The organism is Haemophilus parainfluenzae, assembly GCF_014931375.1.
GTDB lineage: Bacteria > Pseudomonadota > Gammaproteobacteria > Enterobacterales > Pasteurellaceae > Haemophilus_D.
The window spans coordinates 864,253-921,923 of sequence record NZ_CP063117.1; the positions used below are offsets into that span (position 1 = coordinate 864,253).

The window sequence follows — 57,671 nt, forward strand, 5'->3', positions numbered from 1 at the left end:
AAAGCGAAGTTCGTTTACCAAACGGTCCAATCCGTACTCTTGGTGACCACGACGTTCGTTTCCAACTTCACGGCGAAGTATTTGCAACATTAGATGTTATCGTTGTTGCAGAATAATTATCAAAGTTTTTGATAAAAGAAAACCCGACGTAATGTCGGGTTTTTTGTTTTTCTAGATTAAGAAAATATTTTGATTATTCGTCGAGAATAAAAAAGTGCGGTCATTTTTGACCGCACTTTTATTATCAATTTAGTGTTTTAAATTACAAACCTAATACAGCAAATAATACCCAGATTGTGTAAATCATGGCTAAGCCGTAAAAGATAAATCCGCCTGCTGGCACGTGGATTTTAAGATCGTGCATCGCGTGATGGATACGGTGTAAACCACACCACATTGGGAAAATGGTTAAAACTAAGATAACTAATTTTCCGATCCAAGAATAAGCGAATGTAATTAGGTTATGTGGATCAATTAATCCGAATGGTAACAATAAACCAAGGATTAAGATCACAACAGGGAAGAAAATCGCACTGACAGTCCCGCCAGCACCAAACATCAACCATACTGGTGGTTCACCAGAGCGTTTTGGATTTTGATCGACCATTTTTTCTCTCCCTACATATAAACTAAAATTAATGCGATAACACTAATCACAGCTGTCACTGCCCACAGTGCATTTCTTAACACGTGATGTGGTAAACGTTCATTTTTAACAATGATGTTCATCACTTTTGGTGTCATCACGAAATAAGTTGCAGTGTGATATAAGGTCGCAATTAATGTGATGATATTTAAGAACACCACAATTGGATTTCTTAAGAAGCCAATGAAATCAACAATACCTAAGCCTGGTACAGGATTGCTTGCAAGGCAAAGTACACCGTAAAGCAATACGATACAGAACCACACAGCAAAGATAGAAGTTGCTTCACGTACCATATACGCTTTGTAGAAATCCAATTTTTGCCACCAAGTAGCCGTCATTGGGCGAACATATTTTTTACGTTTACTTATTGTTACTGACATATTCTTCCCCTTAGCCTTTTGGTTTTAGCATTGAGATAACATAATCTTTGGCACTTTCCACTTTGCCTTGGTTGATTGCAGAAGCTGGATCCACGTGTTTTGGACACACTTCAGAACAATAACCCACGAAAGTACAGCTCCAAACACCGTTTTTACCATTTAATAATGGCATACGTTGTGCTTTACCATGGTCACGGTTATCAAGGTTGTAACGGTGTGCCATTGTAATCGCTGCAGGGCCTAAGAATTCAGGGTTTAAACCAAATTGTGGACAAGCCGCATAGCATAAACCGCAGTTGATACACATTGAGAATTGACGATATTTTTCAAGTTGTGCCGGTGTTTGTTTAGTACGGCTTACTTGCAATTCTTTTGATGGATGTGGTTTACCATCTAACGGTGGTGCTTCGTTACCAATAATATAAGGTTTAATCGCCTCTAAACTTTCAATAAAGTGGCTTAAATCAACCACTAAGTCGCGTTCAATAGGGAAGTTTGCTAATGGTTCAATACGCATATGGCCGCTGTAATCACGTAAGAACGTTTTACAAGCCAATTTAGGTTTGTTATTCACCATCATCCCACAAGAACCGCAGATCGCCATACGGCAGGACCAGCGATAAGAAAGAGACGGTTCAAGTTTATCTTTAATGTAACCTAACGCATCTAAAAGAGAGGTTTGGTTATCATAAGGTACTTGATAAGAGCTTAAATGTGGCTCTTGATCATTTTCTGGGTTGTAGCGTAATACTTCTACAGTCATTACTGGTGAATTAGCCATTTGCTTGCTCCTTAGCTTTCGCAGCCGCTTCTGCCGCTTCTGCTTCAGCACCATAAACACGTTTTGCTGGTTGAGATTTAGTGATTTTCACCGGGCTGTATTCAATACGCGGTGCATCATCGCCATTGTAGTAAGCAAGGGTGTGTTTTAAATAATTCACATCATCACGTTCAGTGTAGTCTAAGCGTTGGTGTGCACCACGAGACTCTTTACGTTCAATTGCAGAGTTGGCAATAGATTGCGCCACATCAAGGATGTAACCTAATTCTACGGTGTAAAGCACATCGGTATTGAATACGCTTGAACGGTCTGCAACACGAATACGTTTATAACGTTCTTTAAGCTCAGCAATTTTATCTACTGCTTTTTGCATGCTTTCTTGGTCACGGTAGATACCACAACCTTCTTCCATTACGGTACCCATTTCGTCACGGATTTCAGACCAAGATTCATTACCTTCTTGGTTATAAAGTGCTTCAAGGCGAGCCACCACATCTTGTGCTTGTGCATCAACTGCTGCACGGTTTGCTGGTTGTGCTTCTGCTGCACGTTGTGCGGCATATTCACCTGCAACACGGCCTAAAACCACTAATTCAGCAAGCGAGTTAGAACCTAAACGGTTTGCACCGTGTAAACCAGAAGACGCACATTCACCCACAGCAAATAATCCTTTAATGCGAGTTTCGCTGTTGAAATCGACTTCGATACCACCCATGGTGTAGTGAACAACCGGACGAACTGGAATTGGTTCATTAACTGGGTTTACACCTTCATAAGCACTTGCTAATTCACAAATGAATGGAAGACGTTCATGTAAATATTTTTCACCTAAGTGACGTAAGTCAAGGTGAACCACATCAACACCTTTTGCAGTTTTTAAGGTGTTGCCTTTTTTCCATTCTTGCCAGAATGCTTGTGAAACTTTATCACGTGGACCAAGTTCCATATATTTGTTTTCAGGTTTACCAATTGGGGTTTCAGGGCCTAGACCATAATCTTGTAAATAACGGTAGCCGTTTTTATTCACTAAGATACCGCCTTCACCACGACAACCTTCAGTCATTAAGATACCGGTGTTTGGTAAGCCGGTTGGGTGATATTGGACGAATTCCATATCACGAAGAGGAACACCGTGACGATATGCCATTGATAAACCATCACCAGTTACGATACCGCCGTTGGTGTTGAATTTAAATGCACGACAGCCACCACCAGTTGCAATTACAACCGCATTTGCGTTGATTTGAACAAGTGAGCCTTCCATCATATTCATCGCAACCATACCGCGAGCATGGCCATCATCAACTAAGATGTCTAAAACGAAGTGCTCGTCAAAACGCTGAATTTGTGGATATTGAATGGATGTTTGGAAAAGAGTATGTAATAAGTGGAAACCGGTTTTGTCTGCTGCGAACCAAGTACGTTCGATTTTCATCCCACCGAAACGACGCACGTTCACATCGCCATCTGCTTTACGGCTCCAAGGGCAACCCCAACGTTCAAGTTGAGTCATTTCCACTGGAGAATGTTCAACGAAGTATTCCACCACATCTTGTTCACATAACCAGTCACCACCGGCAACGGTATCGTGGAAGTGTTTATCGTAGGAATCTTCTTCTTTAATTACTGCGGCCGCACCACCTTCTGCTGCAACCGTATGGCTACGCATAGGATAAACCTTAGAAACTAATGCGATCTTTAAGTTAGGGTTTGCTTCTGCTGCTGCAATTGCTGCACGTAAACCGCCGCCACCGGCACCAACAATAGCAATATCGACATTAACCGTTTGCACGATATCCTCCAATCATATAGAAAGTAAAAAAATAAAACGCCCTAAATTAATAGGGGCATGTTGTCATTCTGCCACTTTTGTTTACAAATTAGTAACTTTTTTTCCCGAATAAACGGATAAAATACCAAAAGTGTGATCTAACTCAAAAAAGTTAGTTTTTTTATATTTCTTAGATGATAACCGTTTGCGTTTATGAATGATTTAGTCGGATTATTGAGTTAAAAATCACTCTTGTTTACAATAGCCTAATTCATTTTAGACGTGAAAAACGGAGAAAAAAATGACCGCACTTAGCGATAAAAAAACAGAATGGCAACCTTCCGCCTCAATTAAAAATTTATTGGCGCGTGCCAAAATCATAGCTGAAATTCGCCAGTTCTTTACTGAACGTGGATTATTAGAAGTTGAAACCCCTGTTTTAAGTGAGTTTGGCGTAACGGATCTTCACCTTTCCACCTTTAATACAGAATTTGTTGCCCCTTTTGATGAACTCTCGAAAACGCTGTGGCTTTCTACCAGCCCGGAATATCACATGAAGCGTTTATTGGCGGCAGGCAGTGGACCTATTTTTCAAATTGGTAAAGTGTTTCGTAATGAAGAAGCAGGCAATCGCCATAATCCCGAATTCACCATGCTTGAATGGTATCGACCGCACTTTGATATGTATCGTCTGATGAATGAAGTGGATGATTTGTTACAACAGATCCTCGATTGTAAACCGGCAGAAACTTTAAGTTATCAGTTTGTCTTCCAAGAATATGTAGGATTAGATCCATTGTCTGCGACTCGTCAAGAATTGGTGGAAGCAGCACGTAAACACAACTTTATGGCAGATGAAGATGAAGATCGTGATACCTTATTACAATTTCTATTCAGTGAAGTGGTGGAACCTAAAATTGGGCAAGAGGCGCCTGTTGCGGTTTATCATTTCCCTTCTTCCCAAGCCGCGCTTGCACAGCTTAGCCCAGAAGATAGCCGTGTGGCAGAACGTTTTGAGTTTTATTATAAAGGCTTAGAGTTAGCCAACGGTTTCCATGAGCTCACCGATGCACGCGAACAACAATACCGCTTTGAAAAAGACAATCGTCTACGGGAAAAAGCAGGCTTGCCACAACGTGAAATTGACTATCGTTTTTTAGGGGCTTTACAAGCAGGCATTCCAAATACTTCTGGTGTGGCTTTAGGGGTCGATCGTTTAATTATGATTGCATTAGGCGCAGAAAGTATTAAAGAAGTGATTTCATTTTCGATAGAATGTGCTTAGGTTTGCTCAAAAAGTATTCATTATTTCTTCTGGAATGAACAAAAAGGAAGAATAAATTGCTCAAAATCGAGCGATCATTGTATAGACAAAATTCTGAAAAGTTCGATGTGAAAGGATGTTTTTGATTAAAAAATATCCTTTTTTGCGCAAAAAATGTGATCTTGATCCGATTTTAGAAAATTGAAACGGATCCTCCATTGACACTATAGGTTTATTTTGTAATATTTGCGACGTCTATTTCGGAGATTGAACTTTTTATGAAAAATTGCTTCAATCAAAAATCATAGGTAACAACCAAAAGGAATAACAATTATGAAAAAGACACTAGCAGCATTAATCGTTACTGCATTTGCCGCTTCAGCAGCAAACGCAGCAGTAGTTTATGACAACGAAGGTACTAAAGTTGAATTAAACGGTTCTCTTCGTGTAATCATGGAAAAAGCGGATAAAAAAGAATATGACGCCGCTAACCACTCAACTAAAAAATCTAACTCTGCTTTACGTAATGCAGGCTCGCGTTTTGGCATCACTGTAAAACATAACTTAGATAACGATTTCTATGCGTTAGGTCGTGTAGAGTTCCGTTTTGATGATACAACTTCTCGTGATAAATTCGGTGGTGTTTATGCTAAACGTGCTTATGTAGGTTTAGGTAGCAAAGCAATCGGCGAGCTCAAATTTGGTCGTCAACTAACCATCGCGGATGATTTAACTCAAGCGAATGACTATGATTACGGTTTCATTCCAAAAGAAGAATATATCCCAACTGCGGGTACAGGCGTAGTTCGTTATGACTATAAAGGTATCGAAGGTTTACAATTAAGTGCAAACTATAACTTTGGTCAAACAAATGACGAAAAAGGCAATCCACTTAAACCAGGTATCAAAAATGCTTACGCTGTAGGTGCATTATATACAGTGGGTGATTTAGATGCGCGTTTAGCTTATGGTCACACAAACTTTGAAACTGGTGCATCATACGCTCACCGTTTAGATGGTGTTTTAGCATCATTAGGCTATAAATTTGGTGATTTCACATTAACTGGTGACTTCGCTTATGGTCATGAAAAATTTGATGATGAAAAAACAAACAAATTCTATGTGGCTCCAGGTTTCGCATATCAAGTTCTTCCTGCGTCTAAAGTATATGGTAACTACCTATATGAACGCGTAAAAGGTGAAAACACTAAAGATAAAACTCACGGTTTCTTACTTGGTGCAGATTACCAACTTCATAAACAAGTTGTGGTATTCTTAGAAGGTAAATACGTAACAACTAAATCTTACGTTAACGATGCTTACGATGGTAAAGTTAAAGACAGAGCTATCGGTGTAGGTATGCGTGTATTCTTCTAATCTTTGATTAGATAAGAATCTTAAAAGGCGAATCGAAAGATTCGCCTTTTTGTTTGAATCTCATAAACTATTTTTAAATCTCCCTAACTCTTTTTTAAATCTCCCCAAACCCCTCTTTACGAAAGAGGGGCTTTTTATTATTAGAGGAAAAGATGCCAAAGGTTTTGATAGATAAAATATTTAATTAGAAAATATCTATTAAGTGAGAATCGGAAAGCATTTATTTGTTATAAAGCTCCCCCTCTTTCGTAAAGAGGGGGGGAGGGGGAGATTCAACTATTCCAATTTATCGAAAATTAATCTTCCCAACTCCTCTTTACAAAAGAGGGCTTTTTTATGATGTGTTGCTTTTAGTGGTTTTATTGGAAATATATTTGAGATAGCTAAGAACGGAAGGCGCTTATTTGCCATTAAAATACCCCCTCTTTCGTAAAGAGGGGGCAGGGGGAGATTTACTATTTCAACTTATCCAAAACCAATTTCCCCATCATTTCAATATGGGCTTTTTCAGCATTCAATGCGGGGATGTAGTGATAAGACATACCACCATGATTTAAGAACGTCTCTTTGTTTTCAACCTCAATTTCTTCTAAGGTTTCTAAGCAATCTACCGAAAAACCTGGGCAAATCACCGCTATTTTTTGAATGCCTTGAGAAGCCGCTTCTTCTAAAAAGTGATCCGTATAAGGTTGTAACCATTCTTCACGGCCAAAACGGGATTGGAAAGTCATATTCCATTGATTTTCGGTTAAACCTAATTTATCTACAATGGCAATGGTAGTTTGTTTGCAATGCTGACGATAATAATCGCCCATATTCTCATAACGCAATGGAATGCCGTGATAAGAAAAAAGTAAAAACTCATCGGGTTTTAACCGCACTTTAATCGAATCTACTAAGGCATTAATGTAGTTTTCATCAAGATGATAAGAATGAATAAACTCAAAAGGCACAATATTACGTTCTTGTGCAATGGCACGATTGAACGCATCGATTAATGCACCTGTTGTGGTGCTGGAATATTGTGGATAAAGCGGCAATACAATCATGCGTTCCACATCATTTTTAAGTAAATTTTTGACCGCACTTTGCATCGAAGGATTGCCGTAAGTCATGGCAATTTCGACTTGTGCATTGATGCCTTGTTCAGTCAAATAAGCTTGTAAACCCGCTTGTTGTTGCTTTGTAATGGCAAGTAGGGGAGAGCCTTGTTCTGTCCAAATAGATTGATAATTTCGTGCAATGCGTTTAGAACGCATCGGTAAAATAATGGCTTTTAAAAGGGGATACCATTTCCAACGAGGCAAATCGACCACGCGAGGATCCATTAAAAAATCAGCTAGATAACGGGAGATCGCCGCGGGTTGAGGGGCATCAGGCGTACCAAGGTTCGCTAAAATGATGCCAATTTTTTGAGTTGTAGTCATAAATGTTTGATATAAAGCGTTAATCGAGAAACGCAGCAAAGTTTATCTTGTTCATCGCGAATGTCAATTTGCCAAACATGGGTATTTTGACTTAAAGCAATTGGCGTTGCCTTTGCGGTAACAAAACCTTTTTTGACAGGGCGAAGATGATTGGCATTAATATCTAATCCCAAGGCAACTTGGCCTTCTTCTATACAGAGAAATCCAGCTAATGAACCAATGGTTTCAGCCAACGCCACAGACACGCCACCATGTAATAAACCGAAAGGCTGTGTGGTGCGATGATCAACGGGCATTTTTGCCTCAATCCAGTTTTCACCATAAGCCGAAATTTCAATGCCTAAATGCCTAATAGCGCAATTTTTACCCATTTCATTAAGCTGCTCAAGCGTGAACGCTTTTTTCCAAATTGCCATATACTTTTCCTTATCTTATTTGATGGCGTTAGTTTGATCTAATTCGATACTTTCGTAAAGAAAAAAGAAAGGCGAAGTTGTGCTTTTAGTATCTAAATATGTTTATTTTTTAAACAAAAATTTACATATCTTTAAAGTTTTTGTAAAAAATATCAGAAATCTTTACATATATTTACATAACTTAAGTTTTATCTTAATTAATTGTAATTTTTGGTAAATCCTTTTTATTATGCTTCCTTTTTGTACAAAGTTCGCTTAGAATAAGCTGTTCTGACCAGAAAGGTAAGGGGAACTGTTGTCAAAATTTGTGGTCGTCGCCTTTCTGACGTTGAATTTTTCGGCGCTGTTGCATCAGTGACAGCTTCTTAATCATCCTAATAAAAGGAATAATTTTATATGAACAAAGTGTTTAAAGTTATTTGGAATCATGCTACACAAACGTGGACTGCAGTTTCTGAACTTGGGCATGCTAAGGGTAAAACCAAATCTAAAAAAATCGTTAAATTGACCGCACTTGCAGGTGCTGTAATGGGTTCATTGGCCGTATCTCAATCAGCAATGGCTTCAGCCGATCTTACAACTAATGATGCGGTAAATATCGCACCAAACAATGTGCCTAATCCAACTGCTGGTCGCCACGCGATTGCGGTAGGTGGAAATGCAAATGCTGCAAAGCAAGACTCGATTGCAATTGGTACAAATTCTACTGCAAGCTGGACTAACACAATTGCTATCGGTAGAGACACTAACGCAACAAAAGATCATGCGGTAGCTATAGGTTCAAATACAACTGCTTCAGGTGTTCAAGCGGTTACTGTTGGTTCATATTCTAACGCTACTGCAGACTCTGTTGTTGCCATTGGTCAAGAGTCAAAAGCAGGTGGTACGGGTACAGGGACAGCCGCAGTTGCTGTTGGTTATTTAGCAAATGCTTCTGCAGCTAATACTGTTGCAACAGGTAAAAGTGCTACTGCAACTGTTGATAATGCGGTAGCTGTAGGTGTTAGTACTGCTGCTACTGCACGTAATGCAGCTGCGTTAGGTGGATATGCAACGGCTACTGCTGAGCGTGCGACTGCAGTGGGTGCAGCATCAAAAGCATCAGGCACTGCTTCATTTGCGGGTGGTACATCTGCTAATGCTTCTGGTACAAACTCTGTCGCTATCGGTGGATCAATGACTCCAGCAGAAGCTGCTCAAGCATCAGGTGCACAAGCTATTGCTTTAGGTGCAAAATCTAATGCTAGCGCTGAAAATTCTATCGCTCAAGGTCATGGTGCAACTGCTTCAGCGACTAATGCTACCGCAATTGGTACTGAATCAACTGCAGCAGGACAGTATGCAACTGCATTCGGTACAGCCTCAAATGCAACCGCAATTCATACAGTAGCGATTGGTTCTGCATCAACTGCAAGTAAAGATGGTGCATTTGCTGGTGGTTACAATTCAACTGCAGCAGGGAAAAAATCTGTATCGTTAGGTTTTAATGCTCAAGCTAATAATGAAAATGATGTGGCTTTAGGTGCTGGCTCAATCACTAGTGCTCCAAAACCTTTCCCAAGCATGTATGTAGGAAGAGAGCAATATACATTTGCTGGTGGTGCTCCGAAGAGCGTAGTAAGTGTTGGTTCTGCAGGTAATGAACGTCAAATTCAACATGTGGCAGCTGGTCGCATTGAGAGCTCATCAACTGATGCAGTGAACGGTTCACAATTATATGCAGTTTCAGATGCTATTTCTAAACATCACTGGGTGTTGAGCGGTAACACATCGGCGAATGTATCTCATCAAGACTCAAATGTTACTAATGGCGGTATTGTGGATTTCCAAAACGGAAACGGTACTATTGCAACTGTAACAACAGAAAGAATAGATAAAAGCAGCCCAGCAACGAGAAATGTTGTTAAATACCACGCAAATATCGTAAATGGTGACAACACTGAAGTAGTCTATAACCCTGACGGTTCAGTTAAAATCAATGCGAAAGTGGCTGGCGGTACAGATACTACTGCAGCAGTGACAACAACTACTACTGATGCATTAGCTGTAACGAATTCAACTACAGGCAATGTAACAACTTACAATGTTGATGCAAAAACCGGTTCAATTTCTACCACTTCTGTTGGTGCTGCAACCTATGCGAAAGATGGCGATAAAGCAACGGGTGGTAACTACGGTTCTCGTTTAACTAACGTAAGTACTGTAACTGATATTGTGAACAATGTTTCATGGCATTTGAATTCATCTGCGGTAACAGGTACAAACGGTAAAATTACTGAAGGTAGTGATACTGAAGCAGCAGATGTTAAAGCATCGAATACTGTAAACATTAATGCAGGTAAAAACATCGAAATCAAACGTAACGGCACCACCATTGAAATCAGCTCAACTGCTGGTGAAAAAGGTGAGAAAGGTGACACCGGTGCAACAGGTGCGAAAGGTGATACTGGTGCAGCAGGTGCGAAAGGTGATACCGGTGCAGCAGGTGCGAAAGGTGATACTGGTGAAAAAGGTGCAGACGGTAGCAGCATTGAAGGTGAGGTTGTAGATAACGGCGACGGTACTCATACTATCACTATCACTAATTTAGGTGATGGTTCAGTGACCACTACTATCGTAAAAGACGGTAAAAACGGTAAAGACGGTGCAACTGGTGCAGCAGGTAAAAACGCTGAAGCTGATGTGAAAGACAACGGCAATGGTACTCATACTGTAACCATTAAAGATGGTAACGGTAATACTACAACGACTATCTTGAAAGATGGTGCAACAGGTGCTAAAGGTGACACTGGTGCAGCAGGTGCGAAAGGTGATACTGGTGAAAAAGGTGCAGACGGTAGCAGCATTGAAGGTGAGGTTGTAGATAACGGCGACGGTACTCATACTATCACTATCACTAATTTAGGTGATGGTTCAGTGACCACTACTATCGTAAAAGACGGTAAAAACGGTAAAGACGGTGCAACTGGTGCAGCAGGTAAAAACGCTGAAGCTGATGTGAAAGACAACGGCAACGGTACTCATACTGTAACCATTAAAGATGGTAACGGTAATACCACAACGACTATCTTGAAAGATGGTGCAACAGGTGCTAAAGGTGACACTGGTGCAGCAGGTGCGAAAGGTGATACTGGTGCAACCGGTGCGAAAGGTGATACTGGTGCAGCAGGTAAAAACGCTGAAGCTGATGTGAAAGACAACGGCGACGGTACTCACACAGTAACTATCAAAGATGGTAACGGTAATACCACAACAGCCATCATCAAAGATGGTGCAACCGGTGCGAAAGGTGATACTGGTGCAGACGGTAAAAACGCTGAAGCAGATGTTAAGGACAACGGCGACGGTACCCACACTGTAACTATCAAAGATGGTAACGGTAATACCACAACAGCGATCATCAAAGATGGTGCAACCGGTGCTAAAGGTGATACTGGTGCAACAGGTGCAGATGGTAAGAACGCTGAAGCTGATGTGAAAGACAACGGTGACGGTACTCACACAGTAACCATTAAAGATGGTAACGGTAATACCACAACGACTATCATTAAAGATGGTGCAACTGGTGCGAAAGGTGACACTGGTGCAACCGGTGCTAAAGGTGATACTGGTGCAACAGGTGCAGATGGTAAGAACGCTGAAGCTGATGTGAAAGACAACGGCGACGGTACTCACACTGTAACTATCAAAGATGGTAACGGTAATACTACAACGACCATCATTAAAGATGGTGCAACTGGTGCGAAAGGTGATACTGGTGCAGACGGTAAGAACGCTGAAGCCGACGTTAAAGACAACGGCGACGGTACTCATACTGTAACTATTAAAGATGGTAACGGTAATACCACAACAACCGTCATTAAAGATGGTGCAACTGGTGCTAAAGGTGAGAAAGGTGATACTGGTGCAACAGGTGCAGATGGTAAGAACGCTGAAGCTGATGTGAAAGACAACGGCGACGGTACTCACACTGTAACTATTAAAGACGGTAACGGTAACACTACAACGACTATCGTTAAAGATGGTGCGACAGGTGCGAAAGGTGACACTGGTGATAAAGGTGAAGACGGTAGCAGCATTACAGGTGAAGTTGTAGATAACGGTGACGGTACTCATACTATCACTATCACTAATTTAGGTGATGGTTCAGTGACCACTACTATCGTTAAAGATGGTAAAAATGGTAAAGATGGGGCAACTGGTGCGACAGGTGCTGATGGTAAGAACGCTGAAGCTGATGTGAAAGACAACGGCGACGGTACTCATACTGTAACCATTAAAGATGGTAACGGTAATACCACAACAACTATCGTTAAAGATGGTAAAAACGGTCAAGATGGTGTGATGACTTGGGATATTAAATCTACAGGTAACAAAACACCTGCTTCAGAAACCAATGCGAAAACCATTAAACATACCAACACTGTTAACATGGAAGCTGGCAAAAACTTAACTGTTGAGCAATCTAGCAACAATGACAGTGCTACAGTTAAATTTGCTTTAGATAGCAATGTAACCAACTTAGATAAAGTTGTTGTTAATGGTAAAGATGGTGTAGATGGTAAAGATGGTGTAACCATTACTGCTCCTGGTGGTAAAGATGGTAACGACGGTTTAGATGGCAAAGTTGGAATCAGCGGTAAAGACGGCAAAGATGCAGTTTCTATCTCTGGTAAAGACGGTGTTGGTCAAATCGGCCTAACCGGACCGAAAGGTGCAGATGGTAAAGATGGTGCATCAGTAACCATTTCAACAGATAAAGGTACAACCACAGTAGCTGAACGCGATGGTGGTGAAAAGATTAACCGTGTTATCTATACTGATAAAGATAAAGATGGCAATGATATCAAACGTGAAATTGCAACGCTTGATGATGGCTTGAAATTCACAGGTGATGATGGTCAAACAGTTAATCGTACTTTAGGTTCTAACCTTAATATTAAGGGTGGTGCGACAGATTCAACAACAGCGAAAAACATTCGTGTGACCAAAGCTGCGGATGGTGAAGGCTTAGATGTGAATCTTGCGAATAACATTAAGTTAGATAATAATGGTAGCCTTAATATTGGTGGTACAACAGTTAAAAATGGTTCAGTAACCAATTTAGACCATCACATTGACAACCCAACAACAGTTGTGGATGACAGCGTGTTAAATATCACTGATGAGAAGAAAAAAGAAGCCGCAACAGTTGGTGATGTATTGAACTCAGGTTGGAACTTACAAGCAAATGGTAAACCGGTTGATGCAGTAACACACGGCAACAACGTGAACTTTGCAAGTGATAAAGGTACTGTGACAGTTACAGCGAACTCAGATGGTAAAACATCTGTTGTAAACTTAGATGTTAACGTTGATAACGATACCATCACTGTGAATAATAAAGGACAATTAGTTGCTAGCGGTGCAACCAACTTTAATGTTGCAACTAAAGATGGTGGCAACAAAGTTGCTAAGAAAGGTGGTAGCTCAACAACGAAAATTACCGCAGGTAAAACAATTACTTACACTGCAGGTAAAAACATTGCGATTGAGCAAAATGGTGGCGACATCCTTGTTTCAACAACAAATGATGTAGACCACAACAGCGTAACCACAAATGACTTAACAGTCAACAAAGGTGGTAACATTGATATGGGTGGTAACCAAATTCACAACGTGAAAGCGGGTACTAAAGATACTGATGCGGTTAACGTATCTCAATTGAAACAATCAATTGGTGACGTACATAAACGTATCAATAAAGTGGGTAAAGAAGCTCGCGGCGGTATCGCAGGTGCTAACGCAGCAGCAGGCTTACCACAAGTTTACATCCCAGGTAAATCAATGGTTGCCGCTTCAGCAGGTACTTTCAAAGGTGAAAGCGCTGTAGCAGTAGGTTACTCACGCTCAAGCGACAATGGTAAAGTTATCTTCAAACTTCAAGGTAACGCAAATACCCAAGGCGACGTAGGTGGCTCTGTGGGTGTAGGTTACCAATGGTAATTTAACTTTCCATTAAGATAGATAAAAACCCAGCTTCGGCTGGGTTTTTTATTTGTACCAAATTAAGGATGAAATGGGATAGAATGAGCACACAATAACATTTCTAAAAAATAGTTTTGTGATTAATTAGACAAACTTAAGGATATGTAACCTAAATGATCACTTCAGAAAAAATTAATATTGCGTTTGCGATTGATGAAAAATATACCCCGCATTTGGAAGCGTTGATAAAGTCAATTTGTTACTATAATAAGAACGTAAACTTTTATGTTTTGCATAATGATATTCCACAAGAATGGTTTGAAGGGATTCGGTTTAAATTAGAAAAAATAGGGAATAACTTATTTTCTATTCATATTTCTGATGATATTTTTAAAGATTATAAGACGTTGGAACATATTTCTTCGTCGAGTAGTTATTATCGTCTTATGATCCCCAAACTGATTAATCAAGATCGTGTGCTATATTTGGACGCAGATATTATTGTGAATGGATCATTATCTGATTTTTATTATAGCGATCTTAATGGTGCCCCTGTAGGCGTTGTGAAAGATTATGGAATGGGGAAACACTTTCCATTTCCTTATTTAGATGCATCCATTTCTAAAAATTATTTCAATAGTGGCGTTCTTTTGATTGATTGTGTGAAGTGGAGAAATGAAGGTTTAGTCGATACCTTATTACAAACTGTTGAAGAATATGGCGACCAAGTATTATATGGGGATCAGTGTATTTTAAATATCGTTTTACGAGAAAAAGCAAAATATTATAGTTTTACTGAAAATGCTCAGGTGCAATATATTGAAAAAATTAAACGGGAGCATGGTATTACTCAAGTTAATCTCAATGTTCCACCTCTTATTATCCATTATGCAGCAAAACATAAGCCGTGGGATAATCATAACCCAACATTATTTGAGCGTGAAAAATATTGGTTTTTCCGCCATTTAGATTGGTCTTATCTTACTAACGCGATCAAATAAAATTTTATAGTGTGATCTTAATTCTTAATAACTAGCGTAATTTCTCAGCAAGGTCGAGAATGAGTTTTGCGAGTATAGGCAGTGGATCATTATTTATTAGATGTTGATATTTCAATGCAAACTTTGTGGAGCGTAGAGGTTGTTGACGAGCAACCTGTATTTGTTTCTCATCAGATGCGCGATAGTTATAGGCAATTAGGCGGAGCTCATCAAGGGAGATGTCCAGATTATGGGCGAGTAAATCACGTAACTGATTTTCCCAAGCGGAATCACGATATCCCTTTTTCTCCATCACCATCGTGATAGATTTTTCCAAGACTTTTTTAATCTGCTGAACCGTTGAGCGAATAGGGTAGTGTCCCAACCATAAATCATCCGTTTCAATGAATTCTGCATTGAATCGATTAATGAACCAATAATAGAATTGTTGGTTATTTGAACCAATAAATACGATACTTTGAACTTCTTTGCCCTCTTTATCTCGTACGGAATGGCTACCTATAGTCAATGTACAGGTTTCTGCAATTGCTCGTGGAATAATGACTTTTGGGGTGAGAATTTCTTCTTTCCGTTGATCGGTAAAACGAAAAATAAAATCAGGGTCATATTCGGTGGAATGCGGTAGATAGCCTCGCCAGGTGTACATGCCTACACGGTCTTGAGGAATAAGAGTAAGAAAAGTGTTCAATTTCTCACGGGAAGGACAATAAATAAATTCATCAACATCAAGTGGAAAAATATAATCAATGTTAGCATCATTATTGAGAATATGCTGCATCATATGATTTAATACGCGTTCAGGAGCAAATTCAAGTTCATTGTAATGATAGATATGAATTGGTAATCCCTCTTGTTTTAGATGTATGAGAATTTCACGCGTATTATCACTGCTATTGTGGTCAACAATATGAAGTTCATCCAATAAGGTTAAATTGTGTCGAATAAAAGTTTCAATAACATCACTTTCATTACGCACCATGCTTAAGCCAACTCGTTTTTTACTCATCTCTTATTTACCTTATATTGAACGCCTAATATTTTTAAAGATGCTCTTTTGCTAACTTCAAATTGTCTAGTAATAGTTTTCTGTTTGGTTCTGGTACGGCTGGATTAAATAATAATTCGATGCAAAGATCATGGCAAAGCTGATAATTACCCACCGAATTCGCACTCATCGCCAGTTCTTCTTTAGCTTTCCATTCATAAACAGAGTGATCCACAAAAAGAATATCTTTACTTAGAGGAATGTTTGCCGCTACAGTTGCATAAATATAAGCCAGTCTGGCTTTATTGTGGTGGCGTAGTAGGCGCGCTAAATGATAAAGACTTTCCGCACGTTGTGGGCGATATTCATAAGTGGATAGCAATAAATTTTGTATCTCATTGAGTGAAGCATTTAATTCGATTTTTAATAAAGCGATTTGAAGGAATGAATAATAGACTTCTTCAGACCATCCACCGAGATTCGCTCGAATTGCATACCATTCAATGGCTTTTTCATACATATCTGCATCACGATAAGATTGTGCGGTATAAAACGCATAGCGATCTTTAAGATCTTCATCTTCAGGTGAATTGAAGGCTTTTTCTAACACTTGAGCATCTTGGAAATATTTTTGTGGGTTGTTGCTACGTGCCCCAAAACGACCACTAATGACATAGTAATCGCCGAATATTTTTTGCTCAGTGATAGTCGTTTTACGTTGTTCAATGAATTCATGTAATACGCCACGCCAATAGAATGAACCATCATTACGAAACATGAGTACTCGGAAGTAAACATTTGAACCTGTAATGCTATTTGCCATGCGCAGATAATAACGATCGCAAGTCAGTTCTTCAGGCAACACAAATTCCCCTTCAAAACGATCATCGGCATCAAAGATTAATACATAATCTGTTTTTCCTTGTGCATGTTGTAACGCACAGTTACGGTTATGGGCAAAGTTAACCCATTCATCGTGGTGAATTTCACCTTGAATGCCTTTTTCATCAAAGAATTGTTTGATAATGTCTGCGGTATTGTCATCGGATCCTGTATCACTAATGACATAATAATCTAATGGAACATGAGTAATAATGTTCTCTAATGTATCTCGGATGATAGCGGATTCATTTTTAACAATCATATTTAAACAGATTGTTTTTTTATCAGTTCTTTGTGTCATTTTTATACGTTTCGGGAAATACTTGTGAAGTTGTAAATTTATTTTTTATGGTAGGGCATTATAGCGAAAATACATTTTGCTTGCTGAAAATTATGCGAAAAATGACCGCACTTTTTCCTCGCATATAGACAATTCCAATCACATCAATTTATAGCTTTCTCGTTCAGTTTTAGGCACAATAGAGCAAAATTCCAATGAGTAAAAAAGGATAATGAAAATGACTAAACATTATGATTATATTGCGATCGGTGGCGGTTCCGGCGGGATTGCCTCAATTAACCGTGCGGCAAGCTATGGCAAAAAATGTGCAATTATTGAAGCAAAACATCTCGGTGGTACTTGCGTAAATGTAGGTTGTGTACCGAAAAAAGTGATGTTCTATGGCGCACAAGTTGCAGAAACGATTAATAGCTATGCCCCAGCTTATGGTTTTGATGTAGAAGTGAAAAAGTTTGACTACGCGAAATTAGTGGAGAGCCGTCAAGCTTACATCGGTCGTATTCATACGTCTTACAATAATGTATTAGCGAAAAATAATGTGGATGTTCTAAATGGTTTTGCGCGTTTTAAAGATGCGAAAACGATTGAAGTGAGCTATGAAGATGGTTCAACAGAATTAGTGACTGCCGATCATATCTTAATTGCGACGGGTGGCCGCCCAAGTATTCCAGCGGTAAAAGGTGCAGAATACGGGATTGATTCAAATGGTGTATTTGCTTTAAATGAATTACCAAAACGTGTTGCAGTTGTAGGTGCGGGTTATATTGCCGTTGAATTAGCCGGTGTTTTAAATAGCTTAGGTAGCGAAACACATTTATTTGTGCGTCAACATGCCCCATTGCGTAATCAAGATCCATTGATTGTGGAAACTTTACTTGAAGTGTTAGCACAAGATGGTATCCAATTACATACCAAAGCGTTGCCAGAAGAAGTGGTTAAAAATGCGGATGGTTCGCTTACCTTGAAATTACAAGATGGCCGTGAAACTACAGTGGATACCTTAATTTGGGCGATTGGTCGTGAACCGGCAACGGATGTGATTAATCTTGAAGTAACAGGCGTGAAAACTAATTCACGCGGACAAATTATTGTCGATAAATACCAAAATACAAACGTACCTGGCATTTATGCTGTGGGTGATATTATCGAAGGTGGTATTGAATTAACACCAGTTGCTGTGGCGGCAGGTCGTCGTTTGTCTGAGCGTTTATTCAATAACAAACCGAATGAACATTTGGATTACAATCTTGTGCCAACCGTCGTATTCAGCCACCCGCCAATTGGTACTGTGGGTTTAACTGAACCGCAAGCGATTGAGCAATATGGCGAAGAAAATGTGAAAGTGTATAAATCCTCTTTCACCGCAATGTACACTGCTGTAACTGAACATCGTCAACCTTGCCGAATGAAATTAGTGTGTGTTGGTAAAGACGAAAAAATCGTAGGCTTACACGGCATTGGTTTTGGTGTGGATGAAATGATTCAAGGTTTTGCGGTGGCAATCAAAATGGGTGCAACTAAAGCAGACTTTGATAATACAGTCGCGATTCACCCAACAGGTTCTGAAGAATTTGTCACAATGCGTTAATTGCAGATAAAGAAAGTGCGGTCAAAACTTCTGATGTTTTTGGCCGCACTTTTTATTGTGATTTGTTATTAGGCTGCTGCGCGATTGCCTAATGTACCATCATCTTCCATTTCTTTAGCCACACCGACGACCTCAGCAATTTTGTCTCCTTCTTTGAAGAATACGAAACCACCATGTTCCATTTTAACCCAAGGTTCATCTTTGGTGAGCGGGAACGTCGTAATGATGGTGACTTTGTCGCCATCTTTTGCGTAATCATTAAAATCAATGACGCCATCATCATCAATGCGATGCGCTTTACCAAAAGGAGCTTTACGTGTTAAGTAATGCAAATTGGTTGAACAGTGGGCAATCATCCATTCTCCGTTTGAAAGAATGAAGTTAAAGGTGCCTTTTTGTGAGAGCTCTTTGGTAATGTCTTGGATAGCTTCAAAAATTTCCATTTCAGACGGTTTGCGACGGAAGCGATTTTTCAAGTATTCCGCCATATAACAAAAGGCTGCTTCTGAATCCGTTGAGCCAATGGGTTGGCAGAAACTCTCGGACATATCTGGCACATCTTTTAAATTACCGTTGTGAGCAAACACCCAGTTTTGTCCCCAAATTTCACGAATAAAGGGATGCGTGTTTTCAATGGTTACCCCACCTTGCGTTGCTTTACGAATGTGAGCAATCACATTAAGCGATTTAATTTTGTATTGTTTGACACAATCCGCAATAGGAGATTGAGAGGCTGCATGGTTATCACGAAAAATACGCACACCACGACCTTCAAAAAAAGCGATACCGAAGCCATCTGAATGGCAGTCGGTAAGACCAGCACGACGACGGAAACCTTCAAAAGAAAAGACAATATCCGTCGGTGTATTACAGTTCATTCCGAGTAATTGACACATAAATTCCTACACTTATTTTTATAATTTTATACCCTTATAATATGTGCCGATTTAACACCATAATTCGTTGAAATTCAAGATGGATAACAAAGGATTTTTAGAAGAAAATGTTACATAAAATAACCTGAGAATCTTTTTGATCTAAAGGTTAGGGATGAGCACTTTATTAAGTTAATAAAAAAGGCGTGTTTATCACGCCTTTTGCTATATTTTTTAAGATTATGCTTTAATTTCGGAGCGGCTTTTTAAGAAAAAGAGTGCGACTGTTGAGATCAACATCACAAAGCCAACGCCAACATATAAACTCTGTTTGTCCCAACCCATATCTAATAATTGGCCGGCAATCGTTGGAGCAAGAATTGCACCAATACGACCGATACCAATCGACCAGCCCACACCGGTGCTACGAATATCGGCATCATAAGTAAGTGGGTTTAAAGTATAAAGACCGCTGATACAGCCATTCATGAGTGCACCAACTAAAATACCGAATACCATCGCAATCCATAAAACGGACGAGGATAAGATAAAGGTAATGATTGCTGCAGAAGATAAGACAGTGAATAAAATTAACACGCCTCGTGCTGTCCAACGGCTTGCCAGTAAGCCATAGATTAAGGCGCCACAAGTGCCCCCTAATGAGATCATCATTCCAACGCTCACACTTTGTTCTGTTGTCATGCCCGCTTCTTTTAATAAGGCTGGTGTCCATGAGCTAATAAAATAGAAGCTGAACATGATCGCAAAGAAAGCCGTCCAAATTAACAGAGTAGAGTGTAAGTATTTTTTGCTGAATAATTGGCTAATAGGTAATTTACTTTTAACTTTTTCTACTTTTGCAGGAAGTTTCCAATCACTGGCTAAACCAATTTTTTTTGCGATTAAATTTAACCGCACTTCTGCATTTTTAGGTTGTTTGGTGGTGAGAAAATCAATGGATTCCGGTAACCAAATAAATAACACCACTAAAAGTAAAGCGGTTAAGATAGCGCCTGCTAGGAACACAGAACGCCAGCCATATTCACCTTGCAACATCACGGCGAACATACCGCCTAATACCGCACCGATACCAAATCCTGCTGCATAGACACTAATCGCAAAGCTACGCCATTTGCGAGAGGAATATTCGCTGGTGATCACGTTTGTGCCCACTAAAATACCGCCGACACCAAGACCAGTGATAACGCGCCAGAAACCGAGCCATTGATATTGTGAAATAAACGCAGAGCCTAACATACCGATAGCAGAGAGTGATACTGCCATTAATAACAATGGGCGGCGACCGATTTTATCGGCGAGTGGAGCGAGGAAAAGTGAGCCGGCAGTCATCCCAAACAAGCCGGCACTTAATAAATAACCTAACTCAATCCCCGAGAGTCCAAATTCGCCACGAATGGCTGTTGCGGTGAAGGCGAGGGCTAATACATCGAAGCCGTCAAGTAAATTCATGATGGCAGCCATGACCACAATCATCCATTGATAAGCCCCCATTGGGCTTTGTTCTATTTTGGCTCTAAGAGAAAGCGTTTCAGTCATTTTATTTCCTTAAGTTAAGCAAACTGACGAGAGTTTGCAAGAGATTGGAGTTTACGCAAAATCATGCTGAGTACCACACCATAAGCGGGAACAAACAAGACAATGCCGACAAATAATTTAAATAAGTAATCGACGAATCCAAGGCTAAACCAATGTTCTGCCATAAATGGATCACTACTTTTATAAAACGCGACGCAAAAGAACATAAAGGTATCTGCAAGGGAACCAAATGTCATTGAGCTGCTCGGAGCAATCCACCACGTTTTTAATTGGCGTAATCGGTTGAATACTAACACATCTAATAATTGACCGAAAACATAAGCACAGAAGCTGGCGAACGCAATACGGAAAACAAACATATTGAATTCACTTAATGCACCTAAGCCTTGATATTGTCCATTAGAAAAAACAACAGAAACAATGTAACTCACGATAAGTGCGGGGAGCATCACAATAAAGATGATCCAACGTGCTTCTTTCGCCCCAAATACACGTACCGTTAAATCAGTGGCTAAGAAAATGAATGGGAAAGTGAGTGTGCCCCATGTACTGTGGAAGGAAAAATCATCAGCAAAACCAAGTGCGGTCAATTTTAAATTGATTTCAAAGGGAATTTGAACGAAATAATTACTGGCTGTGATGATGAAGATGTGAAATAAGCTTAATAAAATTAAAGCAAAACGTTTTTGTTGATCATTGAAGATCGGAGTATTAATTTTCATTTTAAGACCTTTTTAGTTGGTTAATCGGGGGTAGGGAACCCGACATGAGAAATAAATCCGCCAAATTGGCGAGCCGTGAATAATACTAGAATTTATTGGGATTGCAAGAAAGTGCGGTCAAAAATCTAGGCATTTTATTTGTTTTAGTTTGATTTTAATAGCAGTGATAAGAATTTTCATTTACACCAAAATGATATTGTACTAGAATTCTCGGGCATTATTTATTCCACATATGCCAGGAGAGCATTTCAATGTATAAATCCAATCATTTAAAAACAACATCATTCTTCGCATTTAGTGCGTTAACAATCGCACTTTTTTCAAACTATTCTCATGCAGAAGAGAAACTTGAGGAAATTAAAGTTACTGCGGAAGATCAGGTAAAACAATCGCTTGGTTCTTCTCTTGTGACGGCAAAAGATTTAGAAAAACGACCTGCGACAAATGATATTTCTGAAGTATTACGCACTATGCCAGGTGTGAATTTAACGGGTAACTCATCTACAGGACAACGCGGAAATAAACGTCAAATTGATATTCGCGGTATGGGACCAGAAAATACATTGATTTTAGTGGATGGTAAACCAGTCACCTCTCGTAATGCAGAACGTTATGGTGTGCGTGGTGAACGTAACTCTCGTGGCGACAGTAACTGGGTGCCGGTTGAAGCGATTGAAAAAATTGAAGTATTACGTGGTCCTTCAGCAGCACGCTATGGTTCAGGTGCAATGGGTGGGGTGGTGAATATCATCACTAAACCTGTTACCAATGATTTACACGGTAGCTTAAGCTATTACACCAATCAACCAGAAGACAGCGATGAAGGTGCAACAAATCGAGTTGGTTTTAATCTAAGCGGTGCGTTAATTAAAGATGTATTGCAATTCCGTTTATATGGTAACTGGAACAAAACGCAAGCGGATGAAGTTGGCATTAATGGCGATCCTGCGATTGCCGGTCGTGAAGGCGTACGTAATAAAGATATTAATGGCCGTTTAGTGTGGAATATCAATGAGAAAAATAAATTAACCTTGGATTCCGGTTTTAGCCGTCAAGGTAATATTTATAATGGTGATACACAAAATAGCTCAGCAGGGCTTTACAATAATAAAAACTATCCTGAAACCAAAACGTTGGCAGGAAGCAAAGCTGAAACTGCTCGTTTATATCGTCAGAACTATGCTTTAACCTATGAAGGTAAATTCGATCATTTTGACAATAAAACTTATATTACTTTTGATAAAACTAAAAACAGCCGTTTACCAGAATATTTAGCGGGTGGTCCAGAAGGTAGTTATTCTAGCACATCAGCTTTTAGCGATTCTATTCTTAAAAATACGCGTTTTAGTTCAGAATTCTATATTCCATTTACCTTGGGTGTAGATCATATGCTGACAGTTGGTTTTGAGGGGGCACACAGCAGTTTAGATGATGACGCTTCTATGACACAGTTACTTGGTGGACGACGAGACAAGAATACAGGGAAGGTGCTTTATGATTTGAAAGAACGCCTACCAACCGGCATCTCGAACGTACGAGGTGGTCATAGCAGTCAAACTGAATGGGCAGTATTTGTTGAAGATAATATTTCAGCAACCCAATCTACCATCTTAACGCCATCTTTGCGTTATGATTACAACACCTATTCTGGTTCTAATCTAAGTGGTGGATTAAACTTCTTACAAAGCCTCAACGATGATTGGAGAATTAAAGGTGGGATAGCAAGAGCTTATAAAGCACCGAATCTTTATCAAACTAACCCGAATTACTTGTTGTTTACTTTAGGTCAAGGTTGTCCAACGAATGTACCAAATAATAAAACTTGTTATTTCCAAGGTAATAGCGACATTAAACCAGAAACCAGCTGGAATAAAGAAATCGGAATTGAATATGATAAAGACGGGCTTCTTGCTTCTGTGGCTTACTTCCGTAATGACTATCGTAACAAAATAGTGTCTGATGGTGAATTTATCGGTTTAACTAACTTAGGTAACTATGTGTATAAATGGGGTAATGCAAACCGCGCAGTGATTGAAGGTTTTGAAGGTAATCTGACATTACCATTAATCCAAGATAAATTAAACTGGGTGAATAACTTCACTTATATGCATAAAACCAAAAATAAAGATACAGGTAACCCGCTTTCTATCGTGCCAAAATATACCTTGAACTCAAGCTTAAGTTATCAAATTACAGATAGCTTGGATGCAATGTTGACTTATACGCAATACGGTAAACAAAAATCCCGTAAAAATCCGGAAAACCGTATGGAAAATGGTAACGGCAAAAATATTAATCAGCTAGCTAACTCAGAAGATATCGGTAGCTATGCAGTTTGGGGATTAAGTGCAGGTTATAATTGGAAAGATACAATCAGCATTCGTGTTGGCGTAAGTAACTTATTTGATAAACGCATTTATCGTTCATCAAGCAGTACAAATTACAATGCTCATACTTATAACGAACCTGGTCGTGCTTATTACGCAACAGTTAAATATTCATTTTAATTGAGCGTTTAGAACTGATAGAAAAAGTGCGGTCGATTTTGACCGCACTTTTTTATTGATTGAATTTTGAAAATGGTGAATTTCAGATAATAAAAAACCCTGCATAGGCAGGGTTCTTCACACAGATTCAAATTATTTTGTACCTGGGATTTTGAAACGGCTGTTAAAGCGTTCAACACGACCACCAGTATCAACAACACGTTGTTTACCAGTGTAGAATGGGTGGCAGCTACCGCACACATCAAGGTTGATATCTTTGCCTAAAGTAGAACGAGTTTTGATCACGTTACCGCAAGAACAAGTTGCAGTGATCTCTTTATATTCTGGGTGAATACCTTGTTTCATAGAAAACCTCAAATTGAAGCCACGCCGCTATAAATGCTTTCCACTTACACCGCGTGAGTTAATAATCGCCGACAATCCGGCACCAAATAGACTGCGAATTATACTGAAAAAATCAAATTGATCAAGAGGTGTGCTTTAGTGATAGAATCATCGCAAAATTTTTGCTTATTTTTGACCGCACTTTAGGAAAGTTATGTTAGCCCAATCCTCTGTTGATGCCCCTTTTGCCCATTCAGTTCTACAATGGTATGAGAAGTTTGGGCGTAAAAATTTGCCTTGGCAGCAAAATAAAACCCTTTATGGTGTTTGGCTTTCTGAAGTGATGTTACAACAGACTCAAGTTTCCACGGTCATTCCTTATTTTGAACGTTTTATTAAAACCTTTCCCAATGTGACCGCACTTGCTAATGCATCACAAGATGAAGTGTTACATCTGTGGACGGGACTAGGTTATTACGCACGTGCAAGAAATTTACATAAAGCCGCTCAAACCATTAGAGATGAATATCAAGGTGAATTTCCTACGCAATTTGAGCAAGTTTGGGCATTAACGGGCGTGGGACGATCGACGGCTGGCGCAATACTATCTTCTGTGCAAAATCAACCGTATCCAATTTTAGACGGTAATGTGAAACGTGTGCTTTCTCGTTATTTTGCAGTTGAAGGTTGGCCTGGCGAGAAAAAAGTCGAAAATCAATTATGGCAGTTGAGTGAACAGGTTACACCAACAACGAGAGTCGCTGAATTTAATCAAGCGATGATGGACATCGGTTCGGCTATTTGTACTCGAACAAAACCTAAATGCGATTTGTGTCCTTTAAGTAACGATTGTTTAGCTAATAAACTCGAAAAGTGGACAGCATTTCCAGGAAAGAAACCCAAAAAATCATTGCCAGAAAAGCAGAGCTATTTTTTGATTTTATCTTATCAAGGAAAAGTCTGGTTGGAACAGCGTGAAAGCAAAGGGTTATGGGGCGGATTGTATTGTTTCCCTCAGTTTGATGATAAACAAACATTATTGAATTATCTGAAAGAGCAAGGGATTACCGAGTATCAAGAATGGGTAACTTTCCGTCATACCTTTAGTCATTTTCATTTAGACATTCATCCCATTTATGTTGAAGTTGATCGAAAATCTGAAGAGAGCGATCGTTCAGATTGGAAAAAATTGTCAGAAAAAGTAAAAGAATCTCAATCTGGTCTATTAAGTGCGGTCAAATATTGGTATGATCCAACGTCACCTGAACAGATCGGGTTAGCTCAGCCTGTGAAAAATTTATTAACGCAATTTGTAAGGAATTATTATGGCTAGAACTGTTTTTTGCGAATATTTGAAACAAGATGCGGAAGGATTGGATTTTCAACTGTATCCCGGTGAATTAGGTAAACGTATTTTTAATTCAATTAGTAAACAAGCATGGGGCGAATGGATCAAAAAACAAACCATGTTAGTGAACGAGAAAAAACTCAATATGATGAATGCAGAACATCGTAAATTATTAGAAGAAGAAATGGTGAATTTCTTATTTGAAGGCAAAGATGTGCATATTGAAGGTTACGTTCCCCCATCTAAATAACAAAAGATTATGAAAAAGTATTTATTATTGGCGCTACTTCCACTTTTATATGCTTGTAGCGACTCGCCAACCCATCGACGTGGCATTAATTACGACGAAGTGTTTTCAAAAGACACGCAAGGTTTAGATATTTTAACTGGTCAATTCTCCCATAATATCGATCGCATTTGGGGGGTGAATGAGCTGTTAGTGGCGAGTCGTAAAGACTACGTGAAATACACGGACTCTTTCTATACGCGTAGCCACGTAAGCTTTGACGAAGGTACAATTATTGTTGAAACTCAACAAGATCTTAATCGTTTACACAATGCGATTGTCCATACTTTATTGATGGGGTCCGATGCGAAAGGGATCGACTTATTCGCTTCTGGTGATGTACCGATTAGTACGCGTCCTTTCTTATTAGGTCAGGTTGTGGATAATAATGGTCAGCAAATTGCTAACCAAGTGATTGCAAGTAACTTTGCGACTTATTTAATCCAAAATAAATTACAAACTCGCCGCCTGCAAAATGGTAACACCGTGCAATTTGTGGTGATCTCAATGATTGCAAACCACGTTGAAGTGCGTGCACAAAAATATATTCCATTAGTCCGTAAAGCTGCAGAACGCTATGGCATTGATGAAAGCTTGATTTTAGGTATTATGCAAACAGAATCTAGCTTCAACCCGTATGCGATAAGTTATGCGAATGCAATCGGCTTAATGCAAGTGGTACCAAGCACAGCAGGTCGTGATGTATTTGCGATGAAAGGTAAAGGTGGACAACCATCTGCGCGTTACCTTTATGATCCTGCAAATAACATTGATGCGGGGGTTTCTTACTTATGGATTTTGCAAAATCAATATTTAGATGGTATTACAAACCCTACCTCTAAACGTTTTGCAATGATTTCTGCTTACAACAGTGGTGCAGGTGCAGTATTACGTGTATTCGATGAGGATAAAGATGAGGCGATCTATAAGATCAACCAGATGTATCCTGAACAAGTATATCGCATCTTAACTACAGCACATCCATCGTCACAAGCAAGAAACTACTTGCTGAAAGTGGATGCAGCTCAGAAGAAATTCCGTGTAAGACGATAATTTCAGAAATTAAATACCATGCCCGAAAGACTTTTCTCTCGGGCATTATTTTTTCTATAAAGTGCGGTTATCTTTAGTTGAGTTTTTCAAAATACGTTCTTTTTATAGACGTTTTGGTTATTAACCATTCAAATACACCAACTTTTTCACTTTTTTTGAATTTAATTGTTGACCGATACCCGAAAAAATAGTTTAATACGCTCCGTTGTCAGGCAGTAGCCAATAACGATAACGCCTCGATAGCTCAGTCGGTAGAGCAGGGGATTGAAAATCCCCGTGTCGGTGGTTCGATTCCGCCTCGAGGCACCATTTCCTCCTTAGTTCAGTCGGTAGAACGGTGGACTGTTAATCCATATGTCGCAGGTTCGAGTCCCGCAGGAGGAGCCAAATTCTAAGAAGCCGCTAAAGTAATTTAGCGGTTTTTTGCTTTTTAGAATTCAGCATTATTCTGTTGTTTTCCTCTCTTTAAAATTTGCTCAAATTTCTCACCGCAGTTTTTTGATCTAGATAAATATTTATGTAAAAAAGTTACATAAAATTGTTAGCGAGATCACACTTTATTATTTTGCACTTTGCAATCAATCCCTAATCTCATCATAATGCAGCCACTAATTTAATGAATGAATAGTCATTAAATAAACGATTTTATAATTTTAACTTTAGAAGGTGATGTATGGACACTACAACTAATAAAAAATGGAATAAATTTGATACAGCTTGGGTATTAAACTTATTTGGTACTGCGGTGGGCGCAGGGGTATTATTTTTACCAATCAATGCAGGGATGGGCGGTTTTTGGCCTTTGGTTGTGATGGCGATTTTAGTCGGACCGATGACATATTTTGCGCATCGTGGCTTGGCTTATTTCGTGTTGTCTTCTTCTAAACCAGGCAGTGATATTACTGAAGTGGTAGAAGAACATTTCGGCCCGACTGCTGGGAAATTAATTACATTATTATATTTCTTTGCGATCTTCCCAATTTTATTGATTTATGGAAACGGGATCACCAATACGGTTGATTCTTTTATCGTCAATCAATTAGGCATGGCTTCACCAAATCGTGCTATTCTTTCTTTTGTATTGATTGCAATATTGATTTCAGTCATGTTGTTCAGTGAAAAAGTGATGTTGAAAATCACCGAATTACTGGTGTATCCATTGGTGTTGATTCTTTTTGCGTTATCAATTTATCTCATTCCTCAATGGAATGCATCAATGCTTTATGAGCTTCCTACAGCGAGTGGTTTTGTGACGACATTGTGGTTAACTATTCCAGTGTTGGTTTTCTCTTTTAACCATTCTCCGGCAATTTCCTCTTTCACGCTTTCTCAACAACGTGAATATAAAGATTTTAATACAACGGAATATCATATCGGTCGTACAGAAAAAGGCACTTCAACCGTATTACTGTTCTTTGTGATGTTCTTTGTATTTAGCTGTGTATTAACCTTAACACCAGCAGAGTTATTAGAAGCAAAAGCACAAAATATTAGTATCTTGTCTTATCTTGCTAACAAATTCGATAACCCATACATTTCTTATTTCGCACCATTGGTGGCTTTCTTCGCGATTACAAGCTCATTCTTTGGCCATTATTTAGGGGCACGTGAAGGTTTAGAAGGTTTATACCTCAAAATGAAAGGTGAAAGCGTGAATCGTAAAAAATTAAATTACGGTACTGCAGTTTTCTTCTTATTGACTTTATGGGGTGTGGCGATCATTAATCCAAGTATTTTAGGTTTGATCGAATCCCTTGGCGGCCCAATCATTGCGATGATCCTTTTCATTATGCCTATGTATGCGATTCGCAATGTTCCAGCAATGAAACGCTATCAAGGTCGTTTTAGCAATGTATTTGTTACAGTTATGGGATTAATTGCTATCTCCGCGGTCGTATATGGATTATTATAAGCGGCTTTTTAGTTTAGCTTAGGATTTAAAATAATATGATTAGTGTATTTGATATGTTTAAAGTGGGGGTTGGGCCATCCAGCTCCCATACTGTTGGCCCGATGAAAGCAGGTAAGCAGTTTATTGACGATTTAATCGAGCAAGGTAAATTTGATGCTGTTGCAACCTTGCACGTTGATGTGTATGGCTCTCTCTCAATGACGGGACATGGTCATAATACAGATATTGCGATCATTATGGGATTGGCCGGTTATCTCCCGCATGATGTGGATATTGATTTAATCCCAACCTTTATCGAACAGGTTAAACAAACCAAAAAACTCTCGATTGCTCAGGGCAAAAAAACGGTTAATTTCGATTGGGATGCCAATATGGTATTCCATAATTCCTTTTTATCATTGCATGAAAACGGTATGACCATTACTGCATTAGATGCTGATCGTAACGTGCTTTACCGCCAAACTTATTATTCTATCGGTGGTGGATTTATTGTAGATGAAGCGCATTTTGGTCAAGAGGAAGAAAATCCGGTGACTGTGCCGTATCCTTATCAACATGCTGAAGATATTTTGAAACATTGTCAGGAGAGTGGCTTAATGCTCTCAACAGTGATGATGAAAAATGAATTAGCATTGCGTGATAAAAAAGAGGTTGAAGCACATTTACAGAATGTTTGGAAAACCATGAAAGATTGTATTGAACATGGTATTAAAACAGAAGGTGTGTTACCAGGGCCATTAAAAGTTGCTCGTCGTGCGCCATCACTTTATCGTCTCTTGGAGGCGAATAGCGGCCGTTTAGCCCATGACCCAATGTATGTGATCGACTGGGTGAATATGTTTGCTCTTGCAGTAAATGAAGAGAATGCGGCAGGTGGTCGAGTTGTGACTGCACCAACTAATGGTGCATGCGGTATTGTGCCGGCGGTACTTTCTTATTATGAAAAATTTGTCGCACCTTTAACACCAGAAGTCATTGAACGCTACTTATTGGCTGCCGGTATGATTGGTTCCCTTTATAAGATGAATGCATCTATTTCGGGAGCAGAGGTTGGTTGCCAAGGTGAAGTGGGCGTGGCATGTTCAATGGCTGCCGCAGGTTTAACTGAGATCTTAGGTGGTACACCAGTACAAGTGTGTATCGCAGCTGAAATTGCGATGGAACATAACTTGGGCTTAACTTGCGATCCTGTTGGTGGCCAAGTGCAAGTACCTTGTATTGAACGTAATGCCATTGCTTCGGTGAAAGCGATTAACGCTAGCCGTATGGCATTACGCCGAACCACGAATCCTCGCGTAACCTTGGATAAAGTGATCGAAACCATGTATGAAACAGGTAAAGACATGAATGCCAAATATCGTGAAACATCGAAAGGTGGCTTAGCGGTGAAAGTAGTGTGTTCTTAATAGCAAATTGATAATAAAAGAGCGGTCATTTTTGACCGCTCTTTTTTATTTCCCTTTCACGTCAATAATGATCACTTCCGACTGTGATCCTAAACGCATTGGAATTCCCCAGAAGCCGTAACCAGAAGTGACAAAAAAATGTGGGTTGCCAATTTTTTCATGACCATAATCCAAACGATATATCATTTTTGTGATTAAACTGGCGGGGAATACTTGCCCTTTATGTGCATGCCCTGAAACTTGAATATCAAGCGGGAGTGACGCATGTTTTTCAATATCTGTTGGGCGGTGATCCAAGAGGATAGTCGGTAAGTTAGTATCCACCTGTTTTAGTAAGGTCTCGGTACTCGGTCTATCGTGAGCAAGATTATCGTTTCGTCCAATAAGCACCAATTCATTATTTAACGTTAATGTTTCATCTCTTAATACGGTAATACCTGCTTTGCGAATTTCCTGATCAATTCGGTCTTGATCTCCAAATAAATCATGATTGCCTAGTGTGGCATAAACGCCCATTGGGGCCTTGAGTTTCGCTAAATGGGGTTGCATTTTTTCGGCTAAATAAGCATTGACGTTATCATCCATAATATCGCCAGGCAATAAAATGATATCCACCTTTTCTTGCTGCATAATATCAGCCAGTTTATCCAATTCTTTCCCGCCAAATAATTTGCCTAAATGGAGATCGCTTGCCATGCCAATTCGCAATGGTTTAATCGGTTTATCTAGCGTAATTTCATAATGAATAACACGTGTGACATAGGCGTTATACACACTTAAGGCAGTGATACCAATAAATAAAATCGGGTAAGCAATGCGTAAAGTGCGGTCGATTTTTGTAATGGATTTAGATTTTCGGAAAAGAAAATGAACACATCCTACTGCAATACTCGCAAAGGCTGAAAAAAGGAGTAGTGCGAGCATTAAAGCAATAAGCCGAAATACCGTAAAAAGCTTTAAAAAATGGCAAATAACCAAGGCGTTAGGAAGCAAAAAGCTGACAAAAGTAATTGCTCGTCTTGTCTTTTGAGAGAGCGGTTTGTTAAGCCACCAAATCAGCGTTTTATTAAAAATATAAATCAGCAGTTGTAACAAAATAATAGCTGCCGTAAATATAAAGTAATAACGAGTTTCCATCTGCAATTCCTAAATAAAAAGTGCGGTCGTTTTTGACCCAGTTTTGAAGTATTGAATAATAAATTTCTCTGTTCCCAAAGGCAAATTTTTTCGCTAAAATGCGGCTCGTTTTAGTTAATTTAAGAAGGAAAATCCAATGTTTGGAAAAGGCGGTTTAGGCGGCTTGATGAAACAAGCCCAACAAATGCAAGAAAAAATGCAAAAAATGCAGGAAGAAATTGCCCAATTAGAAGTAACAGGCGAAAGTGGTGCGGGTTTAGTAAAAATCACGATTAATGGTGCGCACAACTGCCGTCGTATTGAGATCGATCCTTCTTTAATGGAAGACGATAAAGAAATGTTGGAAGATTTAATTGCTGCCGCATTCAACGATGCAGTCCGTCGTGCAGAAGAATTACAAAAAGAAAAAATGGCTTCTGTAACCGCAGGCATGCCATTACCGCCAGGAATGAAACTTCCATTTTAATTCATCGGGTGTGTGAGTTTATCGATTCACACACCATCCATTTTCTCCCACCATAAATACTATGCAAAGCAGTCCACTTTTAGAACATCTTATTGAAAATCTTCGTTGCTTGCCGGGTGTCGGTCCGAAATCAGCGCAGCGTATGGCTTATCATCTTTTACAGCGCAATCGTAGCGGTGGGATGAATTTAGCACGTGCATTAACGGAAGCGATGTCTAAAATTGGACATTGTTCGCAGTGTCGCGATTTTACCGAAGAGGAAACATGCAATATTTGTAACAATCCTCGTCGCCAAAATTCAGGCTTACTTTGCGTGGTGGAAATGCCAGCGGATATTCAAGCCATTGAGCAAACCGGCCAATTCTCAGGGCGTTATTTCGTCTTAATGGGACACTTATCGCCTTTAGATGGTATTGGTCCGAAAGAAATTGGTTTAGATTTATTGCAAAAACGTCTGGTAGAAGAATCTTTCCATGAAGTAATTTTAGCGACCAATCCAACGGTAGAAGGCGATGCAACAGCCAATTATATTGCTGAAATTTGTCATCAACATAATATTAAAGTAAGCCGTATTGCCCATGGGATCCCTGTCGGTGGGGAATTAGAAACCGTGGACGGCACTACCTTAACCCACTCTTTCTTAGGTCGTCGTCAGATCGACTAATCTTATGCGCCTGTTTATTGCCGAGAAACCCAGTCTTGGGCGAGCGATTGCCGATGTATTGCCAAAACCTCATCAACGGGGGGATGGTTTTATTAAATGCGGCAATGATGATGTTGTGACTTGGTGCGTGGGGCATTTGCTTGAACAAGCAGAACCGGATGCCTACGATCCTAAATTTAAACAATGGCGTTTAGAACATTTACCCATCATTCCTGAAAAATGGATTCTGTTGCCGCGAAAAGAAGTCAAAAAACAACTTTCCGTGGTGGAAAAACTGATTCATCAAGCTGATGTTTTAGTTAACGCAGGGGACCCGGATAGAGAAGGGCAGTTGCTGGTGGATGAAGTATTTAGTTATGCCAATTTATCAGCGGAAAAACGTGATGGCATTTTGCGTTGTTTGATTAGCGATCTTAACCCAAGTGCGGTGGAAAAAGCGGTACAAAAGCTCCAACCTAACCGTCATTTTATTCCATTAGCCACCTCTGCACTGGCGCGTGCTCGTGCGGATTGGCTTTATGGTATTAATATGACCCGCGCTTATACCATTCGTGGTCGCCAAGCGGGTTATGATGGTGTGCTTTCTGTTGGGCGAGTGCAGACCCCCGTATTAGGCTTGATTGTTCGACGTGATTTGGAAATTGAACATTTCCAACCAAAAGATTTCTATGAAGTGTTGGCATGGGTGAAAGACGAAAAAACGTTTGAAAATCCGACCGCACTTTTTTCTGCACTTTGGCAACCGAGCAAGGCTTGTGAAGACTATCAAGATGAAGATGGTCGCGTACTGTCTTTAGGCTTAGCCGAAAATGTGGTGAAGCGCATTACCGATCAACCTGCCGAAGTGACTGAATATGTGGATAAGCGAGAAAAAGAAACAGCGCCTTTGCCTTATTCCTTGTCAGCATTGCAGATTGATGCGGCAAAACGTTTTGGCATGTCAGCGCAAAGCGTGTTGGATACCTGTCAACGTTTATATGAAACCCATCGTTTGATTACTTATCCACGTTCTGATTGTCGTTATTTGCCAGAAGAGCATTTTGCTGAACGACATAAAGTGATGAATGCGATTTCACAGCATTGTCAGACTTATCAAACCTTGCCGTCGGTGGTGGATAGCGAGCAACGTAATCGTTGTTGGAATGATAAAAAGGTGGAAGCACACCATGCCATTATTCCAACGGCTAACATACGTTCGATCAATTTAAGTATTGATGAACACCGTATTTATGAACTCATTGCGCGTCAGTATTTATTGCAATTCTGTCCAGATGCGGAATATCGTAAAAGTAAAATTACCTTAAGTATTGCAGGCGGTACTTTTGTGGCTCAAGCGCGCAACTTGCAAACCGCGGGTTGGAAAGAATTGCTTGGTAAAGAAGACGAAGATGAAAATCAAGAGCCGTTATTGCCGATCGTGAAAAAAGGCCAGATCCTGTACTGTGAAAGAGGCGAAGTGGTAAGCAAAAAAACGCAACCGCCTAAACCTTTTACTGATGCGACATTGCTTTCCGCCATGACAGGGATTGCGCGCTTTGTGCAAGATAAAGAATTGAAAAAAATTCTGCGTGAAACAGATGGACTTGGCACAGAAGCCACCCGAGCGGGCATTATTGAATTGCTGTTTAAACGCGGTTTTTTGACGAAAAAAGGGCGTAATATTCACAGCACAGAAACGGGACGGATCCTCATTTCAGCGCTACCGGATATTGCCACACAACCTGATATGACGGCACATTGGGAAGCTCAGCTAACAGATATCAGCCAAAAACAGGCGAGTTATCAGCAATTTATGTTTACACTCAATCAAATGCTACCGGATTTAGTGCGCTTTGTGGATTTCACCGCATTACGTCGTTTAAGTCAGATTTCAAAAGGTTTAAATGCGACACCCGCTAAACGAAAAAGAGTGGTCAAAAAATCGGAAGATTTAAACACTGAAAATTGATTAAACTTAATACAATTAAGTAAAAAAAATGGGAAAGCGCTTGCGAAAAGCATGAATTTTATATAACATTTGCTCCCAGTTTTCTTGCGAAATCGCAATTTAGAGAAGAAAGAATAATGTACAATATTTTATTATTTATTTATGTATTAGTTTGTATCGCCTTAATCGGCTTTATTCTTGTTCAACAAGGTAAAGGTGCGAACGCAGGCGCGTCATTTGGCGGCGGTGCATCAGGTACCATGTTTGGTTCTGCAGGTGCAGGTAACTTCTTAACCCGTACCAGCGCAATCTTAGCAACTGGCTTTTTTGTAATTGCTTTAGTATTAGGTAATATCAACTCTCACCGTGGCAACGTACAAAAAGGTTCGTTCGACGATTTATCTCAAACTGCTGAACAAGTTCAACAACAGCAACAACAAGCTGCTCCAGCAGTTGAAAACAAAAATAACGATATTCCGCAATAAGGAATAAAAACAGAATAAACGCTCTGGTGGTGGAATTGGTAGACACGCTATCTTGAGGGGGTAGTGGCCGCAGGCCGTGCGAGTTCAAGTCTCGCCCAGAGCACCAAATATAAACCGACTTAATCAAGTCGGTTTTTTTTCGCCTAAAATTTGCTTGAATAGCTAGTTATTATCCCCTGTTTTGGTTACAATCGGTCAATTTCTTTTTTTAGAAACCCATTAGGAGAGCACTATGAACTTCCCTCAAATCGCCCAACAAGTGATTGATAAACTTGGCGGTAAAGACAACATCGCCACAGCAGCACATTGCGCAACGCGTTTACGTATTGTGTTAAACGATGAAAGCAAAGTGGACAAAGAAGGTATTGATAACATTGAAGGCGTGAAAGGGCAGTTTGCTGTCGCGGGTCAATATCAAATTATCTTCGGTTCAGGTACGGTGAATAAAGTCCATGCTGAACTTACCAAATTGCTTGGTATCGGCGATGTGAGCAAAGCTGAAGTGGCTGAAGCGGCGTCAGGTAATCAAAACTTATTGCAACGTTTGGTGAAAGGCTTAGCGGATATTTTCGTGCCAATCATTCCGGCAATCGTCGCAGGCGGTTTGTTAATGGGTATTCACTCCATGCTTACAGCGAAAGGTTTCTTCGTTGATGAATTAAGCGTGATTGATATGCACCCAGGTCTTGCGGATTTGGTGGATTTTATTAATACCATCGCGAATGCACCATTTGTGTTCTTACCTGTATTACTTGGTTTCTCTGCCACTCGTAAATTCGGCGGTAACCCGTTCTTAGGGGCGGCACTTGGGATGTTATTAGTTCACCCTGCATTAGCAGATGGTTGGAACTACGCATTAACCCTTGCGCAAGGCAAAATCCAATACTGGAATGTATTCGGTCTTGAAATTGAAAAAGTTGGCTATCAAGGCACGGTTATCCCAACATTAGTTTCTGCTTGGGTATTAGCAACCTTAGAAAAAACCTTCCGTAAATTTGTCCCTTCTTACTTAGATAACCTGATTACCCCATTATTCTCGCTCTTTATTGCAGGCTTCTTAGCGTTTACCGTAATTGGTCCAATCGGTCGTGAAGCGGGTTCATTAATTGCATCAGGTTTAACTTGGTTATATGACACCTTAGGTTTCGTGGGTGGTGCGATCTTCGGGGCATTCTATGCACCAATCGTGATCACAGGTATGCACCAAACCTTCATTGCAGTTGAAACACAATTATTGGCTGAAATGGCAAATACAGGTGGTACCTTTATTTTCCCAATCGCCGCAATGTCAAACATCGCACAAGGTGCGGCTTGTTTAGGTGTGGCAGTGGCATTAAAAGATCCAAAAGTACGCGGTTTAGCAGTGCCATCTGGTATTTCTGCATTATTAGGGATTACTGAACCGGCGATGTTCGGGGTGAACTTACGTTATCGTCAGGCTTTCTTTGCGGCGATGATTGGTTCAGGACTAGCGAGTGCCTTTATCGCATTCTTCAACGTAAAAGCCATTGCATTAGGCGCAGCAGGTTTCTTAGGTATTCCATCGATCAAACCAGATAGCCTTGCGATGTACAGCATTGGTATGGTGATTTCATTTGTGGTGGCATTCACGCTTTCAGTCATTTTCGTGAAACGCGCACAAGCAAAAGCATAATCGATATAAAAAAGAAAAAGCACGAGTTTAAGCTCGTGCTTTTTTGTTTAGAAAAATGTGTCTAAAAACGACCGCACTTTCAGTGAGAATTAGCCTTCTCGACAATTTAACCAAGTGTTTCTCATGCCTTGATTATTCTTGTAATACACGGAATTATTTTCACGAGCGATTAAATCAACATAACTGCCATCAATCGGCTCATAAGAGCGATAAATCACTTCAAAGCGATTTCCGCGAGCATTTAAGGTGCGATTTTCCACATGATCAAACGGTACTGCTTTTCCACCGTCTAATTGGAAATAAATACCAAAGTTATCTTTCATGCGGCTTTCTCTTGAAAGCGGGAAGTAAGTGGTTAAATACGAACTTGAACCCGTTTCTGAATTGCGGCAAGAATAATAATAACGCTTGTAGTCTTTTGGATTGTTTAATTCCGCTTGGCTAATGTTATTTTTAAGGTATCGTGTTTTAACGGTTTTCTTTGGTTGCTGTGTTGTAGAACAAGCAAACAAACCTACGAATGCAGCCGTGAGTAATGCTATTTTAAATTTATTCATCGATAAAGTTCCGAGAGTAGAGTGAATGAGAAAGAGGCTATGATAGCGAAAATTGAGGATTGTGCAAGGGATGGGATTAGTTATGTGCAGTTTGGAAGTGATAGTGCGGTTAATTTGTAGATATTTTTGGGGAATTTTAGCGCATACTTCTGAGCATATGCCATTAAGAAGTAATTTTATTTATAAACAGTTAGCTAACTAGTGTGTTCAACCCCTTCAGATTTTACCTTCACTTTTAGTTGATAGATAAAAGCTAAAGTAGTTGTGATATCAGGTGGTAGGCTAAAGTATTTGAGATTCTATATAGTCAATAAAGTCTAGTACGAGATATTCGCTAATATTTATTAATCCTAGTTTTGATATAGAAATTCTATAGCTTCTACCTGATATCACTATAGACCAAGACATAGAGTGTATAGTATATTGCTTGCTTTTCAGAATATCCAATTCTAGTAGTTTTATTTCATTATCTGATTTTAATATTATTTCAGAGAAAATATTATCAGTAATTTTAAGATTAGATATCTTAACTAGGTTTAATATAGCATAATAATTTCTAGATAAAATCCAATTCTTGATATTGTCAAAAGATATTGAAACTGGATCAAAAGCTAAATCTAAATCACATAATTCAAAAAGAGTATTTGATAATTCTTTTATGCTACGAGTTGGATCTTGTAATCTTAAATAGATTGAACCTTTAATCAATGAAATTGAAAACTGTATTGCGTTTAGAAGTTCAATTTTTAAATTGTCTTGATCTAAGGACGATATATGATAAAACGTGCCACTTATACTATGCTTAGATTTATGTTCGATCTTAAATCCTTTCTTCTTATTATTACTAAAAGTTAAAGTTGAAATTTGAGAAAATATATGACCAATATTTTTTTTAGTTAATAAAAGATACCACCGATATCTAACCATATATTCTCCTAATCTTGATTACTTTCCTGACTTAGATCAATTTTTAATTTTTCTAAGGTACGTTTAGCTGATTTTTCTAATCTATCTATAAAATGAATTTGTTCTAGGGGGCTTGGTGCTCTTGATGTTTTGTATGATGATAATTCTTGAGTTTCTTCGTTAAATTTAGGTTCATTAATATGTTTTACTATATAGGAGAATTCATCACATATTTCTTTATTTTTAAATTCAATTTCTACAGTATATAGCAAATTATCTTTTTTACCTTTTAGTACAGCTACTAGTTTTACATAATAGAATCCTTTTTCTGCTAGCAGTCGTAATTCCGGTGTTAAATGAACTGAGTTACCTTTCAGATGAGCATCATTAATATTTGCAATTATTTTTTCATTATCCTCATTGTTTGTATCAAATTCGGTCTCATCAAATACTAATTTAGTATTCTTAAAAAGTCCTATTTGAGGTATTTCTTCTAATTGGTAATCGTCTATACTTCTAACTGTATCAAGGAAAAATTTAGTTCTTAATTCATGGTCATTTAATTCATTAAGGCATATGTTATTCTTTATTAAGTTATCCTCATTTAATGTAATAATATTTTTTATAAAAGAATCTTTTACTTGGTTGATAAATTTTGTTTGAGTAGAACGGATATGAATTATATCATTATCAATAATAGCAGATATATTTCCTGTTCTAGTAGTCATTTGCTGGAAGTCAGATTTACTATAATCTATTTCGGTATACGTAATATCTATTTCTTGTTCATTTCCAGTTGATTTATATTTTACAATACAACCAGTTGAATTTAGTTCTGTTTCTAGATCTTTAAATTTTTCTTGTATATCGTCATAAGAAATATTAGATTTATCTTTAGAGATAATCTCTGTTGATGTAATCTTCTCTCTGCGAGGGATAATACCGAGGCTATCTGCTATTAGTTTATGATCAAAAAAGTCATGTGTTAGCCTAGAATAATATGCAGATAGATTATGTCTTTTTGTAGATTTAGAACATAATATTCCTTTTTTTAAAAATAATTTTTGAATATTTTTTTCTGTTATTTTATTTTGATTTAGTGCATTGTAAACACTTCTATCATTAGCATATCCTAAGCTCTGTTTCATTTTAATTTATCCCACCCTTGCAAAGTTTCTATAAAATTAGGAATATTTTGATCTATAACAAAGATGTCTAGATCTTTTAAACTTTCGACAATAGCTTCTGAAAAATTCCAATCTTGTAAATATGTTTGTTTGGCCATTCTAAAGTTATTAATTATATTTTTAGAGATATTAGAGTTTGATGCTCTTATCTTTAAATTTTCATTAAATGGAATTTGGACACTTGTTAAATAATCAAATAGGTACATAAATTCTTCTTTGGTACCCCCTTCCCCATTGTAATAGATTAGAAACCCTTTTGTAGAATTTTTTTCATATTGAATAACAGTATAAGTTGAACAAATCATTTCAATAGTACATGGTAATGGTGGATCCATTGAATTTGAAACAATATTTTTGCTCAATCTTTGATTAGGGTAATAAAAAGAGTATTTGTCGTATAACTTATTTTCAAGACTCTCTAAGTCTTTAACTAATGAATAAATTCTATTAATTGTAAGAGGGTCTAATAGATGAAGATATTGGTTTTTTGCAATAGGAAGATTTTCTAACTTAACTTTATTTAGTATATAGTCTATATTATGTTCATATTTATAATCAGTGTTATATAAGAAAAGAAGCCCTCTCACTTCTTTTATTTCATCTATACAGCAAACAAAATCAGCCCATTCACTAGAATCTTGTGCACAGTGTATTGTTTCAGCTAAGGAAGTTAAATCTTTTCTAATTTTATGAGATGTGATCGATTGACTGCTATAACTTTTAAAGTCAGTATTTAAATATACTCTTTTCCCTAAATATGGATCAATATAAGAAAAAGAAGCATCCATAGGATGAGTTCCTTGATTAGTATGATAGGTCTTATTTTCTATAACTTCTCGTGGGTCTTTGGGTTTTTTATATAAACAAGAAAAGTTTATATTTGTAGGCGGAGATACATCCCAAAATAATGGTTTAAAGATCCTCTTTCCTATTTGTTCGGCAATTTCTGATTTATTTACAGTTTCACCCATAAATATGTCCTTCAATATATTATTAATACTTTTGTGTATTCTACCTTAAATTAAGTATTATTTTAAATACAATTATTGATGAATTATCATGCATCTATATTACTTCATAGCCACACCCAACCATTTCATCATCTCTCTCTCATCCCAACCTTTACGTTTGGCATAATCTTGAGCTTGGTCTTCATCAATGCGACCAAGTGTGAAATAGTTGCTTGCAGGGTGGGTGAAGTACCAACCGCAGACAGAAGCTGCAGGCCACATAGCGTAGCTTTCGGTGAGTTTCATACCGATGCGTTGTTCTACTTCTAATAAATCCCAAATCAAGGCTTTTTCTGTATGTTCAGGGCAGCTTGGATAACCTGGTGCAGGGCGGATGCCAACATAGTTTTCATTGATTAAACCTTGGTTGTCGAATTCTTCTTGTGTGTAGCCCCAAATTCGGGTGCGAAGCTCAAAGTGCAGGTATTCTGCCATGGCTTCGGCGAGGCGGTCGCCCACGGCTTGTAGCAAGATAGCGTTGTAGTCATCGCCTGCCGCTTTATAGCCTTCTACTAACTCCATTTCTTCAATTCCCGCACAGACAGCGAACATACCCATCCAGTCTTTTTTGCCGCTTTCACGATCAGCAATAAAGTCACTTAAGGCAAAGTTAAACGGACTTTTGCTGTTTTTGCCACGTTCTGTTTGTTGGCGTAAGCCGTAAGCGGTGCCAATTTGTTGTGTGCGTTCTTCATCAGCGAAAAGCACCACATCATCGCCTACACGTTCCGCAGGGAAGATGCCTAAAATACCGCTTGGGTTGAGTTTGTGGTTTTGCTCTAATTCATCTAATACCACTTGCGCATCGTTCCATACTTTACGTGCTTCTTCGCCACCTTCTGGATAATCAAAGGCGTCAGGGTAGCCGCCCATTAAGCCCCAAATTCGGAAGAATGGTGACCAGTCGATAAATTTACGTAATGTGGCAATCGGTACGTTTTTAAATTCCACAATACCAGTTTGGTTTGGTTTTGGTGGCACGTAATCTGCCCATTCACCACTAAAGCCATCAAAGCGGTTTGCGCGTGCTTCTTCAATGCTAAGCTGTTTACGCAGTGGTTTACGGTTAGAGAAAGATTGCTGAATTTTCTCGTAATCTTTCTTGAATTGTTCCCATAATTCTGCACGGCTTTCAGGGTTCATCAATGTCGCACACACTGTCACCGCGCGGGAGGCATTAGAGGTATAAAATACACCGTGTTCTTTATATTTTGGATAAAGTTTAATTGCCGTATGTTCTTTAGAGGTGGTCGCCCCACCAATCATTACTGGGAGGTTTAAACCTAAGCGAGTCATTTCACCCAAGAAGTATTCCATTTCATCTAAAGAAGGGGTAATTAAACCACTTAACGCGATGATATCCGCTTTTTCATCAATAGCGGTTTGAATGATTTTGTCCGCCGGCACCATCACGCCTAAGTCAATCACTTCAAAGTTATTACATTGCATTACTACGCTTACGATGTTTTTACCAATATCGTGTACGTCGCCTTTCACGGTCGCAATCACCACTTTACCGTTGCTTGAGCCTTTTTGTTTGGTGGCATTGATAAACGGCTCTAAATATGCCACAGATTGTTTCATTACGCGCGCAGATTTCACTACTTGCGGTAGGAACATTTTACCGTCACCGAATAAATCACCGACGACATCCATCCCTTCCATCAGAGGCCCTTCAATGACATCTAATGGGCTTGGTAATTGTTGGCGGGCTTTTTCAGTATCTTCCACAATGTAAGTGGTAATCCCTTTCACTAGCGCATGTTTTAAACGTTCTTCCACCGGCCAAGTGCGCCATTCTGCGACAGAATCGACCGCACTTTCATCATTGCCTTGGTTGCGATATTTTTCCGCAATATCGAGTAATTTTTCAGTGGCATCAGGGCTGCGGTTTAATACCGCATCTTCCACGATTTCACGCAATTCAGGATCGAGATCGTCATAAATTGCCAGTTGTCCTGCATTCACAATCCCCATATCCATGCCTTGTTTGATGGCGTGATAGAGGAAGACGGCGTGAATCGCTTCACGCATCACGTTATTACCACGGAATGAGAAAGAGACATTCGACACCCCGCCCGAGATTTTCGCGTGCGGTAGCGCGCGTTTAATACGCCCCGTGGCGTTGATAAAATCTACACCGTAGTTGTTGTGCTCTTCAATCCCTGTACCGATGGCAAAAATGTTCGGGTCAAAAATAATATCTTCTGGCGGGAACCCGACTTGATTCACCAAAATGTCATAAGCACGGCTACAAATTTCAACTTTGCGATTTTCGGTGTCGGCTTGTCCCACTTCGTCAAATGCCATCACCACCACAGCTGCGCCGTATTTACGCACCAATTTGGCGTGTTCAATAAAGATTTCTTCGCCTTCTTTTAATGAAATAGAGTTCACAATCGGTTTACCTTGTACCGACTGCAAACCAGCTTCAATCACTTCCCATTTAGACGAGTCGATCATGACTGGCACTTTGGCCGCATCTGGCTCGGTTGCCATAATATTGAGGAAACGGGTCATGCATTTTTTGCCGTCTAATAAGGCTTCGTCCATATTGACGTCGATCACTTGTGCACCGTTTTCTACTTGGTCGATAGCAATTTCAATGGCTTCAGCAAATTTGTCTTCTTTAATTAAACGTTTGAATTTGGCCGAACCTGTCACGTTATTACGTTCGCCCACGTTTACGAATAGGCTTTCATCATCAATATTGAGTGGTTCTAAGCCTGATAAACGCATGGCGGTTTTAATTTCAGGTAATTTACGCGGCGCAATACCTTGCATCGCATCCGCAAAGGCTTTGATGTGTTCTGGCGTCGTACCACAACAACCACCGACAATGTTCACAAAGCCACTTTCAGCCCATTCTTTAAGATGTGCAGCCATCTCTTCTGCACCTAAATCGTAGCCACCAAAGGCATTTGGTAAGCCCGCATTTGGGTGGACGGAAACATAGGTTTCGCTGATTTTAGATAGTTGTTCAACATACTGGCGAAGTTCTTTCGGGCCTAGCGCACAGTTCAAACCGAACGTTAGTGGTTTAGCGTGACGAAGCGAGTTGTAGAACGCTTCGGTGGTTTGCCCAGAAAGGGTACGGCCGGAAGCATCGGTAATGGTGCCGGAAATCATAATCGGCAATTCCACACCTAATTCTTCAAATACGGTTTCAATGGCGAAAATGGCGGCTTTTGCGTTTAACGTGTCGAAAATGGTTTCGATCATGATTAAATCCGCACCACCTTTAATTAAGCCTTTAGTCGCTTCAGCATAGGCATCCACCAGTTCCATAAACGTCACATTACGGAAACCTGGGTCGTTTACGTCAGGAGAAATAGAGGCGGTGCGGTTAGTTGGCCCTAACACGCCAGCAACAAAGCGAGGTTTTTCTGGTGTGCTGTATTTATCTGCGGCTAAACGCGCTAATTTTGCGCCTGCAAAATTCAGTTCGTAGGCAATAGACTGTAAATCATAATCCGCTTGCGCGATGGTGGTAGAACTGAAAGTATTGGTTTCAATAATATCGGCGCCTGCGGCTAAATATTTCTCATGAATGGCAGAAATTAGCAGCGGTTGGGTTAAAGTGAGCAAGTCATTATTGCCACGTAAATCAACCGCACTTTCTTTAAAACGTTCGCCTCTAAAATCAGCCTCGGTGAGTTTATATTTTTGGATCATCGTTCCCATCGCACCATCTAAAATAAGGATGCGTTCAGCGAGGGATTTTTTCAGTAATTCGGTTTGATTATGTGACATAGACAGCTCTTTTTAAAATCAATCAATATTGGTCGGAATGATAGGGATAAGCATTGATACTGTCAAATAAAAGGGGAGAAAGTGCGGTAAAAAAATGGAATGTTTTCAAAAAGAAAGGCGGACAAATTGTCCGCCGAATGGTTAGCAATATTTGCTGTCCGAGTAAAAAAACAGATTAACGTAAAAATGCCGGAATATTTTTTTCGTATTCACTGATGGCATCTTCATGTTGTAACGTCAAACCGATGTTATCCAAGCCGTTTAACAAACAATGACGGCGGAATTCATCCAGTTCAAAGTGATAGACTTTGTCACCTACAGTGACGGTCATCGCTTCTAAATCCACATGGATTTGTTTGCCTTCATTTGCCCACACCCATTGGAAGATTTCTTCCACTTCTTCTTCGCTTAAACGAATCGGTAACATGTGGTTGTTTAAACTGTTGTTATAGAAAATATCCGCAAAGCTTGGTGCGATCATCACTTTGAAACCGTAATCGGCTAATGCCCAAGGCGCATGTTCACGAGACGAACCACAGCCAAGGTTTTTACGCGCTAATAAAATGGTCGCGCCTTGATATTGTGGATAATTCAATACGAAATCTGGATTTGGCTTGGTGCCTTCTACATCCAAATAACGCCATTCATGGAATAAGTGTTTACCGAAACCTACGCGGGTAATGGCTTGTAAAAATTGTTTTGGAATAATCGCATCCGTGTCCACGTTTGCCGCATCCAATGGCACTACTAAGCCTGAAAGTTGTTTAAATCCTGCCATTTTCTGCTCCTTAGTTTAATGTGACGTCACGAATATCAACGAATTTACCGAACATTCCAGCTGCCGCTGCCATCGCAGGACTCACCAAGTGAGTGCGACCATTACGGCCTTGGCGACCTTCAAAGTTACGGTTCGAAGTGGAAGCACAACGTTCCCATTCACCTAAACGGTCATCGTTCATCCCTAAGCACATTGAGCAGCCCGGATTACGCCATTCAGCGCCCGCTTCGATAAAGATTTTATCCAAGCCTTCTTTTTCTGCTTGTTCTTTCACTAAGCCGGAACCAGGTACCACTAAAATACGCTTCACATTATCAGCTTTTTTGCGACCTTTCATCACGGCTGCTGCGGCACGTAAATCTTCGATACGAGCATTGGTACAAGAACCGATAAAGACTTGATCCACCGGAATATCTTTTAAATCAGTATTCGGTTCTAAACCGATATAATTCAAGGCTTTTTCTGCTGAAGCACGAGTCACCGGATCGGTCATTTCTGCTGGATTTGGCACTGGTTGATCGATACCGATTACTTGGCCAGGGTTTGTTCCCCAAGTTACCTGTGGTGCAATGTCTTTGGCTTCTAACGTGATGACTGTGTCAAATTTTGCATCATCATCGGATTTTAAGGTTTTCCAATAAGCAACGGCATCATCCCAATCTTTACCTTTTGGTGCATGTGGACGACCTTTTAAGTATTCGAAAGTCGTTTCATCTGGTGCGATTAAGCCGGCTTTGGCACCCATTTCAATTGCCATATTACAAACAGTCATACGGCCTTCCATGGAAAGATCACGAATCGCTTCACCGCAGAACTCCACCACATGGCCTGTACCGCCTGCCATGGTAGTTTTACCGATAATGGCAAGAATAATGTCTTTTGCGGTAATGCCTGGTGCGACTTTGCCACGAACTTCAATTTTCATATTTTTTGCGCGAGCTTGTTTTAAGGTTTGTGTGGCTAATACGTGCTCTACTTCAGATGTACCAATACCAAATGCTAAGGCACCGAATGCACCGTGGGTGGCAGTATGGGAGTCTCCACAAACGATAGTCATACCTGGTAAGGTTAAGCCTTGTTCAGGCCCCATGACATGCACAATACCTTGTTCTTTTGTGGTCATGTCGAATAATTGAATACCGGTTGCTTTCGTGTTTTTTTCAAGTTCCAATACTTGAATTTTCGCTTGGCCTTCAAGTTTGTTCACATCACGTACTTGGGTAGAAATACTGTGATCCATGGTACCGAAAGTTTTACTGACTTGACGTACTTGGCGGCCTGCCACACGTAAACCATCAAAGGCTTGTGGGCTGGTCACTTCATGGATTAAATGACGGTTAATATACAAAATCGGCGTTTCGCCTTCAGCTTCGTATACCACGTGGGCATCGAATAATTTTTCGTAAAGAGTTTTTGCCATAATTTTTCTCAATTCGTTAGAGTAGTAAGTGCGGTCAAATTATTATTCGTAAATCCTGAAGATTTACTCGCTCCTTCGGAGCCGTTGGCAGAGCCAACGTTCAAAAAGCATTGCTTTTTGTGAGTGTTTTTAAACCGCACTTTAATTGTTTTTTATTAGATTGCGTTAGCGATTAATGTACCCATTTCCGCAGTTGAAACAGGGGCAGAATCATCGGCTAAATCACCCGTACGGTGACCATTTGCTAAGACTTTTTGCACGGCATTTTCAATCGCATCTGCGGCATCATTTAAGTTGAAGCTATAACGCAACATCATTGCCGCAGAAAGAATTTGTGCGATTGGGTTGGCAATGCCTTTGCCAGCGATATCCGGTGCAGAACCGCCAGCCGGTTCATATAAACCGAAACCTTCTTCGTTTAAGCTAGCAGATGGCAACATCCCCATAGAACCTGTGATCATCGCCGCTTCATCAGAAATAATATCACCGAAAATGTTAGAGCAGAGGAGCACATCGAAAGACTCAGGTGCTTTGATTAATTGCATAGTCGCATTGTCAATATAAATGTGATCTAAGGTGACTTCAGGGTAATCTTTCGCCACTTCAGTCACAGTTTCACGCCATAAGATTGAAGCTTGTAATACGTTAGCTTTATCCACAGAAGTGACGTGTTTACGACGTTTCATTGCGGCATCAAAAGCCGCACGCGCAATGCGTTCGATTTCATATTTGTAATAAACTTCGGTATCGAATGCTTTGGTTTGTGCACCTTCTCCTTCACGGCCTTTAGGCTGACCGAAATAAATCCCGCCCGTTAATTCACGTACAACCACCATATCAAACCCTTTTGCCGCAATATCTGCACGTAATGGGCAGAATTTTTCTAGTCCTTTATAAAGGGTAGCAGGACGGAGATTGCAGAATAATTTGAAATGTTTACGCAATGGTAATAATGCACCGCGTTCCGGTTGTTGATCTGGTGGTAAATTTGTCCATTTTGGGCCACCTACAGAGCCAAACAAAATCGCATCAGCATCATCACAACCTTTTAAGGTTTCTGCCGGTAATGGGCAACCACAATGATCAATTGCAGCACCACCCACATAAAACTCGTTAAAGTTAAGTTTGAAACCGAATTTTTCTTGGACTTTGTTTAATACTTTAATGGCTTCAGCCATCACTTCTGGACCAATACCGTCTCCCGGTAGAACAGCGATGTTGTATGATTGCATATTGTTTTTCCTATTTCAGTCACACCAAAGTGCGGTTAATTTTCTCCCCTCTTTTGTAAAGAGGGGCTGGGGGGAGATTTTTACGATATAAAATTCACTGCAGAGGTTGATGTTACTCCTGCCAAATCTCCCCTAACCCCTCTTTGCTAAAGAGGGGGACTCAATTAATTAATGATGTTTGTGGCTTTTAATATCGGCGACTTTATGCGCACGATAAATAGCATTAATTGCATGAACTAAAGCAAGAGCAGAAGATTCAACGATGTCTGTCGCTAAACCAACACCGTGGAATTTACGACCTTCGTGTTCAACCACGATATCCACCTGACCTAAGGCTTCAGCACCTTCGCCTTTTGCAGTTAAGTTGTAGTGCGACATTTTGATATCTAAGCCGGTTAAATTCAAGATCGCATTGTAAACTGCATCAACCGGACCATTACCACCGATAGAAGAGGTGCTTAATTTTTTACCATCCAATTCCACTTGAACAAACGCAGTCGCTGGATATTCTTTAGTAGAGTGAGCGGAAAGTTTATCTAACACTAAACGATCCTCATCCCCTTGTTGCATATCGATAAAGGCTAAAGCTTCTAAGTCATAATCAAATACTTGGCCTTTTTTGTCGGCCAATTTTAAGAAGGCTTCATACAATTTGTCTAAATCGTAATCTTGTTCGGTGTAGCCCATATCTGCCATATGGCCTTTTACTGCTGCGCGACCAGAACGAGCGGTTAAGTTTAATTTCTCTTTCTTCAAGCCGATAGTTTCTGGCGACATGATTTCGTAGGTATTTTGGTTTTTTAACATACCATCTTGGTGAATACCGGATGAATGAGCGAAAGCATTTGAACCTACAATCGCTTTATTCGGTTGGATTGGCATATTACAAAGTTGGCTCACCATTTGGCTAACACGGTGGATTTCTTGTGTATTGATACGTGTATCCACGCCCATGAATTCTTGACGAACTTTCATTGCCATCACCACTTCTTCAAGAGAGGTGTTGCCTGCGCGTTCACCAATGCCATTGATAGTACATTCAATTTGACGTGCACCATTTTGTACAGCGGTTAAGGAGTTAGCCGTTGCCATACCCAAGTCATTGTGGCAATGTACGGAAATCACCGCTTTATCGATATTTGGTACGCGGTTACGTACTTCAGCAATAATATTGCCGAATTGATTAGGTAAGCAGAAACCAACAGTGTCAGGAATATTTACAGTTGTTGCACCTGCATTAATTGCCGCTTCAACAATACGACAAATATTGTCGATACCGGTACGGCCCGCATCTTCGCAAGAAAATTCTACGTCGTCTGTATAATTACGTGCATGTTTTACTGCTGCCACCGCCATTTCAACCACATCGTCAAAAGTACGTTTTAACTTGGCTTCAACGTGTAATGCTGAAACTGCAATAAATGTATGGATACGAAACGCTTCTGCCACTTTTAAGGCTTCAGCTGCAGCATCAATATCTTTAATTACTGCACGGGAAAGTGCCGCAACACGACTATTTTTGATATGGCGTGCAATGGTTTGAACAGATTCAAAATCACCTTGAGAAGAAACCGGGAAACCGACTTCCATCACATCCACGCCGAGACGTTCAAGTGCTAAAGCAATCTGTAATTTCTCTTTAACGGTTAAGCTTGCTTTTAACGCTTGTTCACCATCACGCAAGGTGGTATCAAAAATAATAACGCGATCTGTCATAATGTTTTCCTTCTTTTATCACTCAAAGTGCGGTCATTTTTACCGTGATTTTAAAACGAAAAAACCCGCAATCTTAAAAGTGCGGGTTGATAATAGATTTTTTACATAAAGGTGTTTTTTATCCACAACTTAGCCGCACAAAGAATGTGAGAGCAGGAGGTTGAGAGATAAAGAAACAGCTTGGTACATAAAAAGGTAATCCTGTAAAAAATTCTGTAAAACGCTGTCCATATTACGGATAAAAATGTTGCTGTCAAATCATTTATTAGTGATTTATATCTAAAGTGAATATCTCAACACAACCTTAAAAGTTTATTTCTCTTGATATAAGTTTTTTATCAGAATTAATCTCTAAAAATGGCTTTTGAGAAGCTGTTTTTGTCCTGTTTTATTACTCGTTTCTGGTATGCCGATTTTTTATAAAATTTTTTCTCTTTTTGCGATCTGAATCGCAGAATTAAGACAAACTTTTCATTTTTTGAGACAAATCTCACCATAATTCTCTTTTTAAAGGAGAGATAGATGAGCAATTTTACCTCGATTTTGTTGCGATTAGCTCAAGTGCCCAAATTGGGCAGTGTGCGGATTCAACAAATTTTGGCCCATGTGAATATAGAAGACTTGTTAAATTATGATGAAGTGGCATTTCAACAAATGGGGTGGGATGCTTTGCAGATTCGTCGTTGGTTTCAGCCAGAAATGAAATTTATTGAACCTGCTTTGAACTGGGCCGAAAAAGAAGGACATCATTTAATACACTGTTTTTCAGATGAGTATCCTTTTTTACTCAAACAAATTAGTGGCTTTCCACCTTTATTATTTGTGAAAGGCAATTTGACCGCACTTTCTGCTCAGCAAATTGCCATGGTTGGAAGCCGTTATTGTTCGGCTTATGGGGAATATTGGGCAAAGTATTTTGCGACAGAACTTTCTCTTGCAGGATTGACGGTCACGAGTGGGCTGGCTTTAGGTATCGATGGATTTAGTCATCAGGCGGTGGTGGATATTCAAGGGCAAACCATTGCCGTATTGGGTAGCGGATTAGATCACATTTATCCCGCTAAACATCGCCGATTAGCCGAGAAAATTATCGAAAATAACGGGGCGTTAGTTTCTGAATTTATTCCTACGCAAGCACCGATAGCCGAAAATTTTCCTCGTCGTAATCGCATTATCAGCGGGCTTTCATTGGGAACGTTAGTCATTGAAGCAACAGAGAAAAGCGGTTCATTGATTACAGCGCGTTATGCTTTAGAACAAAATCGCGATATTTTTGCCTTACCAGGGAATATTCAAAGTGAATACAGTCAAGGCTGCCATAAACTGATTAAGCAAGGGGCGATGTTGGTGGAAAATGTCAAAGATATTTTAGATAGCCTCAATCACAGCGTTGTTTTTCAGCCTCCAGTACATAATACGCAAATTAATAAGCCGATAGCTCAACCACTCACAGCAAAAACACTAGCCGTGGAACCAAGTCATCCTGAACTTTATCAACATATCAGTTATACACCAATAAGCCTTGATGATTTATCGGTTACATTGAATTTGCCGGTGGATTTGCTTTTAGTGCAGTTGTTAGATTTGGAGTTACAAGATTTAATCGTCAATGAGAATGGACTCTATAAGCGGATAGCATAAACGGGGTAGAGTAAGGAGGCTATCCTGTGCTAAGATACGGCTCAGTGTTTAGAAAGGAGAACCTATGTTAGCCATTATTTCCCCGGCAAAAACCTTAGATTTTGAAAGTGCGGTCAGAAATCTTCCTGTTTCTCAACCGCACTTGACGGATTATAGTGAGCAACTGATTGAAATCTGTCGTCAATTATCTCCCCAAGATCTTTCTTCCTTAATGTCTATCAGCGATAAACTTGCAGGCTTAAATGCCGCTCGCTTTGCGGAATGGACAAAATCTCACAACGAAAAAAATTCACGCGCAGCCATTTGGGCATTCAAAGGTGATGTTTATACCGGTTTAGATGCGGATAGCTTATCTGATGAAGATGTGCAATTCGCACAACGCCATTTACGTATGCTTTCTGGCTTATATGGCTTACTTAAACCCCTTGATTTAATGCAACCTTACCGCTTGGAAATGGGTACGAAGTTAGCGAATCCAAAAGGGAAAGATCTTTATGCTTTTTGGGGGAACATTATCACTCAATCCGTACAACAAGCACTTGATGAGCAAGGCGATCGTGTGTTGATCAATTTAGCTTCCGATGAATACTATAAATCAGTGAAAGAAAGCCAATTAGAGGCACAGATTGTGAAGCCTGTTTTCTTAGATAATAAGAATGGTAAATACAAAGTGGTCAGCTTTTATGCAAAAAAAGCCCGTGGTTTAATGTGTCGTTTTATCATTCAAAATCGTTTGGAACGTGTTGAACAACTGAAAGAGTTTGACCTAGCTGGTTATTGGTTTGATGCGACATCCTCAACTGAAAAAGAATTTGTATTTAAGCGAGATATCAATGAATAAAATCCTGGTTATATTGACCGCACTTTTACTCTCAGGTTGTGCGGCAAAAGTGAGTCAACTTCAAACTCCTGAAAAAATAGAGTACAACGGCAAAACTTATAAACTTACTGCAAGCCAAGATTTGGATACGATTGCGCGTTATGTTTATCTTGCCGAGCCAGATACCTTAGAAAATTGGCAATCTCAAATTGAAGTGTTGCTTGATCGTGATTTATCCCGTTCTATTGAGCAACGCGTAGCATTGCGTGAGAAGGTATACCGTAATTTAGGGGTGAAAGATTTCAAAATTCTTGCAAATTCAACGAATCCGAAAAAGCCTGCCACAGAGTTAAATGGTTATGTCATTTATGCTCCGACAGAACAAAATCCGTCTTGGCAAGTGGATATTGCTAAGGGTAAAAATATTCCACGTTGTGGCTTTGTGCAATATCAATATTCCCAAAAAGTGGAACAAGGTAAGAAATTTCAGCGTTTAAACAAAGTAAAAATTGTGAAAAATTTACAAAAGTATTTGGTGGCGAAAGAAAGCAAGACATTACAAAAAGCCGATCTTTCTTGGAAATGTGAAAGTTATTTCCATCACTAAAACTTATACTAGATCAAATTCCACGTAAATTTTAAAAATTTTTCTAGAGCAGAAATAATGGATGGTGTAATCTTGACGCCAATTATTCTTAGAGTTCAAAGTAGGTAAATATGATTAAAAAAATTGCTGTATTAACCAGCGGTGGTGATGCACCAGGTATGAATGCTGCCATCCGTGGCGTTGTTCGTGCAGCTCTTGCAGAAGGGCTTGAAGTATTTGGGATTTATGACGGTTATCAAGGCTTATATAATAATAAAATCAAACAGTTAAATCGTTATAGTGTGTCCGATATTATTAACCGTGGAGGTACATTCTTAGGCTCTGCGCGTTTCCCAGAATTTAAAGATCCTGCAGTACGTGAAAAATGTGCAGAAATTTTACGTTCTCACGGTATTGATGCTTTAGTTGTTATCGGTGGTGACGGTTCTTACATGGGGGCAAAATTGCTTACTGAAGAACATGGTTTCCCTTGTGTGGGTATTCCAGGGACAATTGATAACGATGTAGCTGGTACAGATTACACAATCGGTTATGAAACTGCACTACAAACAGCCGTTGATGCGATTGACCGTTTACGTGATACCTCAAGTTCTCACCAACGTATTTCTATCGTGGAAATCATGGGTCGTCACTGTAGTGACTTAACCATTTCAGCAGGTATTGCCGGTGGTTGTGAATACATTGTGGCATCTGAAATGGAATTTAATCGTGAAGAATTAATTCGTCAAATTGAACGCAGTATTATTCGTGGAAAACGCCATGCCATTATTGCGATTACTGAATTAATCACAGACGTACATTCTCTTGCTCGTGAGATCGAAGCTCGCGTAGGCCATGAAACCCGTGCAACTGTATTAGGCCATATTCAACGTGGTGGTTCGCCTTGTGCCTTCGACCGTATTTTAGCTTCACGTATGGGCGTATATGCGGTAGATATATTGCTACAAGGTAAAGGTGGCTACTGTGTGGGTATTCAAAATGAAAAATTAGTTCACCATGATATTATTGATGCAATCAACAATATGCGCCGTGAATTTAAAGCAGATTGGTTAGAAATGGCTAAACGCTTAGAATAATCTTTTAAAGATTATTTAAAATAAAAGAAATCGGGCTAAAACAATGATTGTTTTAGCCCGATTTTTATATGCTTAGATTAGGCTTTTAGTTTGTTTTTCTTACGTTGCAAGAAGTACACGAAAACGAGTAATAATGCACAAGCAAGAGACACAATAAACAAGCTACCAAAGAATCCATTCCAGTGGAGAGATTGAATAATCCACGCTAATGGGGCACCCGCCGCTGCCGCACCAATATAGGCGAAGAGACTAACGAAACCGGTAGAAGAACCTGAAGCATGTTTGTGGGAGTTTTCAGCCGCGGCCATTGCGATAAGGAATTGCGGACCAAAGATAAAGAATCCCATGAGGAAGAATAATCCACACATAACGAAATAGTTATCGCTTGGGATGAACCATAATGCTAAGGAGGTTGAAATAATACCTAACACATAAATGATGTTCATTTGGGTACGGTTTCCGTTGAAGAACTTATCAGAGCCCCAGCCTGCAAAAAGTGCTCCTAAGAATCCACCGATTTCAAAGAAAGAAACCGCGGAGTTCGCTTTAAGTAAGTCATAACCGTGGGTTTCTGTTAAATATAAGTTACCCCAGTCATTGATACCGGTACGGATGATATAAATAAAACACCAAGAAAATGCTAATGCCCAGATAATGCTGTTTTTAAACACATAAATTTTAAGAATTTCCCAGTTAGATAAACCTAAACCTTCACTTTCATGTTCTTTTTCAGCAATATCATTACGCCATTCACCTACAGTTGGAAGTCCCATTGAAGTTGGGCGATCGCGTAATAAGAAACAAAGAGCAAAACCGATGACACAGGCAATAATCCCTGGCACGATCATACCGTAACGCCATCCCCAATAAAGGGCAACGGCACCAGATAAAATTGGAATGAGTGCACCACCTAAGTTATGTGAGGTATTCCAGATCGCCCACCATAAACCACGTTCATTACGTGAGTACCAAGTGTTTAGGATTTTTGAACATGGCGGCCAACCCCAACCTTGGAAAAAGGCGTTGATCATCCAAAGGGTGATAAACATAAAAACAGATGAGCTCATGCCGAATAGAATATTGACGACACCTGTCATCATTAAGCCAATCCCCATAAAGTAACGAGGGTTAGAACGGTCACCAAGTACACCTGATAAGAACTTGGATACACCGTAGGTGAGATAAAACGCAGTACCCATGATACCGATATCGGCTTTTTGTAGCCCTAAGTCCGTTAGCATGGCAGGCATAACGAAGTTAAAACTTTTACGAGTAAAATAGAAAACGGCGTAGCCGATATAGCTGGTAATCATCAAATGTAATCGCCAGTAACGATAAGTTTTGTCGATCTCCTCTTTGCTTTTAGTAACCGGTAGATCCGGTGGTACACTGAAGATACCCATAATATTTCTCCTCTAATGATAATAATTCATTCCAGTATATTACAAAGCCGGTTTTTAAAAGGGGACTCAGATCAAAAAATAGAGGATTTATAGGAAAAAATAGTTTGATGAATCGTTGATTTGATGATGAAGGAAAAAAAAGTGCGGTCAACATTTTAGGGTTTTGACCGCACTTCGTTTTTGGATGGTTTGGATGTGTTTTACGCTTTACGCTGCAAAATTAAAGAACGACAATCATAGGGATTATCCGCATCTGCTTGGCGATATTCTTCAAACTCGATGTTCCATTCAGACCAATTAATTTCAGGGAAGAAGGTATCGCCGTCAATGTCTGCTTGAATTTGTGTGAGATATAGTTTATCTGCTTTAGGTAAATATTGTTTAAATAACTCGCCGCCGCCAATCAACATAATTTCATCAAATTCTTTGACAAAATCGACCGCACTTTCAAAATTCTCTTTCCAGATGACACCTTCATGTTCGTAAGGCGTGCGTGAAAGGACAATATTGGTACGTTTGGGTAGTGGGCGCCCAATGCTTTCAAAGGTTTTACGACCCATAATTACCGGTTTGCCTGTAGTGTTTTTACGAAACCAGGCTAAATCAGCAGGTAAGTGCCAAGGCATTTGATTATCTTTTCCGATGACGTTATTTTTTGTTGTTGCAACGATCAAGCTTAATGTCATATTTTCTATCCTATTTTTCTTTTTTTTCACTATATCATAGCTATTCACAAAATCTATATATGAGGTTGGATTTTTCGTGATTTTTATTAATTTTAGTGCTAATTTAACCGCACTTTTCTATTTTTTCACTGAGGATAAACTATGTCGGCAAATCAGAAAACAATCGTCATAAAATTTGGTACTAGCACATTAACACATGGTTCCCCAAAATTGAATGCACCCCACATGGTCGATATTGTTCGCCAGATTGCCCAACTTCATCAAGCCGGTTTTCGTGTAGTGATTGTGACATCAGGTGCGATTGCCGCTGGACGACATTATTTAAATCATCCTCAACTTCCTCCAACCATTGCGTCAAAACAGCTTTTAGCTGCTGTAGGGCAGAGTCAGCTTATTCAAGCCTGGGAAAAATTATTTGCGATTTATGATATTCATATTGGGCAAATTTTATTAACTCGTGCCGATATTGAAGACCGTGAACGTTTTTTAAATGCACGCGATACATTACATGCGCTGTTGGACAATCACATTATTCCAGTGATTAATGAGAATGATGCGGTGGCAACGGCTGAGATTAAAGTAGGGGATAACGATAACTTATCAGCGCTAGTCGCGATTTTAGTGCAAGCGGAACAACTTTACTTATTAACGGATCAACAAGGCCTATATGAAAACGATCCGCGTAAAAATCCAGATGCGAAATTAATTCCTGTGGTTGAGCAAATTACCGACCATATTCGTTCTATTGCAGGCGGTAGCGGTACAAACCTTGGTACTGGCGGCATGAGCACAAAAATAATTGCGGCAGATGTGGCAACGCGTTCGGGTATTGAAACGATAATTGCACCAGGTAGCCGACCAGATGTGATTGTGGATTTAGCCTACGATAAACCAATTGGCACCAAATTTATTGCGCATCATTCAGATCGTCTCGAAAGTCGTAAACAGTGGTTATTTGCAGCACCATCAGCGGGCATGTTGATGATTGATGAAGGCGCTGAAAATGCCATGTTAGTACAGAATAAATCGTTACTGCCTGCAGGAATTACGGCTGTGGAAGGGCGTTTCTCACGTGGTGAAGTCGTCAAAATTAAGAATACCTCAGGTAAAGTGATTGCACTCGGTATGCCACGTTATAACAGCGATGCGTTGGAATTAATCAAAGGGAAAAAATCCCAAGATATTGAGCAAATTCTTGGTTATGAATACGGGGCTGTTGCGTTACATCGTGATGACATGATTGTGCTATAGCTTAAAATAGAAATCGGATCTCTCATATTTTCTGAACCTTCCTTTTATTTTGTCGGTCTATAAAACCATAAAAAGGGCGATAGCCCGACATTAAGTAGTAAAAGGAGACAACATGAGATTAATAGCGACCGTTTTAGCTGTTGGGCTATTAAGTGCTTGTACGCAGGGCTATTATGTAAAACATCGTAGCCCAATTTCAGTGAGCAAACACGTAAAACGTTTAAATACGACGGTTTGTCATGATAAAGATGACTGGTATTTAGATGGTTATCGTGTAGGAAAAGATTTCCAAGCGCAAAGCCAATCTCAATTGAATAAACGAATTAATTATTGTGGCCGACGTGTACCTGAAGAGCTGAGAACCGCATGGTTTAATGGTTTTGATGCAGGCTCAAATGGCGTTCAGATTGATATAGAGGGTTATGATGAGGATGCTCTCTTAACCTATGATTATGACGATGATGATCGTTATAGCGAAGACGAAGAAGAATAAAAAAGTGCGGTTAATTTTAACCG

General features: G+C 39.6%; 47 protein-coding genes and 3 tRNA genes (1 of these 50 running past the window's edge). 26 read left to right on the forward strand and 24 right to left on the reverse strand.

What is annotated here, in order from left to right:
- On the forward strand, positions 1 to 116 hold the final stretch of the coding sequence (gene rplI / locus INP95_RS04205) for a 50S ribosomal protein L9 (protein WP_049368816.1). The gene continues 334 nt to the left of window position 1, outside the view; 116 of the gene's 450 nt are visible here — the last part of the coding sequence; its start codon lies beyond the left edge, outside the window; the stop codon is at positions 114 to 116.
- A gap of 146 nt (positions 117 to 262) precedes the next feature.
- On the opposite strand, the gene frdD is transcribed toward rplI, so the two are convergent.
- The 4 genes from frdD to frdA are packed head-to-tail and all read right to left on the reverse strand — an operon-like array spanning position 263 to position 3,602.
- Positions 263 to 607, reverse strand: a complete 345-nt coding sequence (gene frdD / locus INP95_RS04210) for a fumarate reductase subunit FrdD (protein WP_005696863.1) — start codon at positions 605 to 607, stop codon at positions 263 to 265.
- Positions 608 to 618: 11 nt separating this feature from the next.
- A complete protein-coding gene (frdC, locus tag INP95_RS04215) occupies positions 619 to 1,029 on the reverse strand; it encodes a fumarate reductase subunit FrdC (protein ID WP_197560963.1) in 411 nt (136 codons plus the stop codon).
- Between the two features lie 10 nt (positions 1,030 to 1,039).
- Positions 1,040 to 1,810, reverse strand: coding sequence for a succinate dehydrogenase/fumarate reductase iron-sulfur subunit (locus tag INP95_RS04220; protein ID WP_049367031.1), 771 nt, complete (start codon positions 1,808 to 1,810; stop codon positions 1,040 to 1,042).
- Positions 1,803 to 3,602 (reverse strand): fumarate reductase (quinol) flavoprotein subunit, encoded by a 1,800-nt coding sequence (gene frdA / locus INP95_RS04225; RefSeq protein ID WP_032825757.1) that lies wholly within the window; start codon positions 3,600 to 3,602, stop codon positions 1,803 to 1,805. Before frdA ends, INP95_RS04220 begins: the two co-directional genes overlap by 8 nt.
- A gap of 280 nt (positions 3,603 to 3,882) precedes the next feature.
- Here frdA and epmA point away from each other — a divergent pair, with 280 nt between their 5' ends.
- Both epmA and INP95_RS04235 read left to right on the forward strand, forming a co-directional pair.
- Complete coding sequence (epmA, locus tag INP95_RS04230; RefSeq protein ID WP_197560964.1) at positions 3,883 to 4,866, forward strand: elongation factor P--(R)-beta-lysine ligase; 984 nt, start codon at positions 3,883 to 3,885, stop codon at positions 4,864 to 4,866.
- 312 nt (positions 4,867 to 5,178) lie between these two features.
- Positions 5,179 to 6,222 carry a porin gene (locus INP95_RS04235; protein WP_197560965.1) on the forward strand — a complete coding sequence of 348 codons (1,044 nt, stop codon included), beginning with the start codon at positions 5,179 to 5,181 and terminating at the stop codon, positions 6,220 to 6,222.
- A 455-nt stretch (positions 6,223 to 6,677) separates the two neighbouring features.
- On the opposite strand, the gene hemH is transcribed toward INP95_RS04235, so the two are convergent.
- Together hemH and INP95_RS04245 are read right to left on the reverse strand one after the other, a co-directional pair.
- The gene (gene hemH / locus INP95_RS04240) at positions 6,678 to 7,649 is read right to left on the reverse strand and encodes a ferrochelatase (protein ID WP_197546199.1); all 972 of its coding nucleotides are present in this window, start codon (positions 7,647 to 7,649) and stop codon (positions 6,678 to 6,680) included.
- On the reverse strand, positions 7,646 to 8,065 hold the full coding sequence (locus tag INP95_RS04245; RefSeq protein ID WP_197560966.1) for a hotdog fold thioesterase: 420 nt from the start codon (positions 8,063 to 8,065) through the stop codon (positions 7,646 to 7,648). Before INP95_RS04245 ends, hemH begins: the two co-directional genes overlap by 4 nt.
- Before the next feature lie 396 nt (positions 8,066 to 8,461).
- On the opposite strand from INP95_RS04245, the gene INP95_RS04250 reads away from it, so the two are divergent.
- Both INP95_RS04250 and INP95_RS04255 read left to right on the forward strand, forming a co-directional pair.
- Positions 8,462 to 14,050: a collagen-flanked surface repeat-containing protein gene (locus INP95_RS04250; protein ID WP_197560967.1), complete on the forward strand. Its 5,589-nt coding sequence runs from the start codon at positions 8,462 to 8,464 to the stop codon at positions 14,048 to 14,050.
- A 155-nt stretch (positions 14,051 to 14,205) separates the two neighbouring features.
- A complete protein-coding gene (locus INP95_RS04255; RefSeq protein ID WP_197560968.1) occupies positions 14,206 to 15,033 on the forward strand; it encodes a glycosyltransferase family 8 protein in 828 nt (275 codons plus the stop codon).
- Between the two features lie 31 nt (positions 15,034 to 15,064).
- On the opposite strand, the gene INP95_RS04260 is transcribed toward INP95_RS04255, so the two are convergent.
- Complete coding sequence (locus INP95_RS04260) at positions 15,065 to 16,039, reverse strand: glycosyltransferase family 2 protein (protein ID WP_197560969.1); 975 nt, start codon at positions 16,037 to 16,039, stop codon at positions 15,065 to 15,067.
- Between the two features lie 34 nt (positions 16,040 to 16,073).
- Positions 16,074 to 17,201 carry a glycosyltransferase gene (locus INP95_RS04265; RefSeq protein ID WP_197560970.1) on the reverse strand — a complete coding sequence of 376 codons (1,128 nt, stop codon included), beginning with the start codon at positions 17,199 to 17,201 and terminating at the stop codon, positions 16,074 to 16,076.
- A gap of 217 nt (positions 17,202 to 17,418) precedes the next feature.
- Here INP95_RS04265 and gorA point away from each other — a divergent pair, with 217 nt between their 5' ends.
- Positions 17,419 to 18,789 (forward strand): glutathione-disulfide reductase, encoded by a 1,371-nt coding sequence (gorA, locus tag INP95_RS04270; RefSeq protein ID WP_197560971.1) that lies wholly within the window; start codon positions 17,419 to 17,421, stop codon positions 18,787 to 18,789.
- A gap of 68 nt (positions 18,790 to 18,857) precedes the next feature.
- On the opposite strand, the gene INP95_RS04275 is transcribed toward gorA, so the two are convergent.
- From INP95_RS04275 to INP95_RS04285, 3 genes are all read right to left on the reverse strand, one after another.
- Positions 18,858 to 19,685 carry a class II glutamine amidotransferase gene (locus tag INP95_RS04275; RefSeq protein WP_049363313.1) on the reverse strand — a complete coding sequence of 276 codons (828 nt, stop codon included), beginning with the start codon at positions 19,683 to 19,685 and terminating at the stop codon, positions 18,858 to 18,860.
- Positions 19,686 to 19,904: 219 nt separating this feature from the next.
- Complete coding sequence (locus INP95_RS04280) at positions 19,905 to 21,221, reverse strand: MFS transporter (RefSeq protein ID WP_197560972.1); 1,317 nt, start codon at positions 21,219 to 21,221, stop codon at positions 19,905 to 19,907.
- Positions 21,222 to 21,235: 14 nt separating this feature from the next.
- The gene (locus INP95_RS04285) at positions 21,236 to 21,943 is read right to left on the reverse strand and encodes a 7-cyano-7-deazaguanine/7-aminomethyl-7-deazaguanine transporter (protein WP_197560973.1); all 708 of its coding nucleotides are present in this window, start codon (positions 21,941 to 21,943) and stop codon (positions 21,236 to 21,238) included.
- Between the two features lie 251 nt (positions 21,944 to 22,194).
- On the opposite strand from INP95_RS04285, the gene INP95_RS04290 reads away from it, so the two are divergent.
- The gene (locus INP95_RS04290; protein WP_197560974.1) at positions 22,195 to 24,450 is read left to right on the forward strand and encodes a FepA family TonB-dependent siderophore receptor; all 2,256 of its coding nucleotides are present in this window, start codon (positions 22,195 to 22,197) and stop codon (positions 24,448 to 24,450) included.
- Positions 24,451 to 24,582: 132 nt separating this feature from the next.
- Here the strand turns inward: INP95_RS04290 and rpmE are convergent, their stop codons facing one another.
- Positions 24,583 to 24,795: a 50S ribosomal protein L31 gene (gene rpmE / locus INP95_RS04295; protein ID WP_005696847.1), complete on the reverse strand. Its 213-nt coding sequence runs from the start codon at positions 24,793 to 24,795 to the stop codon at positions 24,583 to 24,585.
- Positions 24,796 to 24,988: 193 nt separating this feature from the next.
- Between rpmE and mutY the strand changes: the two genes are divergently transcribed.
- From mutY to INP95_RS04330, 7 genes are all read left to right on the forward strand, one after another.
- Positions 24,989 to 26,107 (forward strand): A/G-specific adenine glycosylase, encoded by a 1,119-nt coding sequence (mutY, locus tag INP95_RS04300; RefSeq protein WP_197560975.1) that lies wholly within the window; start codon positions 24,989 to 24,991, stop codon positions 26,105 to 26,107.
- Complete coding sequence (locus tag INP95_RS04305; RefSeq protein ID WP_049365232.1) at positions 26,100 to 26,372, forward strand: oxidative damage protection protein; 273 nt, start codon at positions 26,100 to 26,102, stop codon at positions 26,370 to 26,372. The genes mutY and INP95_RS04305 overlap by 8 nt, the downstream gene beginning before the upstream one ends.
- Positions 26,373 to 26,381: 9 nt before the next feature.
- Complete coding sequence (mltC, locus tag INP95_RS04310) at positions 26,382 to 27,461, forward strand: membrane-bound lytic murein transglycosylase MltC (protein WP_005696844.1); 1,080 nt, start codon at positions 26,382 to 26,384, stop codon at positions 27,459 to 27,461.
- A 233-nt stretch (positions 27,462 to 27,694) separates the two neighbouring features.
- Positions 27,695 to 27,770, forward strand: a tRNA-Phe gene (locus INP95_RS04315).
- Between the two features lie 2 nt (positions 27,771 to 27,772).
- A tRNA-Asn gene (locus INP95_RS04320) sits at positions 27,773 to 27,848 on the forward strand.
- A 286-nt stretch (positions 27,849 to 28,134) separates the two neighbouring features.
- Positions 28,135 to 29,373, forward strand: coding sequence for an HAAAP family serine/threonine permease (locus INP95_RS04325; RefSeq protein WP_049368879.1), 1,239 nt, complete (start codon positions 28,135 to 28,137; stop codon positions 29,371 to 29,373).
- Positions 29,374 to 29,408: 35 nt separating this feature from the next.
- Positions 29,409 to 30,779 (forward strand): L-serine ammonia-lyase, encoded by a 1,371-nt coding sequence (locus INP95_RS04330; protein WP_049373211.1) that lies wholly within the window; start codon positions 29,409 to 29,411, stop codon positions 30,777 to 30,779.
- Between the two features lie 45 nt (positions 30,780 to 30,824).
- On the opposite strand, the gene INP95_RS04335 is transcribed toward INP95_RS04330, so the two are convergent.
- Positions 30,825 to 31,916 carry a metallophosphoesterase gene (locus INP95_RS04335; RefSeq protein WP_197560976.1) on the reverse strand — a complete coding sequence of 364 codons (1,092 nt, stop codon included), beginning with the start codon at positions 31,914 to 31,916 and terminating at the stop codon, positions 30,825 to 30,827.
- A gap of 136 nt (positions 31,917 to 32,052) precedes the next feature.
- On the opposite strand from INP95_RS04335, the gene INP95_RS04340 reads away from it, so the two are divergent.
- The 6 genes from INP95_RS04340 (at position 32,053) to INP95_RS04365 (ending at position 37,112) form a co-directional block, all read left to right on the forward strand.
- Positions 32,053 to 32,382, forward strand: coding sequence for a YbaB/EbfC family nucleoid-associated protein (locus tag INP95_RS04340; RefSeq protein ID WP_005696839.1), 330 nt, complete (start codon positions 32,053 to 32,055; stop codon positions 32,380 to 32,382).
- 61 nt (positions 32,383 to 32,443) lie between these two features.
- A complete protein-coding gene (gene recR / locus INP95_RS04345; protein WP_005696838.1) occupies positions 32,444 to 33,046 on the forward strand; it encodes a recombination mediator RecR in 603 nt (200 codons plus the stop codon).
- Positions 33,047 to 33,050: 4 nt separating this feature from the next.
- On the forward strand, positions 33,051 to 34,994 hold the full coding sequence (locus INP95_RS04350) for a DNA topoisomerase III (protein ID WP_197560977.1): 1,944 nt from the start codon (positions 33,051 to 33,053) through the stop codon (positions 34,992 to 34,994).
- Between the two features lie 116 nt (positions 34,995 to 35,110).
- Positions 35,111 to 35,458 (forward strand): preprotein translocase subunit SecG, encoded by a 348-nt coding sequence (gene secG / locus INP95_RS04355; RefSeq protein WP_005696834.1) that lies wholly within the window; start codon positions 35,111 to 35,113, stop codon positions 35,456 to 35,458.
- Positions 35,459 to 35,478: 20 nt separating this feature from the next.
- Positions 35,479 to 35,564 (forward strand) — tRNA-Leu (locus INP95_RS04360).
- A 126-nt stretch (positions 35,565 to 35,690) separates the two neighbouring features.
- Entirely contained in the window at positions 35,691 to 37,112 is a 1,422-nt protein-coding gene (locus INP95_RS04365; RefSeq protein ID WP_111304349.1) for a sucrose-specific PTS transporter subunit IIBC, read from the forward strand.
- A gap of 89 nt (positions 37,113 to 37,201) precedes the next feature.
- Here the strand turns inward: INP95_RS04365 and INP95_RS04370 are convergent, their stop codons facing one another.
- From INP95_RS04370 to leuA, 9 genes are all read right to left on the reverse strand, one after another.
- The gene (locus INP95_RS04370; protein WP_197560978.1) at positions 37,202 to 37,669 is read right to left on the reverse strand and encodes a hypothetical protein; all 468 of its coding nucleotides are present in this window, start codon (positions 37,667 to 37,669) and stop codon (positions 37,202 to 37,204) included.
- A 282-nt stretch (positions 37,670 to 37,951) separates the two neighbouring features.
- Positions 37,952 to 38,596, reverse strand: coding sequence for a hypothetical protein (locus INP95_RS04375; RefSeq protein ID WP_197560979.1), 645 nt, complete (start codon positions 38,594 to 38,596; stop codon positions 37,952 to 37,954).
- 8 nt (positions 38,597 to 38,604) lie between these two features.
- Positions 38,605 to 39,723, reverse strand: coding sequence for a hypothetical protein (locus INP95_RS04380; protein WP_197560980.1), 1,119 nt, complete (start codon positions 39,721 to 39,723; stop codon positions 38,605 to 38,607).
- Positions 39,720 to 40,733, reverse strand: a complete 1,014-nt coding sequence (locus tag INP95_RS04385; RefSeq protein WP_197560981.1) for a PD-(D/E)XK nuclease domain-containing protein — start codon at positions 40,731 to 40,733, stop codon at positions 39,720 to 39,722. Before INP95_RS04385 ends, INP95_RS04380 begins: the two co-directional genes overlap by 4 nt.
- Before the next feature lie 99 nt (positions 40,734 to 40,832).
- The gene (metH, locus tag INP95_RS04390; protein WP_197560982.1) at positions 40,833 to 44,525 is read right to left on the reverse strand and encodes a methionine synthase; all 3,693 of its coding nucleotides are present in this window, start codon (positions 44,523 to 44,525) and stop codon (positions 40,833 to 40,835) included.
- A gap of 175 nt (positions 44,526 to 44,700) precedes the next feature.
- Complete coding sequence (gene leuD / locus INP95_RS04395; RefSeq protein ID WP_005696826.1) at positions 44,701 to 45,303, reverse strand: 3-isopropylmalate dehydratase small subunit; 603 nt, start codon at positions 45,301 to 45,303, stop codon at positions 44,701 to 44,703.
- 10 nt (positions 45,304 to 45,313) lie between these two features.
- Positions 45,314 to 46,723 carry a 3-isopropylmalate dehydratase large subunit gene (leuC, locus tag INP95_RS04400; RefSeq protein ID WP_049365624.1) on the reverse strand — a complete coding sequence of 470 codons (1,410 nt, stop codon included), beginning with the start codon at positions 46,721 to 46,723 and terminating at the stop codon, positions 45,314 to 45,316.
- Positions 46,724 to 46,878: 155 nt separating this feature from the next.
- On the reverse strand, positions 46,879 to 47,955 hold the full coding sequence (gene leuB, locus INP95_RS04405; protein WP_070868660.1) for a 3-isopropylmalate dehydrogenase: 1,077 nt from the start codon (positions 47,953 to 47,955) through the stop codon (positions 46,879 to 46,881).
- A gap of 168 nt (positions 47,956 to 48,123) precedes the next feature.
- The gene (leuA, locus tag INP95_RS04410; protein WP_005696823.1) at positions 48,124 to 49,671 is read right to left on the reverse strand and encodes a 2-isopropylmalate synthase; all 1,548 of its coding nucleotides are present in this window, start codon (positions 49,669 to 49,671) and stop codon (positions 48,124 to 48,126) included.
- Between the two features lie 522 nt (positions 49,672 to 50,193).
- On the opposite strand from leuA, the gene dprA reads away from it, so the two are divergent.
- From dprA to pfkA, 4 genes are all read left to right on the forward strand, one after another.
- A complete protein-coding gene (dprA, locus tag INP95_RS04415) occupies positions 50,194 to 51,312 on the forward strand; it encodes a DNA-processing protein DprA (protein WP_197560983.1) in 1,119 nt (372 codons plus the stop codon).
- A gap of 64 nt (positions 51,313 to 51,376) precedes the next feature.
- Positions 51,377 to 52,153 (forward strand): peroxide stress protein YaaA, encoded by a 777-nt coding sequence (gene yaaA / locus INP95_RS04420; protein ID WP_197560984.1) that lies wholly within the window; start codon positions 51,377 to 51,379, stop codon positions 52,151 to 52,153.
- Positions 52,146 to 52,739 carry an HI_0983 family protein gene (locus INP95_RS04425; RefSeq protein WP_197554997.1) on the forward strand — a complete coding sequence of 198 codons (594 nt, stop codon included), beginning with the start codon at positions 52,146 to 52,148 and terminating at the stop codon, positions 52,737 to 52,739. Before yaaA ends, INP95_RS04425 begins: the two co-directional genes overlap by 8 nt.
- Before the next feature lie 110 nt (positions 52,740 to 52,849).
- Positions 52,850 to 53,815 carry a 6-phosphofructokinase gene (gene pfkA, locus INP95_RS04430; protein WP_049373141.1) on the forward strand — a complete coding sequence of 322 codons (966 nt, stop codon included), beginning with the start codon at positions 52,850 to 52,852 and terminating at the stop codon, positions 53,813 to 53,815.
- Between the two features lie 77 nt (positions 53,816 to 53,892).
- Here pfkA and uhpC read toward each other — a convergent pair whose 3' ends face one another.
- Positions 53,893 to 55,218, reverse strand: coding sequence for an MFS transporter family glucose-6-phosphate receptor UhpC (gene uhpC, locus INP95_RS04435; protein WP_197560985.1), 1,326 nt, complete (start codon positions 55,216 to 55,218; stop codon positions 53,893 to 53,895).
- A 200-nt stretch (positions 55,219 to 55,418) separates the two neighbouring features.
- On the reverse strand, positions 55,419 to 55,904 hold the full coding sequence (gene folA, locus INP95_RS04440) for a type 3 dihydrofolate reductase (RefSeq protein ID WP_197560986.1): 486 nt from the start codon (positions 55,902 to 55,904) through the stop codon (positions 55,419 to 55,421).
- A gap of 141 nt (positions 55,905 to 56,045) precedes the next feature.
- Between folA and proB the strand changes: the two genes are divergently transcribed.
- Together proB and INP95_RS04450 are read left to right on the forward strand one after the other, a co-directional pair.
- Positions 56,046 to 57,155 (forward strand): glutamate 5-kinase, encoded by a 1,110-nt coding sequence (proB, locus tag INP95_RS04445; RefSeq protein WP_197560987.1) that lies wholly within the window; start codon positions 56,046 to 56,048, stop codon positions 57,153 to 57,155.
- 112 nt (positions 57,156 to 57,267) lie between these two features.
- Entirely contained in the window at positions 57,268 to 57,648 is a 381-nt protein-coding gene (locus INP95_RS04450) for a hypothetical protein (RefSeq protein ID WP_005696814.1), read from the forward strand.
- Positions 57,649 to 57,671 lie beyond the last annotated feature (23 nt).

What these genes read in the sequence shown, in the direction of transcription:
- frdD (WP_005696863.1), bottom strand. Translation starts at nt 607, where the DNA reads ATGGTCGATCAAAATCCAAAACGCTCTGGTGAACCACCAGTATGGTTG.
- frdC (WP_197560963.1), bottom strand. Translation starts at nt 1,029, where the DNA reads ATGTCAGTAACAATAAGTAAACGTAAAAAATATGTTCGCCCAATGACG.
- INP95_RS04220 (WP_049367031.1), bottom strand. Translation starts at nt 1,810, where the DNA reads ATGGCTAATTCACCAGTAATGACTGTAGAAGTATTACGCTACAACCCA.
- epmA (WP_197560964.1), top strand. Translation starts at nt 3,883, where the DNA reads ATGACCGCACTTAGCGATAAAAAAACAGAATGGCAACCTTCCGCCTCA.
- INP95_RS04235 (WP_197560965.1), top strand. Translation starts at nt 5,179, where the DNA reads ATGAAAAAGACACTAGCAGCATTAATCGTTACTGCATTTGCCGCTTCA.
- hemH (WP_197546199.1), bottom strand. Translation starts at nt 7,649, where the DNA reads ATGACTACAACTCAAAAAATTGGCATCATTTTAGCGAACCTTGGTACG.
- INP95_RS04245 (WP_197560966.1), bottom strand. Translation starts at nt 8,065, where the DNA reads ATGGCAATTTGGAAAAAAGCGTTCACGCTTGAGCAGCTTAATGAAATG.
- INP95_RS04250 (WP_197560967.1), top strand. Translation starts at nt 8,462, where the DNA reads ATGAACAAAGTGTTTAAAGTTATTTGGAATCATGCTACACAAACGTGG.
- INP95_RS04255 (WP_197560968.1), top strand. Translation starts at nt 14,206, where the DNA reads ATGATCACTTCAGAAAAAATTAATATTGCGTTTGCGATTGATGAAAAA.
- INP95_RS04260 (WP_197560969.1), bottom strand. Translation starts at nt 16,039, where the DNA reads ATGAGTAAAAAACGAGTTGGCTTAAGCATGGTGCGTAATGAAAGTGAT.
- INP95_RS04265 (WP_197560970.1), bottom strand. Translation starts at nt 17,201, where the DNA reads ATGACACAAAGAACTGATAAAAAAACAATCTGTTTAAATATGATTGTT.
- gorA (WP_197560971.1), top strand. Translation starts at nt 17,419, where the DNA reads ATGACTAAACATTATGATTATATTGCGATCGGTGGCGGTTCCGGCGGG.
- INP95_RS04275 (WP_049363313.1), bottom strand. Translation starts at nt 19,685, where the DNA reads ATGTGTCAATTACTCGGAATGAACTGTAATACACCGACGGATATTGTC.
- INP95_RS04280 (WP_197560972.1), bottom strand. Translation starts at nt 21,221, where the DNA reads ATGACTGAAACGCTTTCTCTTAGAGCCAAAATAGAACAAAGCCCAATG.
- INP95_RS04285 (WP_197560973.1), bottom strand. Translation starts at nt 21,943, where the DNA reads ATGAAAATTAATACTCCGATCTTCAATGATCAACAAAAACGTTTTGCT.
- INP95_RS04290 (WP_197560974.1), top strand. Translation starts at nt 22,195, where the DNA reads ATGTATAAATCCAATCATTTAAAAACAACATCATTCTTCGCATTTAGT.
- rpmE (WP_005696847.1), bottom strand. Translation starts at nt 24,795, where the DNA reads ATGAAACAAGGTATTCACCCAGAATATAAAGAGATCACTGCAACTTGT.
- mutY (WP_197560975.1), top strand. Translation starts at nt 24,989, where the DNA reads ATGTTAGCCCAATCCTCTGTTGATGCCCCTTTTGCCCATTCAGTTCTA.
- INP95_RS04305 (WP_049365232.1), top strand. Translation starts at nt 26,100, where the DNA reads ATGGCTAGAACTGTTTTTTGCGAATATTTGAAACAAGATGCGGAAGGA.
- mltC (WP_005696844.1), top strand. Translation starts at nt 26,382, where the DNA reads ATGAAAAAGTATTTATTATTGGCGCTACTTCCACTTTTATATGCTTGT.
- INP95_RS04325 (WP_049368879.1), top strand. Translation starts at nt 28,135, where the DNA reads ATGGACACTACAACTAATAAAAAATGGAATAAATTTGATACAGCTTGG.
- INP95_RS04330 (WP_049373211.1), top strand. Translation starts at nt 29,409, where the DNA reads ATGATTAGTGTATTTGATATGTTTAAAGTGGGGGTTGGGCCATCCAGC.
- INP95_RS04335 (WP_197560976.1), bottom strand. Translation starts at nt 31,916, where the DNA reads ATGGAAACTCGTTATTACTTTATATTTACGGCAGCTATTATTTTGTTA.
- INP95_RS04340 (WP_005696839.1), top strand. Translation starts at nt 32,053, where the DNA reads ATGTTTGGAAAAGGCGGTTTAGGCGGCTTGATGAAACAAGCCCAACAA.
- recR (WP_005696838.1), top strand. Translation starts at nt 32,444, where the DNA reads ATGCAAAGCAGTCCACTTTTAGAACATCTTATTGAAAATCTTCGTTGC.
- INP95_RS04350 (WP_197560977.1), top strand. Translation starts at nt 33,051, where the DNA reads ATGCGCCTGTTTATTGCCGAGAAACCCAGTCTTGGGCGAGCGATTGCC.
- secG (WP_005696834.1), top strand. Translation starts at nt 35,111, where the DNA reads ATGTACAATATTTTATTATTTATTTATGTATTAGTTTGTATCGCCTTA.
- INP95_RS04365 (WP_111304349.1), top strand. Translation starts at nt 35,691, where the DNA reads ATGAACTTCCCTCAAATCGCCCAACAAGTGATTGATAAACTTGGCGGT.
- INP95_RS04370 (WP_197560978.1), bottom strand. Translation starts at nt 37,669, where the DNA reads ATGAATAAATTTAAAATAGCATTACTCACGGCTGCATTCGTAGGTTTG.
- INP95_RS04375 (WP_197560979.1), bottom strand. Translation starts at nt 38,596, where the DNA reads ATGGTTAGATATCGGTGGTATCTTTTATTAACTAAAAAAAATATTGGT.
- INP95_RS04380 (WP_197560980.1), bottom strand. Translation starts at nt 39,723, where the DNA reads ATGAAACAGAGCTTAGGATATGCTAATGATAGAAGTGTTTACAATGCA.
- INP95_RS04385 (WP_197560981.1), bottom strand. Translation starts at nt 40,733, where the DNA reads ATGGGTGAAACTGTAAATAAATCAGAAATTGCCGAACAAATAGGAAAG.
- metH (WP_197560982.1), bottom strand. Translation starts at nt 44,525, where the DNA reads ATGTCACATAATCAAACCGAATTACTGAAAAAATCCCTCGCTGAACGC.
- leuD (WP_005696826.1), bottom strand. Translation starts at nt 45,303, where the DNA reads ATGGCAGGATTTAAACAACTTTCAGGCTTAGTAGTGCCATTGGATGCG.
- leuC (WP_049365624.1), bottom strand. Translation starts at nt 46,723, where the DNA reads ATGGCAAAAACTCTTTACGAAAAATTATTCGATGCCCACGTGGTATAC.
- leuB (WP_070868660.1), bottom strand. Translation starts at nt 47,955, where the DNA reads ATGCAATCATACAACATCGCTGTTCTACCGGGAGACGGTATTGGTCCA.
- leuA (WP_005696823.1), bottom strand. Translation starts at nt 49,671, where the DNA reads ATGACAGATCGCGTTATTATTTTTGATACCACCTTGCGTGATGGTGAA.
- dprA (WP_197560983.1), top strand. Translation starts at nt 50,194, where the DNA reads ATGAGCAATTTTACCTCGATTTTGTTGCGATTAGCTCAAGTGCCCAAA.
- yaaA (WP_197560984.1), top strand. Translation starts at nt 51,377, where the DNA reads ATGTTAGCCATTATTTCCCCGGCAAAAACCTTAGATTTTGAAAGTGCG.
- INP95_RS04425 (WP_197554997.1), top strand. Translation starts at nt 52,146, where the DNA reads ATGAATAAAATCCTGGTTATATTGACCGCACTTTTACTCTCAGGTTGT.
- pfkA (WP_049373141.1), top strand. Translation starts at nt 52,850, where the DNA reads ATGATTAAAAAAATTGCTGTATTAACCAGCGGTGGTGATGCACCAGGT.
- uhpC (WP_197560985.1), bottom strand. Translation starts at nt 55,218, where the DNA reads ATGGGTATCTTCAGTGTACCACCGGATCTACCGGTTACTAAAAGCAAA.
- folA (WP_197560986.1), bottom strand. Translation starts at nt 55,904, where the DNA reads ATGACATTAAGCTTGATCGTTGCAACAACAAAAAATAACGTCATCGGA.
- proB (WP_197560987.1), top strand. Translation starts at nt 56,046, where the DNA reads ATGTCGGCAAATCAGAAAACAATCGTCATAAAATTTGGTACTAGCACA.
- INP95_RS04450 (WP_005696814.1), top strand. Translation starts at nt 57,268, where the DNA reads ATGAGATTAATAGCGACCGTTTTAGCTGTTGGGCTATTAAGTGCTTGT.